A 57,671-nucleotide genomic window follows, 5' to 3' on the forward strand; every position below is an offset into this window, starting at 1 on the left:
TAACAACGTAATAAGATTTAAGCAGAAAAATCGGAATAACGATCAACTAAGCAGATTATGTATGGCAAATAGCTTGATACAAACCCACTTAGATAGCGCCAGTGACCGTAGCGTTTTGCCATCGGTCGCGCTTGACCGCTTTCATAAAGGCACGCATTTTGGCAGCGTCTTTTTTACCTTTGTCAACCTCAATACCACCGCTCACATCGACGCCATAGATAGGCAAATCTAATGTAGCAGCAACATTATCGGCATGCAGTCCACCAGCCAATATGATCGGCAGTGTGCTGTCATGTGGAATGAGACTCCAGTTAAAACGCTGCCCTGTACCGCCGTATGCATCTTGATGATAAGCATCCAGCAAAATACTACTGGCACCTGCAGTCGCAAATTGAGCAATCTGAGCGCGGACACTATCGAGGGTGTCTTGCTCTGTATTGATACGCAATGCTTTGATCCAGCGTTTATTAACCATACCTGCCAGCTGTTGGCACTGTTCAGGCGTCTCATCACCATGGAACTGGATAATATCAAAAGAGACATTGTTTGCTAATTTAATCAGCTCATCTTCAGACATATTGACCACCAACGCCACCACGCTGACAAAAGCAGGCACAGTAGCGCTCAGGGTTTGCGCCTGCTCTATCGTGACTGCACGTGGACTGGGTGGATAAAACACCAAACCCACTGCATCTGCACCTAGCTGTGCCGCAGTCTGTATATCACTAAGCTGAGTAAACCCGCAAAACTTAACGTGCATTTTGTGACCTTGCGTTTCATGGTACTGAATATGACACCGATTATAGCGGCATCAGATAGGTTCAAGCTAAAGATAAATCGTTAGATGTGATGAGGTTTTGTTAACCAAACGGCAAAGCCATTGCATCCAAAAACTTATCCTAGCATACTTTTATCCTTAGTTTTGTTTATGATTGCGATTGATTAATATAGGGATACTTTGATGTCTAAGACTGCACAGACAGCCGCTAATAATACTGATACTGACGACAATGCTACTAGCAAAAATCCACCGCATTACTTGATGTGGTTTCGCCGTGACCTACGTATCCATGACAATACCACTTTAGCAGCGCTTTGCGAACGTGCAAAAGAAGACAACGCCTCAGTGTCTGCCGTATTCTTTTTGACGCCTGAGCAGTGGCAAGCGCATGATACGTCCCTTGTACAAGTCGATCATATTACCCGCACGTTACCTATCTTAGCAAAGACATTGCAAGAAAAACTAAACATCACCTTGATCGTTCAAGTTTGTCCAAGCTTCTCAGACTGTATCGATGCTCTAACCACCTTGTGTCAGGATAACCATATCAGCTGCGTTATGGCCAATCATGAGTATGAAGGTAATGAGATTGATCGTGATGAGCAATTAAGCAAACAACTGGCAAAAGACGATATCGAGTTTGTCCGCTGGCATGACCAGTGCATTTTGCCGCCGCAAAGCATCACGACCAATGATGGCGATAGCATGTATAAGGTCTTCACCCCGTTTTATAAAAAGTGGCGACATACGTTAGACGTCAGCACCATTCAAATGCATGAAGCACCCGCAGTGGATAGCGATTATAAAATCAAACTACAATCATCGCAAACGTTTGCTAATACAATTGACGATATCAAAGCACTAAGTGAGAAAATGCTGAATGATTACCAGCAGACATTAGAAAATAACGAGTCTTTGCCACATATCGATATGACAGCTCAGCTTAACCAAGCAAGAGATGCCTATCCTGCAGGTGAGTCTGCCGCTTGCCAGCGCCTAGAGGCATTCGTCGATGATGATATCAATGATTATGATGTGAGCCGTGATGTCCCCCATCTGTATGCAACCAGTCAGCTATCAGCTTACCTCACTATAGGTTCTATCAGCCCTAGACTTTGCTATCTACAGGCAAATGCAACACAAGAGAAACTACATGGCAATGATGGCGACAACGAAGACATCAATCGCTGGATAAGCGAGCTTGCATGGCGAGACTTTTATCGGCACGTGCTGGTCGAAAAGCCAAACCTGATTCGTCATAAAGCGTATAAAGAAGAGACTGATACCAAGATTAATTGGTCGTATAACACTGATGATTTTGAAGCATGGTGTACAGGCATGACAGGTGTGCCGCTCGTAGATGCGGCGATGCGTTGTCTAAATGCGACGGGGTTTATGCACAATCGCTTGCGTATGGTCACAGCGATGTTTTTGACCAAAGACTTATTGATTGATTGGCGCTTGGGTGAGCGCTACTTTATGCAGCAGCTGATAGATGGCGATTTTGCGTCCAATAACGGCGGCTGGCAATGGAGCGCCTCAACAGGTACTGACTCAGCGCCCTACTTCCGTATTATGAACCCCTTTAGTCAAGCCAATACACATGATTCTAAAGCTTTGTTTATTAAAACTTGGCTACCAGAATTAAAAGACATTCCTACTACTATTTTACATAGCGAGGATAAAATGCGTAAAGAACTGGCAAAGGGTGGTAAGTTTAACGATGTTGATTACCCTGCGCCGATGGTTGAACATAAACTGGCTCGTCAATTGACTATTGCTGAATTTAAAAAAGAAGCTTAAGTTTAAGAAAATAACTAGCAAACTAGCCATTCGCAGTGGCGGGCAGTTGACACGCGCCTGCGCCTTGGGTGGTGACAGTCACCACTGCCCCTGTCAATGCAAATAGCTGCTGCAATTGGGTTTGGGCGTTTTGCAGTGCCATGGTCATGACATCACCGCGACAAGCGCGCTCTAGCACTTCTTTTTTGGCCATGCTCTGGGCTTGGTCAAATATCTTGGGGTCAACTTGCATCATGCCAAATGCCCCTGTCTGCCAATCATAAATCTCGATATCGTCTAGATATACTGAGAATATCTCTGAGGGTGGCAAGGTAATATTGATTTGCGGCATAGCTGTGCTGCTCATTTCTCCTTGTTTACCTTCTGTTGCCTCATCAGGTTGAACCGCTGGCACCACTTGTACCATCTCTGGCGTCAATGCACTCAGATCGACCCCTGCCTCTACGCGACCATGCGCGATGAATAGCCCTTTTTGCTCATCTTGCCACAGCTTTTGCCAACTGCCATTGCGCTCACTGGTGATAACGGTATCAACACTGAATGAGACCGTTTCTAAACGATTCAAATTTTGGATTTGTGTGACCACACCTTCGCGAGTAATGGTTTCTATCGGCGCTTCTTTGGTACTGTTTTGAATGCTATAAACTGCAAATACAATGGCAGCTAGGCCGATAAGCAAAACCACCCACGACATCTTGGCGATTGGGGTTTTGGTAGGCTGGCAATTTTTATTATTCATATCAGGACTATTCATAGAAGCTACCTTTATATTGTATCGTTTTTTATGAGCCATTATAAAATTAGAATCAGCAAAACCAAAATCAACGTCTAAAGTTTAGATATGACTGCCGTGCTATAACTTCAAGTAATCGCTACCAATCTTCTACATAATGACGTATTAAGCTGCCTCTGAAATATAGCGATTTTTTGTTATAAATTTATACAAACTTCTCCGTTATTTGAGCCTTATTTTCGCCGTTACGTAACGTTCGGTCTGAAAAAACAAAAAGTCATTGCGTCTTAGGCCAACTTTACCTAACATAGTCAGATTGTATGCATAAAATGTCAGTGTAAATGCGTTTACCAGACTTTTGATCTGAATACTTTGCATTTCGACATGATGATATCTCAATTCAAATCTACCCCTCTTTCATAAGGGTGGTTTTTGCTAATATGCTTTTTATATGAGCATGTTCGTCACTAGGAAATACCCTAGATTCTTGCTAAGTAATAAAGGTAAGTTTGCCGCGGCAGTGAAACGATTGACCGTACGCTCAACATCCTACTATTTCTTCTTATTTTTTTATCGTTGATAAGGTTCCGCTTTATTTATGAAAGCCAGTCAATTTTTATTTGCCACACTAAAAGAAACCCCAAGTGACGCCGATATCGCCTCAAGCCAATTGATGGTGCGCGCGGGTCTTATCCGTAAAATCGCTTCTGGATTGTATATTTGGTTGCCCATGGGTTTACGCGTCTTACAAAAGGTCGAACGTATTGTTCGCGAAGAGATGCAAAACATTGGCGCACAAGAAGTACTCATGCCCATGACCCAGCCTGCTGAGCTTTGGCAAACGACCGGGCGCTTCGACGATTACGGCCCTGAATTATTAAGATTCAAAGACCGTCATGATCGCGATTTTGTACTAGGTCCTACGCACGAAGAAGTGATTACCAACCTAGCACAAGGTGAGCTGCGCAGTTATAAACAGCTACCGATTACTTTCTTCCAAATTCAAAATAAATTCCGTGATGAGATTCGTCCACGCTTTGGTGTGATGCGCGCGCGTGAATTTACGATGAAAGATGCTTATTCATTCCACGTTGACCAATCGTCTTTGGCCAAAACTTACGATGATATGTATGAGGCGTATACGCGCATCTTTACCCGTTTGGGTCTAGATTTCCGTGCAGTGCAAGCTGACACGGGTTCAATTGGTGGCTTTGCATCACATGAGTTTCATGTATTGGCAGACAGCGGCGAAGATGACATTGCGTTCTCAGATGCCTCTGACTATGCTGCCAACGTTGAACTTGCCGAATCGGTGAGCACAGCAGAGCGTCAAGCGCCGAGTGTGGCACGTGAAGATGTGCTAACAGAGAATATGACCACTTGTAAAATGGTGGCTGAACATTTGGACATACCTCTCACGAACACGGTCAAAACCTTGATTGTGCATGGCCATACCGAAGACGATCAACCACAGCTGATTGCTATTGTATTGCGCGGCGATCATCAGCTAAACACCATCAAAGCTGAAAAAATCGAAGAGGCCAACGTGCCACTGACATTAGCTTCTGATGAAGAATTAAAAGCTGCCGGTTTGCACAAGGGCTATATCGGCGTCGATTTAGACATGCCAGTTTTTGTTGATCGCTCGGCTGCCACGTTGTCAGATTTTGTGGCTGGTGCCAATACAGTCAACCATCACACCATTGGCATGAACTGGGTACGAGATGCCAGCATCACACGTATTGTTGATGTGCGCAACGTGCAAGAAGGCGATCCTTCTCCTGATGGCAAAGGCTTGCTAAGAATCAAGCGTGGTATCGAAGTGGGTCATATCTTCCAGCTGGGTGATAAATACTCACAAGCGCTCAACTGCCGAGTTTCAGGTGAAGATGGCAAACCTGTGACCTTAATGATGGGTTGCTATGGTATTGGTGTGAGCCGTATCATTGCCGCGGCTATCGAACAAAACAATGATGAAAATGGCATCATGTGGCCACAAACGCCGCATACCGCAGACTCAATTTCGCCTTTTGAAGTCGCCATCATACCGATGAAGTCAAAAGAAGATACCGTCATGCAAACGGCCATGGCATTGTACGAAGAGCTCAAAGCTCAAGGTGTCAATGTACTGCTAGATGATCGTAACGAGCGTCCAGGCGTTAAGTTTGCTGATCTAGAATTGATTGGTATTCCACATCGTATCGTGGTTTCAGACCGTAACTTGGCTGAAGATAAGTATGAATACGTCAATCGCCGCGATACCGAAAAGCAGTTATTAAGCCGTGAAGAAGTCATGGCAAAAGTAAGCGGTAAATAGTTTTGTAAATAAAGACTATATAACAAAAAGCGCCTATCTCATATGATGAGATAGGCGCTTTTTCATTGGCTAGAACAAACTATTGAATGTTGTATTTTTTAACAAGTACTTTACTACGTTTCTGACTCTCAATAGCTGTACAAACATTTGCTCCAATCTGAGCATACACGATAGAGTTGTTCATTGGGCCTTCGTATTCAAAGGCACACTTGTCATTTCGAGCTTTTAACCATGCACGTTGTTCTTTATCCAATTGCGCTTTTTGCGTATTGTTTAAAGGGCGATAAATATTGCTATAAATTTTATTAAGTCGGTTTTTTTCGACTATAACTGCATTGTTACCACAATCATAGGCCACTTCCATATAGGCATCTTCACAAACGTATTCATTTTCTATAAATGCCGCCTGCGCTGATAACATCGTAGAAATCGATAGCACAGCTACGCCTACTATCGTTACAACGTGCGTTCTCAATTTCATACTGGTATCCTTACCTCAGATGAATAAAGTTGATTGATTGTAGGGTGTCCCCGTGACTCATAACATCGATATTTACTTACTGACGAATTAAACGGCTCGGCTGTGGCAGTAAGTTTATATCACTCACACGGCAAGGGTTGATATCGATACCGCCGCGGCGCGTATACCAAGCCCGCACTATCAAGGCACTTGGCTCATAGTGCTGGCTCAAATCGGAGAATATCTGCTCAACACATTGCTCATGAAAGCCATTATGCTGACGAAAACTCAGTACATAGCGTAGCATTGCAGCATGATTAATAGGCGCTTGGCTGGTGATAGTAACTGAGAGTGTGCCCCAATCAGGCTGATTGGTGACCGGACAATTACTGCGTAATAAATTAGAATAAAAGGTCACTGGCGCACTGCTACCAACCTCTGCTGTGACATGACAGGTATCTGTTTCATTATCATTCAATAGAGAGGCATCAGGGTGAGCCACTAGTGCAACTTTGTTTGCGCTGTCTGTTAAAGCATTGTCGATACATACACCCTCAGGCTGGGTAATCAGCAACCTTGATTGGCTGTCTTCTAATCCAAATAGCTCGACTGTTACCTCTGCTTGTACGCAAGCAGAGAGATCTTTTGCAACCAATTGTTGTACGGTATCCCAGCTGGCAAATTCTGTAAAATTAAAGCTGTTTAAATACAGTTTCAATGATTTAGACTCTACAATATAAGGCGCGCTTGCTGGAATACTAAAACGTGCCATCACCACCTGTGATATCCCTTGCAGACTAAGCCAAGATACCTCAAACGCGTGCCACCAGTCGACACCTACGGCCAGCTTGTCATCTTGCCAACCTATAGCATCGCGACCAATGCTACGGGCAATAGGATATAACGTTTGCGGGCTATACTCAGTCGGATAATCTGTGGTTTGCTCGCCTAAAATACCGTGTATGCTCATAAATTGCCTTCTAAACTATAGAATATATTCAAATCAGAAAGGGGTTATTTTACAGCAATAACACGCTGGTCGATAATGAATTTGGTTTAAGCAAGCATCAGCATTTAACTGCCAATCCGCTTATCAAAGACATTGCTTTCATAGCCTGTCTAGACTGGCTCGCCGCATCAACCCCTAAAGAGGTGCCATAAAAAAGCCCAACAGTGTCAGGCTTTGATAGTAAAACGGTTTGTTTGTTTATAACAATTTTGGTTACAAGCGCACGCGTGAGCCGTTGCTGAGTAAGCGATAGGCGATAGTATAGAATATTGCACAGAAAACAAAAATAGCTGCCATCGAGTACCAAACATTGACATCAGAGTAGCCAAGGATACCGTAACGGAATGAGTTGACCATATACACAATAGGGTTCAGTAAAGAGATATTTTGCCAAAATGGTGACAAGTTTTCCATCGAATAAAACACACCACCAAGATAGGTAAGCGGCGTCAATACAAAGCTTGGAATAATAGAGATATCATCAAATGAGCGGGCAAATACCGCATTGATAAAGCCGCCAAGCGAAAACAGAATAGAGGTACCCAGTACCGTAAATATGGTCACAAATAAATGCTCAATACCGAGGTCAGTAAAGAATAGCGCAACGATTGAAACGATAACCCCAATGGCCAGACCACGGAAGATACCGCCGCTGATATATCCCATCAGAATCGCGTGCTTAGATACGGGCGAGACCAGTAGCTCTTCTATACTGGAGGTGAACTTAGCACTGAAGAAGCTCGACACCACGTTGGAGTAGCTGTTGGTAATGATCGACATCATGATCAGACCAGGTACGATAAACTGCATGTATGGCACCCCGCCCATCTCACCCACACGCGAGCCGATCATCTTACCAAAAATGACAAAATACAAGCTCATCGTGATGACTGGTGGCAGTAGTGTCTGTGGCCAAATCCGTATTATCCGGCGCACTTCTTTTAATAAGATGGTGCGAAAAGCAATCCACTTTTTGCTCCATGACATGGTTTTATTAGGATCTATCATGTCCTGACTCATAATCCCGCCTCCTTCATACTGTCTGCACTTTGAATATTTTTATCTACTAAGCGCATAAACAATTCTTCTAATCGATTGGCTTTATTACGCATACTGCCTACAGTAATACCCTGCTTCGATAATTGGGTAAAGACGTTATTCATTGACTCACCTTCTGTCAAGGTTACCTCAATTGTCTGATCATCAGGTTGCGCGACCCCTGTTACCCCATCCAAAACCAATTGATGAGTAAGCGGTGTTTCCAAATCAAAGACAAACGTTTCAACAGATAATTGTGCGAGCAAATCTTTCATTTCTGTATTGATACGAATCTCACCATGATCCAAGATAGCGATACGCTTACACAGTTGCTCAGCTTCTTCGAGATAATGCGTCGTCAGAATAATAGTGGTGTTTTCTTCAATATTAATCTGCTGCATAAACTCCCACATAGAGCGGCGCAGCTCAATATCTACACCTGCTGTGGGTTCATCCAAAATCAGTAATTTTGGTTTATGAATCAGCGCACGGGCAATCATTAAACGGCGCTTCATACCACCAGATAGCTCACGTGATTTACTATCGCGCTTATCCCATAGTCCAAGTGCTGTTAATAACCGTTTTGCCCGAGGTTTGGCTTCTTTGGCCGAAATACCGAAATAACCCGCTTGGGTAATCAAGATATCTTCGACCTTTTCAAACATATTAAAATTGAACTCTTGCGGTACGATACCGAGGTACTGTTTCGCGACAGAAGGGTTTTCCAACAAGTCAGTGCCGAAAATATGCACGCTGCCTGTGGTCGGTTTAAACAGCGAACTGATGATACCAATCATGGTTGATTTACCAGCACCATTGGGACCCAATAATGCAAAGAATCCACCTTGTGGCACAGTTAAATCGACTCCTTTTAGAGCCGAAAACCCATTATCATAAGTTTTGGATAAGTTTTTTATCGTAAGTGCTGGTACTTCTGACATGAAGACCTCTTTGTTTGTTATAAATGTATATAAAAATACTTTGAGATGAAGAATAGCTAGAATAGATGTCGTAAAGTCATAAAATGAGGCTGCTGCTGACGAATTTCAACTGCAATGCAGCTGAAGTCTCATATTGATAATATTTATGATAAAAAAAGCGCCTATCCCATTGAATGAGATAGGCGCTTTATAGATATCTATCGTAAAAGCTTGGCAAAACACTGGGGACAGATTAGCTTGCTGCTTCAACCATATAATCTACAGCATTTTGAACTTCTTCGTCAGGAATATCCGCACCACCTTTTGCAGGCATTGCATTGAAACCATTGATAGCATGGGTATATAGCGTATCTGTACCTTTTGCTATGCGTGGTCCCCAAGCGCCGGCATCAGCAAACACAGGCGATCCTAGCAAGCCCGCTGCATGACAAGTATGACATACGGCATTGTATACCGCTTTACCATCGCGAGGTCCATCGCCAGGTGCTGGGCCAGCAACACGTGCCGTCACATCACACACTTCATCATCTTCGAAGCAGACGGTAGCAACAGGATGAATACGCGCAATCAAATTAGGATACAAAGCGATCAGCTTTTGTACTTGCGGCGTATCTTGTGGGATTGGCACTTCTTCAGCGGCAGGTGCAGCAGCAGCGGTTGCTTCTCCATCCTTTGCTACGGCGGCGTCATCAGCAGGCGCTTCGCCATCAGTCGTATCTGCGGCAGCTTGGGTCTCGTCACCTAGCATTTGAGGTGCGGCCTCTGCAGCTTCTTGGCCTTCTGCCACGTCTGATACAGTTACAGGAGTCTCTACAACATCTTCAGCTTGGCTCACCGCGATACTAGCGATTCCTAGAATGGCAGCTGCCGATAACATAACTACTTTTCTCATTCGTCACGTTCTCTTATTACGTATACAAAGGCCTGCACAGCTCAGACATTCTGTCTATCCTCCTTTGATAACCTTTGGTCATCAATAGCAAACAGCCATCCCGCGTGCCAGCACACTTGTAATCGGTGATTATAAATATGAATTCTCCATGACATTATAAGGGAAAAGACAGGTAAATTGCCATGCCTGTTTAATGACTATCTTGTTTTTTCTTAAAAAACATCAATCGCTACCGTCATTTATTGGCTTTATGGTTTTTATTTGTTAGACTAAGCGGTCTTTATTTTTCGACACTTAGTAATACAGCTGATTATTCATACCATTCATTGATATGTCTTGTTGGTTAGCGCAGCATTCATCCATTAAGTGCCCTTGAATAGAGTCGTTGGTTCAGCATATTATGCGCTCGTAGCTCAGTTGGATAGAGTATCGGTCTCCGAAGCCGAGGGTCGTGGGTTCGATTCCCGCCGAGCGCACCAATTATCATGCCTACAACCTTGCTCCACCCTTCCTTAGTACCACACTAAACTGCCCATACTTATCAAAGCCTACACTTCAAGATGTTTGCGGCTTTTCTGTGCTCGTATACTTACGAACCACTCACCTATCGCAAAAATTACTCTGCATCTTGCAGGTTAGCAGTTAACTGAGCGCGGTTGGGTACACGGTGGTAGTTAATCACAGGGATATCTCCCAAACGTCGTTGGCCAACCTCTATCTTTTTATCAATAGTAATCATCGCAATTTTTTTGTCTTGCTTGCTGAGTAATAAATGATTCGCCTTACGGTTTACTCGATAATCAGGGAAGTACTGCTTCAATAATGCTGAGGTTTTTTGCAGACTGTCATTAATAGATTTATTCGCTTTTGTACTCGTTTTTTGGCTATGTTTGTGGCTATGTTTTTCGCCCGCTTTGGCACCGCGCGCCTTTGCTAATAACCATAAGACTGCGATAATAGTAAACAGTATGACAAGCCACCAAATTCCATCTATCATAAGAAAAAACATCCATCATTAGCAAGGGTTCGCTTATGTTAGCAGAATTATCACCAGCGTTAATAGCAGAAGTAGAACTTGCCACCAAGTTATTGAAATCGAAACAGCGTATTTGCATTTTGACAGGGGCTGGTATTTCTGCAGAAAGCGGTATCCCAACGTTTCGAGACAAACAAACAGGGTTGTGGGAGAACTATGGCGTAGAAGATTTGGCCACGCCAGATGCGTTCATCCGCGATCCGAAGCTAGTATGGTCATGGTATCAATGGCGTCGGCAAGTGGTCGCTGACAAAAAGCCAAACCCTGCGCATGATGCATTGGCACAGTGGCAGTATCATTCCCAGTCTTCAAATCAGCAGGTGACACTCATCACCCAAAATGTCGATGACTTGCACGAGCAAGCCGGTAGTACCGTTACCCATTTACATGGCAATCTGTGGTGCAATCGTTGTAGTCAATGCGAGATGCCGTACCCAAATCAAGCAAGAAACTCGTATAGCGGCGAAAACTCTTTTAGCTTTGATGAAACGATAATAACTTGTGAACATTGCGATGGATATATCAGACCAGACATCGTGTGGTTTGGTGAAGCGTTGCCTGTAGATGAGTGGCAAATAGCTGAAAATGCTGCGACTAACTGCGAGGTATTTATAAGTATTGGTACATCAAGTCTCGTCTACCCTGCTGCTGGCCTATCTCAGCTAGCCAAACAAAATGGTGCCAAAGTTATCGAGATAAACCCAGACCCGACACCAAATACACTCGTTGATATAACGTTAGCAGAAAAAGCAGGCTTCATTCTGCCATTATTAATACAAGAGATTACTGCTCTATAGCCACAATGGTATGACTGATATTGATATCTAATATGGAATAGAGCTAAATGCTATATCGTATAATGACTCCATTAAATGAAAGTGTTCTAATAGCACAATAAAAAAGGCTTAACGATTTATATAAACCGTTAAGCCTTGGATGCTAAGGCCTAATCATATTGAATTTACTGTAGTGCCAAATCAACTTTCGCTAGATACTCCGCTTTTAACTCATCATCTATAAAAGAAGACCTAAACGAATTCTTTACTAAAGTAACGATATCGTTTTCTGTTAACGGTAAGTTTTCACAGATATTTATAAAGTTCTGATTGATATAGCCTTTGAAATACGCAGGATCATCCGAGTTGACACTGATGTTCAGACCGTAGTCCAAAAGCTCTTTGATATTATGCTCTTTGTAAGTATCAAAGACTCTTAGCTCGATATTTGAGTTCGGGCAAACGGTCAGTGGCATCTGCTCATCTTTGAGCCTTTGCATCAGCTCTGGGCTCTTTATAGACTGTACACCATGATCGATTCTATTGATATTCAACAAGTCTAATGCTTCGTAGATATACGAGAAATCAGCTTCTTCGCCTGCATGAGCGACTAGCTTAAAGCCTTGTTCTTTGGCTTTTTGGAAGACTTCTTTGAATTTCGATGGCGGATTGCCCAATTCTGATGAATCAAGACCAACGCCAATGATGTCGTCTTTGTACGCCAATGCTTGCTCTAAGGTTTCAAACGCCTGTTCTTGTGATAAATGACGCAAGAAACACATGATGATGCAAGAGGTAATACCATACTTTTCTTTGGCATCAGCGAGTGCTTCTTTGATACCCATGATGACAGCTTCGAAAGGCACGCCTCGGTCAGTATGTGTCTGTGGGTCAAAGAATATCTCTGTATGAATGACGTTGTCTTCTACACATTTGAGAATATATTCCCACGTCAAATCATAAAAGTCGCTTTTGGTGAGTAGGACATTTGCACCTGCATAATAAATGTCTAAAAACGTTTGTAGATTGGTGAAATTATACGCATTGCGTACGTCTTCTATGTCTTTGTAAGGAATTTCCACCTTGTTTTTTTTGGCCAATCTGAACATCAGCTCAGGTTCTAAAGAGCCTTCAATGTGCAAGTGTAGTTCAGCTTTTGGTAGTTTCTTTATTAAATCAATCATAGCATTCCAATAATAATTTTATCAAGACGAGCACTAGTAAATGTTACATAGCAGGATAATCAAACTATGCGTATATAAGGCGTTATCTGTCCCAGAGGCGTCATTTTAACACTAAAAGCATATTGCCTAAAATAAAACACGTTGACCGTATGAGTCGCTTCTATCATCTACCCTTAAATACACTGCCTTGAGGGAAGGGACTCTATCGATAGCGTTACTGACTAAAAATGGTTGTTCTAAATAATAGCTACTTTAAAAATACTACCGTATCAGACAACTCATTACCGGCTGGGTCATGCTCGAGATGGTAGTATTGACGCAATACCTGCCCAATTTCGTCTAGCAGTTCAGCCAAGCTTGCTTCTGTTTTTTTATTGGCAATACCTGATACTGCTTTTTCGCTCATGGCGCGCCAGACAGTTGGGCTCACGTGGTTACTGATACCGCGGTCAGCAACTATCTCTAGTTGATGCTCGCAGATATTGACATAAACCAAGACACCTGTGTTCTCTTCAGTGTCCCAGACTCGGTACTCACTAAACAAATCAACGGCGCGCTCGCGGCAATCCATATGATAAGCGTCTTGAATAGGCAGGTGGTTTTCTACAATCAAAAACACCTCGCCGCGATGTCCAAGCTCAGCACGGGTCACCTCGTCTGTTAGGCGAGCTCTAGCATCTGCTGTCAGCCACTTGCTATGCAATAAAGGCACGAATAAAACCTGACGCCACCAGCGAGCAAGACTGGCTTTTGGAGCATTGTTTTCTGACATTTAATTATTTCCTCACAGACATCATTTTTGCAGGTTGTTTGCGTTTGTTTTACTGCGGCTTCATTTGCTTGGTTTTTACTAACTGGCTTGTAACAGGCATTTACCACGAGCCACCAGCACCGCCGCCGCCGAAACCCCCACCGCCACCACCAAAGCCGCCGCCTCCGAAACCACCACCGCCAAAGCCGCCACCACTTCCGCCGCCCATACCGGGTAAGAAAATCATACCGCCGCGTCGTCTACCACCTTTACCGCCGCCACCTTTGCCACCGCCGCCGCCGCGCGAGATCAAAAACAGCCATATAAATATTGCCATAATCAACGTCATAAAGAACCCGCCGCCCAGTGCCAAAGAGCCTGCAAAAAACCCGCCTGCGGTAATAATAGAACCAAATACTCGGCCTAAGATGTTGGTAATAAAACTACCAAAAATCATCGCCATGATAAATAAGAAAATAGGGGATGGTAGTTCATCTGAGCCTTGTTGTGCCGTGCGCTCTGCAGCTTGCGCATCAGCACGCGCCAACACTTCAGGATCAGCAGTCAAGCGCGTTTTGAGTGCATCGACACCAGCGATTATCCCTGCGCCATAATTATTTTGCTTAAATAAAGGCGTGATATCTTCACGAATAATACGGTTGACCACTGCATCTGGTAACACACCTTCTAACCCATAACCGGTTAGAATATACATTTCGCGATCGTTGACAGCGACGACGACCAATAATCCGTCATCGATTGCTTTATCACCCAATTCCCATTTCTCAGCGACCTGCAACGCATAGTCAAAGATTGGTACGCCATTGGTGGTCGGGACGATAACAACGGCTGCTTGCGCTAGACCTTGCTGATAGATACTTCGGAGCTGTGTCTCTAGACGTAGCTTTTCTTGCGGATTTAAGATATTGGCCTGATCAATAACGGGCTCGTTGAGTATCAGCTTGTCGGCAGCGACACTCTCAGCACTGGATCTGATTGGTGGCTGAGCGGTCGTGTTCGAACCAGCAGTTGCTTCATCACTGACACCGCTTTGATTGATAGCATCGTTGCCTAGCACTGCCTCATTAATGGCCTCATTATTCAACACCGCATCATTGATCGCCTCATTGGATTCTCCTGCTTTGGCAATTGCCACCAAGTCTTCGACACTACGGTTTTGCAGATTCGAGGTATTGTCTGTCGCCACAGCAATATCATTACCATCTTCATTAGGCGCAGCATGCAGCACTGACGCGCCACTCACGCTCAGTGTGAACAGTAATGCTGATAAGATTGCTTTTGAATGATTCATCTACTCTCTACCACCTCAAATGACACGTTTACACATTAATAGACATTAACTAACCGTCATTACGTTATCAGCTAAATAAACAGAACGGCATAGACCGCTCTATTTTTGTATATCCCTAACAAGCTCTACTTTGCCGCTTCTTTAGAATCACCAAAATCGACGCTGGGCGCAGTAGAGATTGCTTGTTCGTTCTCTACCGTAAAGTTGGGCTTGGTATCTAAACCAAATACTTTTGCGGTGATATTGGTCGGGAACTGGCGTACCGTTGTATTGTAGCCTTGCACTTCTTGAATATAGCGATTGCGTGCTACTGCAATACGGTTTTCAGTGCCTTCTAACTGCGCCTGTAAGTCTTGAAATAGCGCATCCGACTTTAGTTCAGGATAACGCTCAGACACGGCCATTAGACGTGACAATGCGCCTGTCATCTGACCCTGAGCTTCTGCATAACGCTCCATCGCCTCTGGGTCATTGAGCAATTCAGGCGTCATAGTGATGCCGCCTGCACGTGAACGCGCTTCAGCCACTTGAGTGAAGACTTCTTGTTCTTGGTCAGCATACTGCTGTACGACTTTGACCAAGTTTGGTACTAAGTCAGAGCGGCGTTGATATTGGTTAACGACCTCTGACCACGAAGCTGTCACTTGCTCATCCTGTGCCTGAAGATTGTTATAGCCACAACCACTCAGGCCAACGGTAGACGTTGCTAATACTGCTGCGAGCAAAATAGGTTTTACAATTGATTGACGCGTCATCGTTAACTCTCCTAATAATGATAAATCACAAATATCTGGGAACACATTTTTAATCGTTTTTGAATTTGTCTCGTAATATGCATTTAGCATTCATCTAACTGTCATGTACGCTCTATATTTTAGATAGAAATACATACCTTTGGTTATCATTCAAAAACTGCTGCCTATATAGCGGTTACTACTATTATAGTGAGACGCTGTAGCCAACTATTTATCCTGCTAATAATGCCGACATAATCTTATGTTTACAATTGAACATTACCAAAAAACAACCTCAACCGCTCTAACAATAACGCATCTCTACAATGATAGATATGGAACAAAAATAGGACTTACTCATACAGCCGTACCAAATGTTGTGTAATCACAAACAATTAATCATGAGTTTGGCTCATGTTACCTAAGTATCTGCAAAATTAAATACGAATATATCGACCGTCTATAAAGAAAATTCTAGTAATTAGTACAAAAATATGGCAAATTGCAGTTACGTAGCCGTACGGTTTGAATACATTTGGTAGTGGACTTATAGTTTGATTAGTATTAGCGAATGGCTGATTTAGATATAAAAACATCGATTAGTGCTCAATTACTCGCCAATATCGTCAATACGCCCTACCAGTAGTGTAGTCAATCGGGACAGCTCATAGCAAATTGAATACCATTATGATGCGTATTCAATTATATAATCGCCTGTTTTGTCCGCGGGTTAACTTATGACTCATCTCATTCATCACACGATGATAGGATACGGCAGTGACAGAGGTTGCAATACAAATATAAATGCAGCTGATATTAATGTTGTGAGTGATACACGCTATGTAGATAGTTACTATCACGGATGAGCCAAGCGGATCACTACAGAAAATTACAGTCCATTCTTGGTGGCAAAGCACGCGTAAGGCTTCATTCATATGTAAGTCGGTGCAGATAATTTAACTGCTTAACTTAAATAAGTAAGTTAACCAGTTAGCTTACTCCTAGCAGACAGCGCCACCTTGAGACAGTACTAGGAATATAAATATGGAAGGTTTAGTTAACTTAGTAAACGGAATTATCTGGAGCCCAGCACTGATTTATCTCTGCTTGGGCGCTGGTCTGTTCTATTCCATTATGACGCGCTTTGTACAAGTACGTCTGTTCGGTGAGATGATCAAACTACTATTCACTGGTAAATCTAGTGCACAAGGTATTTCATCATTTCAGGCACTAGCCGTTTCCCTCGCAGGGCGTGTGGGTATGGGTAACATCGCTGGGGTAGCTGCGGCTATCGGCTTCGGTGGCCCAGGTGCAGTATTTTGGATGTGGGTTGTGGCCTTCTTGGGTGCATCTACTGCTTATGTCGAGTCTACCCTTGCACAGATCTACAAAGAAAAAGATGTGATCACTGGCGAATATCGCGGTGGCCCAGCTTATTACTTTGAGCGTGCCCTTGGTCAAAAGTGGTACGGCATCCTCTTCGCAATCGCTTCTATCTTATCCTGTGGTATGTTCTTACCTGGTGTACAAGCCAACGGTGTTATCAGTGCATTTGCACAGGTAATGGGTGAAGGTACGATCATGAACGTAGCAGGCCTAGAAGTTGGCTCTATGCGTTTGGTCGGTTTGGCTATCATCTTAGTCGTGCTAGGTATCATCATTTTCGGTGGCATCAAACGTATTGCAACCTTTACTGAGTTTGCCGTTCCGTTTATGGCAATCGGTTATATCGCTTTAGCCTTGATTATCATGTTCAGCAACTTCAGCTTAATTCCTGATGTATTTGGTATGATCGTTGGTGATGCATTCACTGCACAAGCAGGTTTTGGTGCGGCGATCGGTTGGGGTGTGAAACGTGGTATTTACTCTAACGAAGCAGGTCAAGGTACAGGCCCTCACGCTGCTGCTGCTGCTGAAGTTGAGCATCCATCACAGCAAGGTCTAGTACAGGCATTCTCAGTATATGTTGATACATTACTGGTATGTTCTGCGACTGCATTCATGATTTTATCTACTGGCATGTACAACATCCAAGGTACATTACCAGATGGTCAGTTCATCGTGCAGAATGTTGCCGCTGCTACTGAAATCAATGCTCCTGCCTTTACGCAAATGGCAATGGAATCTGTATACGGTACGTTTGGTAATGTGTTTATCGCCATCGCTGTCTTCTTCTTCGCCTTTACAACCATTTTGGCGTACTACTACATCGCTGAAGTAAACGTGGCTTACTTGACACGCTTCCTCGGTCGCGGTGCAAACAAAACTGGTCTATTCTTAGTCAAGATCCTAATCATGGTTATGGTTGCCTATGGTGGCTTGAATTCAGCTGGTTATGTTTGGGCAATCGGTGATATCGGTGTTGGCCTGATGGCTTGGTTGAACATCGTTGGTATCCTCATCATCTTTGTCGTGGCACGTCCAACGCTTACTATGCTTAAAGATTATGAAGCACAGCGTAAAGCTGGGGTGACACGCTACAGTTTTGATCCTGCCAAGTTTGGTATCAAGAACGCCCCTTATTGGGAAGAGCGTCACTTAGAAGAGCAAAGAAGAATGAATGCAGACCCACTACGTAAAGACAATGTGTAATACTCTTTAATGTAGTGCTGCTAAAGTACTAGCCACTAAGTACAAAAAGCCCGAGACCATAGTCTCGGGCTTTTTTATTTATATATTTTTAATGAGTTAGATCCAAACGAAGACAGCCAAAATATAATAAAGTAAATCATCCGTTTAGATAGATATCTACTCTTCTATTTATATAGTCGATTCAATATAATTTGGATATAAGGAAGTCAAGTGATAGTACTACAGACAGTAGACTAAGCAGGACTGACACCATATCGAATTTATAGAGGATTGACGGCAAATAGTATTTAGGCACAAAAAAGCCCAGCTAAAAGCTAGGCCTTTTCGATATCATTGATAAAGTATAAACAAATAAGTTAAAAACTTACTCAGGCATTAATACCGCATCGATAGTGTGAACCACACCATTGGTTGCCATAATATCTGTACCTGTGATGTTAGCTGTGTTACCAGTCGCATCAGTAATGACATTGGCATCGCTAATATTGATTGTTTTACCATTAGCTGTTTCGATATCAGTACCATAAGGGATATCAGCTGCTTTCACTTCCATTGGCACGACATGGTAAGGAAGTACTTTTTTCAGCAAATCAGTATTTGCTAATAGCTCTTCTTTAGTCACACCCAATTTTTCTAATACAGGAGCAAATGCATCATCGGTTGGTGCAAAAACAGTGTACTTAGTATCTTCCATTAGCATAGTGTCTAGACCAGCTGCTTTTAATGCCGCTGTTAGAATAGTTAAGTTTTCGTTGCCTGCAGCGATTTCAGCGATCGTTTGCGTGGCTTCCATGTTCATATCGTCAGCCATCGGTTCAGCTTCAGTCATCGGCTCTGCTTCAGCTGCTGGTTCTACAGCCATCTCTTCGGTGGTTACTTCAGGCTCAGCGGTCTCTGTGGCGGCTTCTTTGTCACTACAGGCTGCCAATGACATAGCTGCAGTTACTACGGCGATAGATAACAAGTTTTTCTTTAACATAGGTACTTCCTTATGGATAATTAGGTAAATTCTGTGATTAACGAACGTTTATCTTTCATTAATGTCTGTTGATAAAGATAACAGTGACTGATATCTCGTAGATATTATCGACTACTGATTATCTAGTCCTGAGATCAAATTTGTCATGTCGATACATACAATACTAACGGTTTAATTTTTAATTGGTATTTACTTAGGTAGCAACACTGTATCAATCACGTATATGCTGTTGTTTACTTTTATTTGCTATATTGTCTATTCAGCAAATAACTGCTGTGCCAAGTCCGACATTGTCTGAATTGTTTGGCATTCTAGAAATAAGTACTACTAGCCTGATATTTATTCTGTGATACAAAACCAAAACAACCACTATCTGCCTATTCATTTATTACAGATAGTGGCTGCTCTATTCAAAAATTTATCTTGTCGTACTTACACTTTTAAAAATCTAAGAAATCAAATCACTGCGTGTAAGATCATTGCGTCTAATATTATTGCATTTACTTAGGCATCAATACTTTATCGATAACATGCACAACACCGTTATTCGCAGCGATGTCAGTCTTTAAGATATTGGCTGTACGGCCGTTTTCATCCATCAATTTGCCGTCTTTGGTGACTGTTAATGTGTCTTTACTGGCGGTCATAACATTGCCTGGCTTCACATCTTTTGCATACATGGCCATGTCACCAGCTACGACGTGTGAGCCCAAAATTTTGGTCAATAATGGCTTGTTTGCAAATAACTGTGCTTTGGTCATACCTGTTTCTTTCAATGCTTGCATGAATGCATCATTTGTCGGTGCAAACACAGTATAGTGAGCGTTTGGATCAGACAACATACCTGCTAGACCGGCTGCTTGTACTGCCTCTACCAATACTGAGAACTCAGGATTGCTTTGCGCTACTTGTACCACATTCATTTTTGCCATAGATTGGCTATGCATTGGCGCTTTCATATCTGCGCTTTTGCTTGGCATCATGTTATTACAAGCGCTTAAGCCTGTGATTGACAGAGCAAGTGTACCGATAGTAGCGATTTTGGTAAGTTTCATAACATTTTCCTTAATGATTGATTATTTTTCACTGTACTATTCAATTTAGATTACTCAATTGATCACAGTTTAGAATGTCTTTCTTTATAAGTGGTTTATGATAAGCAGCTCATCACAACTAGCACGCGGTATAGACATTCATCATATAAAAAACCCATATGACTGAAACATGCATTTATAAGCAGTGCTTACGAAAAACCTATCTTTCTGAAATCAAATTAACATGTCTGAAAACTTTATCAATCTGCCTTTACGCAACTTTTTGTAGTAGCGATGTAAACTGTGTCTGACTTCTAAGCACAAGCGTTTGTCTTAGATTACAGAATCAACACTTTGTGTAATAGCCAACCCGAATGAGAGTCATTTAGCTTTGTTTGTAAGGGATTTACATCGCCTACTCTCGTCTAAAAGCATTACCGTATTAAGTAAATCTTTTACTTGTCTACTGCCAAAGTAGAATATGCAGTATCCTAATACGACAGATTTTTCATGCTAAAATAATGCGACTTTTCCGACGCCTTTTATATACCTGTTCACCCTATTTGTTATCCCCTCCCTTTATAATATTGACGATATAAGCAGCGCTCCTATGACCCAAACAATGACTTCAAACACTGATGCCACTTCTCACTCATTACAATCTGCTGATGACTTTATACTGACGCCACCTGCCGTGTTTCCTTATAAAGAACAGCAGCTGACGGCACGTGCCCGTATCACTGAGCAAATGGCCTCAAGAATTTTGATGTTAGACGGGGCGATGGGTACGCAGATTCAAACCTATAAATTAGAAGAAGCAGATTATCGTGGTGAGCGCTTTGCGGATATAGACCAAGATGTGCGCGGTAACAATGATTTGCTCGTACTCTCGCAACCACAAATGATTATAGACATCCATAACGATCATTTGACTGCTGGTGCGGATATCATCGAGACCAATAGCTTCAACGGTACGCGTCTATCTATGGCCGACTACGACATGGAGTATTTGGTACCTGAGCTCAATAAGACGGCAGCTCAACTTGCCCGCAGTGCAGCAGATGCGTTCACTGCCAAGACACCTGATAAGCCTCGTTTCGTCGCTGGTGTCGTAGGCCCTACCTCACGCACGTGCTCGCTATCACCTGATGTCAATGATCCAGCCTTTCGTAATATCACCTTTGATGAGTTGGTATTAAACTACCGTGAAGCAACCTTGTGCTTGATAGAAGGTGGTGTCGACCTTATCCTAATCGAAACTATTTTTGATACGCTGAATGCGAAAGCGGCGATATTTGCCATTACTGGCGTGTTTGATGACATTGGTTTTGAATTACCGATTATGATTTCGGGTACGATTACTGATGCGTCAGGTCGTACCTTATCAGGGCAAACGGCTGAAGCATTTTATAACTCAATTCGCCACGCCAAACCATTATCGGTAGGCTTCAACTGTGCGCTTGGTGCCGATGCGCTACGTCCCCATATCCAAACGCTATCTAACATTGCCAATACCTATGTGTCAGCGCATCCAAATGCGGGCCTGCCCAACGAGTTTGGTGAATATGATGAAACGGCTGATGAGACGACAGCATTACTAGAAGGCTTTGCAAAGGCAGGTATCTTAAACATCGTGGGTGGCTGCTGTGGTACGACACCAGAACATATTCGTCAAATCGCGAATATGGTGAAAAACTATGCACCGCGTGTGATTCCTGAAATCGCCCCTGCCTGCCGCTTGTCTGGACTTGAGCCATTTACCATCACAGCAGACAGCTTGTTCGTCAACGTGGGTGAACGTACCAACGTGACAGGCTCCAAAAAGTTCTTACGTTTGATCAAAACTGAAGCCTACACCGAAGCCCTCGATGTCGCTCGCGATCAGGTTGAGGGCGGTGCGCAAATCGTCGATATCAACATGGATGAGGGCATGCTCGACTCCAAGCAGGCGATGATTCATTTCATCAACTTGGTATCAGGCGAGCCAGACATCAGCCGCGTACCACTCATGATTGATTCCTCTAAATGGGACATCATCGAAGAAGGTCTAAAACGCACACAGGGTAAATCTGTCGTCAACTCTATCTCGCTAAAAGAAGGTCATGCTGAATTCGTCGAGCGCGCCAAACTGTGTATGCGCTATGGTGCCGCCGTTATCGTCATGGCATTTGATGAAGATGGTCAAGCTGATACTTACGAACGTAAAATTCAAATCTGTCAGCGCAGCTATGATGTGTTGGTTAATGAAGTCGGTTTCCCTTCTGAAGATATCATTTTTGATCCGAACATTTTTGCCGTTGCTACTGGTATCACTGAGCACAACAACTACGGTGCTGATTTCATCAATGCCACTAAGTGGATTACGGATAACTTACCCAATGCTATGGTGTCGGGCGGCGTGTCTAACGTGTCGTTTAGTTTCCGTGGTAACCCGATTCGTGAAGCCATTAACTCCGTCTTCCTATTTCATGCGATTACCAATGGCCTGACCATGGGTATCGTCAACCCAGCCATGCTTGAGTTATACGATGATATTCCAAAGGAAGCCCGTGACGCGATCGAAGATGTCATGCTCAACCGCAATCAAGGCGAAACAGGTCAGGACGCAACTGAACGCCTGATGACAGCTGCCGAAAACTATCAAGACGGTGGCAAGAAAAAAGAAAGCACAGTTGATATGAGCTGGCGTGAAGGCACCGTCGAAGCGCGTATTGCTCACGCACTGGTAAAAGGTATTACCACCTTTATCGAAGCCGATACCAAAGAAGCGTGGGAGAAATATCCCAAACCGCTAGAAGTCATCGAAGGTCCACTCATGGACGGCATGAATATCGTCGGTGATTTATTCGGTGCTGGTAAAATGTTCCTCCCGCAAGTCGTGAAATCTGCCCGCGTGATGAAACAATCTGTTGCGTGGTTGAACCCGTACATCGAAGCCGAAAAAGTCGAAGGCGAAGTCAAAGGTAAAATCCTGATGGCGACCGTCAAAGGCGACGTGCATGATATCGGCAAAAACATCGTCGGCGTGGTACTTGGCTGTAATGGCTACGACATTGTCGATTTGGGTGTGATGGTACCTTGTGAAAAAATCCTTGATACTGCTATTGCCGAAAAAGTCGATATCATCGGCCTATCTGGCTTGATTACTCCAAGTCTCGATGAAATGGTCTATGTCGCCAAGCAAATGCAAGAGCGCGGCATGACGCTACCATTGATGATTGGTGGTGCCACTACCTCTAAAGCGCATACCGCCGTCAAGGTTGAGCCGCAATATCAAAATGATGGTGTCATCTACGTCACTGATGCCTCACGCTCGGTCGGTGTGGTCACCAAATTACTGTCAAAAGAGCATCGTCAAGCGCTGATCGATGAGACACGTGAAGAGTACGTCAAAGTACGTGAGCGTCTGGCCAAGCGTCAGCCAAAAGCGGCCAAGATCTCTTATGCGAACTCGGTCAAGATTGGCTTTCAGTACGATTGGGAAAACTATGTGCCACCAGTGCCTAATCAGTTAGGCCAAGTGATATTGGATGATTACCCTATCACCAATCTACTGCCATATATCGATTGGACGCCGTTCTTTATCTCTTGGGGACTGGTCGGTAAGTATCCGAAAATCTTGCAAGACGATGTGGTCGGCGAAGCGGCTCGTGATTTATTTGATAATGCTAATGAGCTGATGCAAAAAATGATCGATGAGAAATCACTCGTGGCCAAAGGTGTCTTTAAACTCATGCCAGCGCGCCGTACTGGTGCCGATACGGTCACGGTTTATGACAATGCGCCTACTGATGGCGGCAGCCCAACGTATCAGTTTGAGCACTTACGTCAGCAAAGCGACAAAGCCAGTGGTAAGCCAAACTTTAGCTTGGCAGACTTTGTCTCCCCATCAGAGACGCATACCGATCACTTGGGCGGCTTTACTGTCTCCATCGTCGGTACAGAAGCACTTGCTGAGCAATATAAAGCAGCAGGCGATGACTATAATGCCATCATGGTACAGGCGCTGTCTGACCGTTTAGCTGAAGCATTCGCTGAGCATCTGCATGAGCTCATCCGTAAAGAATACTGGGGTTACCAACCGACTGAGTCACTCACCAATGATGAGATGATTAAAGAAAAATACGTGGGTATCCGCCCTGCGCCTGGCTACCCTGCTTGCCCTGAGCATACCGAAAAAGGCAAATTGTTTGACTGGCTCGGTACGGTAGATGCAATTGGTACAACGCTAACTGAAAGCTATGCGATGTGGCCTGCGTCATCTGTCAGCGGATTCTATTACTCGCATCCTGACAGTGAGTACTTCAATGTCGGCAAAATAAGCCGTGATCAGTTAGAGAGTTATGCTGAGCGTAAAGGCTGGGATATGAAAACGGCTGAAAAGTGGTTAAATCCGAATTTGTAGTCGATTGGCTAATCAAGTTATAGAAACCTAATAGTTCTTTTTTGGCTTACTTATTCAATATAAGTAAGCCATTTTTTATGGCATTTCACTTTGCCCACAATCAGCAAACTTATTGCTCGCTTAATAACAAAATACTTTTATCATTTGCTAATAATAACCATGCTAAATTACTAGACATTCTATTACTCTTATTATTGTGAGACAGGCTATGAATCAGATTGCATTACTTTCTAGTTGGATTGGCAAAACCTTTGCAATCTGGGCATTGGTCAGTGCTGTTTTGGGATTTATTTTTCCTGAATTTTTTGCCTCATTGGCTTTTCTAATTGTTCCCATACTTGGCATTATTATGTTTGGGATGGGCATGACGCTCAAAACAGAAGATTTCCTGGAAATTGTCAAACGTCCCAAGCCTGTACTGGTTGGACTATTGGCACAGTTCACGCTAATGCCTCTCATTGCTTACCTATTAACGGTCATTTTCAACCTCGATCCTTTGATAGCAGTCGGTGTTATCTTGGTTGGCTGTTGCCCGGGCGGTACTTCTAGTAACGTGATTACGTTCTTAGCCAAAGGTGATGTGGCTTTGAGTGTGGCGATTACTTCTATCTCTACCCTACTTGCACCTTTTCTGACCCCTATCCTACTCAGCATTTTTGCAGGGCAGCTGATTGATATCGATTTGGCTAGTATGATGATAACCATTACGAAAATCGTAATCTTGCCCATATTACTGGGTGTTATCTTTCATAAATTTTTGGGTAAAAAGATCGAGTTCGTCACTGAGGTATTACCGATGGTATCGGTATTGGGTATTTCAATCATAATAGCGGCAGTGGTTGCCGTGTCTAAAGCGACTATCTTAGATAGTGGTGCAATCGTCTTTATCGTCGTTGCTCTACATAATATGACCGGTTATGCCTTGGGGTATTTGATCGCCCGTTTGTCTGGCTTTACGGAGCGACAGCGCCGCGCGATTATGATAGAAGTGGGCATGCAAAACTCTGGTCTGGGTGCTGCCCTTGCGGCAACTTATTTCAACCCTGTCGCGGCCTTACCTAGTGCGATCTTTAGTGTATGGCATAACTTTAGTGGTGCACTGGTTGCGAATATATTTGCTAAGAGAGATGCGCAGTAGGTAGGGGTTTTATTGGTTATAGGCTAGTTGTAATTGGTAATGATTGCTTAATGTTTGATATTGAGAACGAAAATTAAAGTGTGGACGTGATTAGGTAAAATACATAAGATCGATAATGAAAAACACCATCAAGGATAGATTATGAATGAACTCGAAAAAAGAATAGTAGATTCTACAAAAGATGGTACTTTCTTAGATGTCTTATATGAAGAGTATCGTAAGTACATCGGTGACGATGATGAGTTAATCCGGACTTTAGTCGAATTACACAGCCAAGAAAAAATAAATATTATTTCTGAGTTTGGTTTACTCAGGAATGAAGCCCCTAGTTCAAACTTCTTCATAATGCGTAACATATTTAGAAACTTATTGCCTTTATTAAACGTACCAGTAGAGGAAGTCAAAAGCTGTGTGAAACAACTTACTATCGAAGCAGGTAATGACATGGCATCACATGATTTAATTTTACCATTCATTGAATTTTGTTCTGCTGATATTGAAAGAGTAGAATCACTACTTGACCAGGAACTAAAAATAACTGATGATGATTTTGACCATATTTCAACAGCTCTTATCAGTGGTTATAAAATAAATAAGAAAACCTATTTTAATAAAGCAGTACAATTATTGAATCATAGGAATCCAATCATAGTTCAAAGAGCAATATTTGCACTAAGTAGATTAAATTATAATGAAGAACCTGAACTGGCGACCACTGTAGTAAAGGAGATAATAACTTGCACGAAAAGTATTGAAGATAAACAAATATTATCGACTGCTATAAACACTTTAATTACTTTGCTAGCTGATTATGAAGAGCTCGAACCCGACATTATAGAGTTTTTCGAACGTAATATTGGCAATAACGATCCTGACTTTATATTTAGAATTGCACAGCAGTTGAACTATCGTCATGCTAATCTCTCAGAAAATATACAAAGATTACTACTTAGCTTTTTTAAAGATATAAATATTGATTGGAAGGGTGTTATCAATCAAATTGATCTATACATATACAAAAAAATATCAGAGTTGAATGCTATAAATATTGCCGAACTGTTCGAATACATACTAAGTAACAATTCCAACTCATTAGACGTAGGAATTCTGACTAATTCTTTACGAAGGCTTCGAGAAAAAGAATATGAAAAAGTGCTTTCTACCATTTTTACGAGATGGCTACTTAAAAGAGAAATGATATATTGTGTATCGGCTGTCAAATTAGTTAAAACTTCAACTACTGATCAAATAAAGATAGGTTTTGATACAGGGCAGGTTAAAGTAGAAGATTTGATGTATCTTGTAAATAAGGCTATTGGTTGGTTTAGTCTACAACCATCAACTTCCTTAAGTCTTATTTTATCAGTTGTACCAATGTTTTCAAGAAGTGAAATGGAAATAATTGGAAATAAGACTTTCGAATTTATTGCTTTAAATTATTCATCCCAAACTAAAAATTTCTTACAAGAATACTTAGATTCTTCAGACAAAAATACTGTGGATTTTAGTGGACATCTTATTGAGCAATTAAAAAGTTTTCTTGAAAAATTTAATAAACTTTACGAGGTAAAAGAGCTTAGACCTAGTACTAGACATAGAAGCGAATATGCAAACTATCAACAAAATTTATTTAGCGAAGCTATGGCAAAACCGCTAGAAGGTTCATTGGTTGATATGTTTTTTCCAAGCAAAAAAGTTACACTTTATGGAAATAAATTTATTCATAAGCATAAAGATTTTAGTGGTAATACAATAAGACAGGTTATGCCTTTTAGTAAAATGTCACACAGTATAGACTTTCCAAGTCTGGCTAACTTAACTCCTCATACGCAAGAGTATTTTTTGAAATTATTAAGAGTTGAGGAGCTAGTAAATGAAACTAATTCTTAAAGAATATCTAGCTTCTCTTAAAGAAAGAGATGAGCTTGATGCAATCTTACCTGACCTATTGAGTCAAATGGGTTTAATAGTTTTCAGTATCCCACGCCGTGGAATCAAAGAGTACGGTGTTGATATAGCTGCCGTAGGTTCAATCGGTGGTGAAGAAGAAAAGGTATATTTGTTATCTGTTAAGTCAGGAGGTTTAACAAGAAACTCTTGGGATGGCAATTCAGATCAATCTCTAAGACCTTCTTTAAATCAAATCATAGATGGTTATATACCTACTAGAACACCTCCAGAACATAAAGATAAACCGATAGTTATTTGTTTATGTTTTGGAGGAGATGTTGATGTTTCGATAAGACAAGAGGTCTCAAGATATACAGATAATAATACTAAAGAAAATATAGCTTTTAGTGAATGGAATGGTGATAAAATTGCTGAATTTATACTTCAGTACTTTTTCAATGAAGAATTAGCACCAGAAAAATATAGACGCTTATTACGTAAGTCTATTGCAATGTTAGACGAGCCTGATACTTCAATTCAATATTACAAGAGTCTAGTTGACGAGTTATGTAATCAAGAACTTGAAGATAAAAAATCTGTTATTGCTGTGCTACGACAGCTGAACATATATACATGGATGCTCTTTGCATGGTCAAGAGATGTAGGAAATTTAGAATCTGCTTATATTTGTTCAGAGTATGTCCTACTCAAGGCATGGGACATTAGTAAATCATTTCTTCAAACGAGAGGTAAAAATACTGAAATCATTAATCATCTTATTTATAAATTGATTAATTTACAACTGACCGTAGCAGATTTCTACTTTGAACAAATTGTTGTACCGTCCGCTAATACATACTTAGGGTTATCATCGATGGTAGCGCCATCATGTGCTGTAGATGTTAACTTAAAACTGTTTGATTTGTTAGGTCGATTATCATTAAGAGGGATTTGGACTTATAATCAATATTGCTTATTAATAAATCAAAGTGAATCAGAAGAAAATTTGAGAGCATTCGAAGTTCAATATCATAAAATTTGTAACCTGATTATGTCTATGATAGACAACAACAGTATGCTCTTGACTCCTTATAAAGATGATCAAGCTACTGACATCATGTTGGCTATTTTTTGCTTATCACGATGTAGGGAATATCACACTTTTATAGAATCTTGGTTAAAAAACCTAGTAAACCTAACTAATATTAGCTTTGCTACTAATCAAACGTATTTTTCAAATATTCGAGAATATAGAAAACTAATTGCACACCCAATCAATGCAACGAAGGAATATAGAGAAGAAGTAACACAAGGATCAATTTTACTACCTTATTTATCTTTAGTAGCAAGCATGTTTAACTTCGAAGAACTCTATGCTTCAATTCAAAGCTTACATCGTGATTTTCTAAGTCATTCGAATATACAGCTATACTTTTTCAATGACGATTCTGAAAATTACTTATACAATAATATGGAAATGCATGGTTCATCTCTCTCCGATGTTGATATCCAACAACCAGCGCAAGACTTACTAACAGATATTATTGAAGAGTGTGAATCATCTAATGAAATTAACGATTTATCAGCAATGAAATCTGGATTGTACCCATTAGTGCTAATAGCTTGTAGGCATTACAGGTTACCGTTTCCGATTCATATTTTGAAACAGCTAGAAGATTAAGTTATATTTATTTTAACAGCACCGCCACCTCTATCTTCCTCCTCTAGCAATATTGGGTTAGAAAACGTTGCGGTTTTCTATTGTCTTATTTTAATTTAATCTGATTTCCCTTTACTCCGCCGACACCGCTCAGAACAATAAATCACCTGCTCCCAATCCTTCTCCCACTTTTTACGCCACGTAAACGGGCGCTGGCAAACGGGGCAGGTTTTTTGCGGTAAATTTACTTTTTTGTGTGCCATCATCTGCCCCCTTGTGCCGTATATCTAATATCTATGGTTAATGTTTACTGCCTATTTATCTTCTTTTTGATGATCTAGCCCTTCGTACTTTTTCACCCGTCGGCATTGGTCTGAGCAATAGACCATGCTCTCCCAGTTTTTATCTAACTTTTTAGTCCAACTGAATTCACGCTCGCAGACAGGACAAAGTTTTTTGCGGACGTTCTTCTTTTTGTGCGCCATAATTTTCTCATTGGTTTGATATAGTCGATTCACTACCATCGGATACGGTGTCAGGCTCGCTGGATCTACTGTTTATAGCAACTTTACTCGCCGTCATCGTATCCAAAGTAGCTGTTGCCGACTATATTACCACTGTCTCTTAATCATAAGCCCTATTTATAGTACTATTCATAAGTGCTATTCATAAGTGCAAGTCATCAGCATTGCTCATAAGCGTTAATAATTAAGCATTAACACTTAATCGTTAGCCATCAATCATAGTTGTTAACCAGTAGTGACTAATCGTCAGCTATTAATCAGTAGTGATTAATCATAATCATCAAAGATTTTATTAAGTCTGTTGAGACTATTAACGATTAACTTACCTGATTGATCGGTGCTGGTATCAATCGCCAGCTTCTCATCCATCCGCATCGTCAATGGCTCTAACGCTTGCTTGAGGGCAGTTGCCATCAATGCCGTCTGCTGATGAATATCAGGGATATCGCTATCGGCTGTTTGATTATCATTATTGCTAACCAAGCTATCCGCCATTTTTTGCGCCAGTTGTTCCACGGCATTGACCAGCTGTACCATCAGCGCTTTTTGCACCTCTTGGTTTTGCTTGAGATACTCGCCTTCTACCTTCTCAGCATTGTGATCATGCTTATATATTTGCACCAACTGACTCATGCTTTTCTCAAAGCCATTATCAATACTGTCGCTGACGACTTTGGCATTGTTAATCACGCTATCGGCAAGGATTTTCTGTGCTTCTAATTGGGCGTTTATCTGGGCATCGAGTTGCGCTTGCTGTCCTGCTTCTCGTAAGCGAGCGATTTGCTCTGGGTCGTTTTTCGTTAAGTATGTCTCAAACTGGCTACTGATGGCATTGAAGCCACTGGCCAAATCAACTAATTGGGCGACGATACGCGCGCCCGTATCGCCATCTTCACCGCCCATGGCTTTGTTACGTAAGAAGTCGGCTTTGATTTGTGCCCAACGCTCTGTTTCTGCTTCGGTCAGCACACCACGCATCTCGCCAAGCTTGAGCAAATTGCTCTCTGCGCCTTGGGTCAATAGCTGCGACTCGCCCAGATAGTGATCATCTATTAGCTGGTTCAGCTCGCTTTCATTCATGACCGCCGACAGCTTTTCAGTCATCTTGTTCATATTACGATAACTGCCCTGTAGCTTAAATATCGGCTCAACACGATACTTATCATCTTGCGAGGCAGAGGCAATATAGGCTTGGTTAACATCCAAAATGACTTCTTGCACCCTAAACATATGGCGCAAGATGGCGATAATTTCGTTAACTTCTGAGGTGCTATACGGATACGTCAGATCGCTGCTTTGTGCTTGTGCAAGATTCGCATTGTCCGTTTTTGCCATTTTAATCAAACGATGCACATCGCTTAAGTCACGGTTGGCCATTGGTGCGAGGACGGTATTAGAGGTCAGCGAGTTTTCGATATAGCTGAGTGCAAATACCTCTTCCATGCCGCTCATGATATCGCCTAAGTTGTAGATATCGGCACGGTTGGCGAGCATGTCAGGCACTTTGAATGCTTCGCCGCTTTCGGTATATGGGTTACCTGCCATGACCACGCAGAACTTTTTGCCACGCATGTCATAGGTCTTGGTTTTACCTTGCCAGACACCATCGATACGGCGTGTACCATCACCCAATGAGATAAACTTCTGCAAAAATTCCGCGTGGGTATGCTGAATATCATCGAGATAGAGCATGACGTTGTTGCCCATTTCAAAGGCCAAGTTGATTTTATTCAGCTCTTCTCGGGCAGTGGCATTGGGTGCTTTTTCGGGATCTAATGAGGTGACGTCATGACCAAGTGACGGACAGTTAATCTTCATAAAAATAAGGCCGAGACGATTTGCCACGTACTCCATCAAAGTAGTTTTACCATACCCTGGTGGCGATATCATCATGAGGATACCCATCAAATCGGTACGCTTATCCTCGCCGATCGTGCCCATCTGTTTGGCAAGATTGTCACCGATAAGTGGCAGATAGCTCTCGTTAATCAGACGGTTACGCACAAACGAGGACAATGGACGCGGCATAAATTCGTCCAGTCGCAACGTCTCTTTTGAGTCATGCAATATCTCTGAGCGCATGGCCAGATAACGTCTGTAGGCAGGGATGACTTGCGTATCATGATGATGCAAACGATTTAAAAAATCATCGACGGCAAAGGTTAAGGTCTGCTGATGAATACGTATATGCTCACCCAGCAAGTTATTAACTTGTATCTCAAGCGATACCTTACCCGTGCTACGCTCAAAGCTCTGTACTTGATTAAGCGGATTATTAATACTGGTCAATGATGTAGTCGATGAAACTGGCGACGAGGTGATTGAAGAAAATGACAAGGCCGATGGCGTGGTACTTGCGCCTTGATTGCCTACTGCTTTAGCACTTAGCCCTTTATTAAAAGCCCCTTTATTAAAGCTAGCACCTGAATCAATGAGTCGTTGCACCAAGGCTTCACGCTGAGCATCATTTAATTGGGTAAGCAAGACGGCAATGGCTTCAGGCACATAATGACGGCCACTCTCTAATTGCTGCTTGCGTAGCGCGTTTTGTGTTTCAATCTCAGCAAGCTGCTCTTCACTGAGTGTCTCGCCTGCCTCATCCGTGCCATCAGCCGACTCAGTATTACCGTAAGTCTTATCAAGTAGTGCATGGAACCATGTGGCTAGTAGCTCATAGGCTGATTTGGGTTGGAACCCAAGCTTACTGATAGAAGACTGTAGTTGATCAAAACTGGCCGTATTTTGCGTGCTACCTGAAGCACTATTCAACGTTTGGCTTAACTGCTCACACAACTGCTGTGCTTGTTGACTGGTTTGCCAGTTTATTGTGTTATATGTGCCTGCACCTGCTTCCGCTGACTGACCCATGACGCTCACCAAATATTCACAAGCAAGCTGAACGTAGCTTGATTTGAAGATGTTGGCGTTGTTATCAACGCTACCTTCTTTATCAGTGCTAAGACTGTCGTCATTATGAGCCATAACAAAATGACGCATCACTTGGCTCATGTCCTCGACTAATAAAGACTTAGCAGTATCACTGCCCAATGCACGGCGCAGTTGCTCGGCGGTCGCGGCTCTATCTATCCAGTTATTTGCGCGCGTCAGCACGGATTCATTTAACCAAGCGTCATAACCAAACTGACGTAAGCTATCTAAACCAAGCGCTTGCACGATATTTAGCTGCCAATAGAATAATTGCGCCAAGGCACGTACTTGCGGGGTATAAATCAGCAACCCTGCTTCACGCAATGTCGGCAGAATTTGCATCAATAATAGCGTGGCATCATGGTCATGAATGCCTTTGTCATACCCAAGCTGATAACGAGGGGTGGCGTAAGCTTTGACCAGTTTAGACAATGGACTGTCATTATCAATATCGCCATTAACATCTAGGGTAATGATAGTCGCATCATATGCTTGATATAGACGGGCTTCGGTCAGTCCATCTTGGCTGTTCTTAGCACTTTCGATAATGCTATAGGCTAAGTACTCGGCGCGGTACACCTTGTCAGACTCGGAGGCGATATTCATGTCCCAATACGGGCGCAAGGCGTTTAGCTCAGCATTATTAAGCACTTCATAATAGTCGGTGCCCGTTAGATGCAAATTCAGCACACGCTTGCCATCTGACTGCTGACGACTCAATAAGGTCAAATCCAATGGCTGAGTATTAACCGAAAAACGATGCTTGCCCAGTTTGATGATTTGACCACCATCTTCAAACAAGTCCGACTTGTCTTTTAGACTCTTATAGCTCTCGATTTGAATGGCTTTTAGACGGGCATCGATGTCATCGGCTTTGACACTAAAGCCCATCGCTTGCAGCTCTTTTGCGATGTTGCGGACTTTTTGCACCAGACCATCAGCCGCAAAATAAGTATTTAATGCTTCCTCTTCTGTAAATCCCGTGACGCCAGTGCTTTGCGTACGTTTTTTGATACTTTCAAGCATCCGCAGCGCACCATCACCTAGGTTTTGCGCTTTGCGATTGCGAGCATCAAGCAGTTGCTGCTTATGATTTTCAAAAGTCTCGTAAATCTCTTCACGCTTGCTGATGATATCGGCCAAGAACTGGTCGCCACTATTGGTCTCTGGATCAGCGAACTGGCTTTCCAACTCTTCTAGCTGTACCAATAGCTTTGCCATTTGCTCGTCTGATTTCTCAGGCGTATTGGCAATGGATAACGCATTGGCAATCGACTGACCAAACAGCTTAAACTGCGCACCAAATTGCGCGACGGCCTCCGCTGAGCCTAGATTTTTGCGTTTATGATTCAGCTTGGCTTTGCTCTGATTTAGGCTGGCATAAATGGTCGATATGTCATCGATGATTTGCGTACGCACTGTAGCATCGGCCACATCTAATGTGCCTAGTAGCTCAGTGAGCAAATCCAACCCTTGCGCTGTTTCATCGATTTTTTCTAGAACGGGTTTTAGTTCAGCATTGGTTTCAGCCGTGTTTAAACGCTCACTGACATCGACCAATATGCCTTCGTAACTCGAAAGCGCTTCTTCGCCACTTAAAAACAGCACGGTTTTTTCGGCAAGCTCGCTTTCTGCCTCTTCTAGCTGCGTCTGTAATGCTTGTAGCTTATCGGCATCTAGATATCGCAAATCTTCCAGGCTGACCAAACGGCCTTTTTGGCGTCTTAATGCTGACAACTGATCGACGTAATCACTGGCGGACTCAAAGCTAGTGACTCGTATCTGCCGCAAAATCTCACTTTGCTGCGTATCGGCATCGGCTAGCGCGGTTTGGGTTTGCTTTTGGATACTTTGTACTTTCGCGAACTCATCAATGACCAGCTCAGCTGTTGCCGTCACTTCTTTAATACTACTGGCAACTTCGCTCAGCTCAGGCTCAGACAACCAGTAATAGCTGTCAAAGAGTCGGCTGGTATTATTGGTAAGCTCTTCATAGAGCTTCTGTGACACGCTTTGATTGTCAATGAGGCGAGTAATGCTATAAAGATCTGAGATACCACGTACCAGCTCTTTATTGCCAATCTTGCCATAAAAACTCGTGCTTTCAGGTAATTCACTGACATACTCGTGTGAGGCATAAGGCGTGTGCCATATCTGCATCGGATGAATACGAGACGGCTCACTTTGGTCACTAAACAATACCAAACGGCCATTCTCAGCCAAAGCCATACCGTTGCAATAAATAGGATTTACCAATTGCTTTTTAATCAGGTTATAAGGAAACAGCCCCGTGACACCCAAGTCTCTGTCGTAAAATAAGAATAAAACATCTTCTCCATTCGGCGATACAATTTTACGCTTAAACCGTAAGTCAGTAGCGCCAACGTTATTGGCCTCGAACAGTTTATACTCACCCGTCTGTAGATAGTAACCACCCGGAAACATGATGCCGTGGTCTTCTGGTAACTGAACACACGACTGTCCAATCGCATCCAAACGCAGCACCGCTTCGGTCAAGGTGTTATAAACAAAATAACGGTAGTCTTCTTCACGATAGGGCAATATTTTGAGCAGTATTAGACTGCCCACTTTGGCATAAGCAATCTCAGCATCCGTCAGCGACTGGGTACGGTCATTGACTGGTTCGCTATAGATACCCTGACCGGATTGCGTATTGTCCTCAATCTTAATGGTCAAATCACCACCGACCGTTTCCACAAATATCGTGTCTAAGATATTCATATGCGGATATTTGCCATTCACCATTTGATCGCGTGTGGTATCAATCCAGTCAAAGTCATAAGCAGGCGGCAGTTCAATGTCACGCTCGCCTCGATTATCCACATAAGCGACTTGCGCCGACTCTGGCGTACCTTGGCTAAAATCTAACGCGAAACGAAACACTCGAATATCAGTGATGCGCTCACCAATCTGAAACGCCAACAGCAATTTGCTGTCTTTCACCGTTATTTGAATCAGGCGCGTTTGCTTGTAATATCGATACAGCTCATTAAAGTCTTGGACAAAAGCGTCTTGAGCCAAAAACGTCCCTTTTAAATCGACCTCTTCGAGCTGATACTCTTCTTCATTACCAGCTGGCTCGTTCAGACGATATAACGACAATACGTCTTTAATATTGCTCGCGCGTTTTAGCCCCATAAAAACGTTGTAGCCAAACAGCAAATAATCGCCGACCTGTACCATGTCTTGTGCCACACAGTTGTATTCGGTACGAATACGGGTACGGGCGATGACTTGCATTTGGGTGCTGCCGAACTCTTCGAGACGCGCGTTATTGAGCGTCTGCGTCTGCTGCTCTAAACGACCGCCTTGTTCAGTCAGACGTTTTTTGATGAGCTCATAAGCATTGCCTGAAGCAACTGCCTGATCGGTTTGGTTGGCTTGATTAGCATTATCGTTGCTGTCTGAATGTGTTGAGTTTTGCGTGTCCGCCATCGTTGCTCGTCCGTTTCTGTTTTTACATAATATAGTCAATCCTTTATAAAAGAGCTACAGCGTTAACCTCGCTTGAAGTATCACAGTTACATCTGCACTCGGTTGCCTTGTATCTCTTTTAAACTGAATCCACTATAAGAGAATTTCGGGCAATAAAGAATCATTGAAAGTAAAGAAGCACTTGGCTAATCTAAAAAAATGAGTGGTCACTGCTATTTTTTTAGATTAGCCAACTCATCATGATTCGTCGTTCTGAATCACCCTGAGTTAGCCAAAAAAATCTGCCGCCTACACGACAGATTTTTTATTTTAGAGAATATTACTTATTCATACTAAATGATAAAAACTTGCTTGCTAATACTTGCGCATTAAGACTAGGCCTTTAGACCCTATTAATAAGTCGTTTTATCATCATTTTTTTGGTTTGATTTCATGGCTTGACTGGCCATCACACCATTGATGATACCGCTCAATGTATCTGACTTACCCGCTAGGCCATCGATGGCTTTACCGATAGACAGTGATTTAGCAAAGTTGTCAAAGAAATGCGCTTCGCCGCCAACAATATCGATTTTGGCTTTCTGTAACGCAACTGCCAATACTTCAGCATTTTCTTTGGCGATTTCTTTACCAGCGTCAATCGATGCCAATGCTTCTTGCAAGGCTGTCTCAAGACTCATGCGGAACTCTTCGTGCTCACGTGCTTCTTTGCTCATGCTACCCATGGCATTGAATTTCTCGACCAGACCATCTGCTTCGGCTTGGAAATGTGCGCGAGTAACTTCGGCTTTTGCCAATCCAACTTCGCGTTCTGCTTTGGCATTTGACTCACCGCGAGCCGCGATGACCTGAGCATCTGCCATACCTTTTTCACGCTCGGCTCTGGCGGTAGATTCACCGCGAGCGGCGATGATTTCTGCATCGACCATACCGATATCACGCTCAGCTTTTGCCTTAGATTCGCCACGAGCCGCGATAACCTCAGCATCTGCCATGCCTTTTTCACGATCTGATTGCGCTTCAGCTTGTCCAGTCGCTTTGATAACATTGGCTTTCGCAATGCCTTCTTTCTCCAGAGAAGCCGCTTTGACTTCTTGAATAGCTGCTTCAGCGAAGCCATGTGCTGACTCTTCTGCTTTGGTACCTTCGGCCATTTTAATCTTGGCTTCTGAATCTTTAGCAGATGCTTCAAGATTGGCGGCAGCCAATGTGGTGATTTCGACGGCTTTGTGCTTGGCAGAAAGCTCTTCTGCTTCGGCTTTTTTCACCTGACGTACTTTGATTTCTTCCGCATCGGCTTCTGCTGCTAGGACGCGTGTTTGCTTAGAACGCTCAGCCTCGCTAATTTCGCGGACTTCTTTGATACGCTCTTCTTCTTGCGCAACGGTTTTGTCCACTGCGATACGTTCACGAATGACGTTGGCAATTTCTTTTTTCTCAAGCTCAATCGCACGTTCGGCTTCGATACGTTGCAAGTCAACTTCACGCTCACGGGAGACAATTTCTAAATCACGAGCACGCGTCACTTTTTCTTCTTCGATGACGACTGCACGCAGGCGATTTTGACCTGCTACTTCGATTTCACGCTGCTGATTCTCACGTTGAATGGCCAAATCCTGCTCAACCGAAATAACGGCAGTTTCAGACTTTTTACGTTCTTCTTCTTCAATCTTGCGGGTTTCAGCCGTTTCACGGGCAATCACTGACGAGATTTCACGTTGCTGTTTGGCTTCAGCATCGGCTTGCTGACGCTCTAGCTCTAGCATCGCCTCTCTGGTTTCGACATTCTTTTTCTTAACGGCCAGCTCTTCGTCACGCTCAAGCTCATTGGTGATGACGTTCTGAAAGGCCGTTAATTGAGTAATCTTTTTGATACCTTCAGCATCTAAGATATTACTTGAATCTAATGATGCTTTTGGCGTTTGCTCCAAATAATCAATTGCCACATCTTCTAAGACATAGCCATTCAGATCGTTACCAATTTCTTGAACGATACTGTCACGGAACTCGCTGCGGTTTTCAAACAGTTTGACGAAATCAATCTGCTTGCCAACTGTTTTTAATGCTTCAGAGAACTTGGCATTAAACAGCTCGTTGACAGCAACTTTATCTGACGCACGCTCTACCCCAACCGATTTGGCGACTTTTAGCACATCCTCTTCGGTTTCATTGACGCGTAAATAAAATGCCACGGTGATATCAGCACGCATGTTGTCTGCGCAAATCAAACCTTCTTTACCGCGTCTGTCCACTTCTAACGTGATAAGCGAGATTCTCATCAACTCTTTTTTGTTGATGACTGGCCAAACAAAACCACCATCAAAACGTACGGCAATTTTACTCACACCGTTGATAATGAGTGCTTTGCCCTGCTCGACCTTAAAGTAAAAGGCCTTGAGCATCAGTAGTGCGACCATCATAAAAACAAACGACAGCACTACAACCACGCCGACGATAATGAGTGTGTCCATATCCATTCCTTTAATTAAAACATTCCATAATCAATTCTATATAAATCAGATATGCTATCAGGCCTGTTAAATTTACTGTTTATAGCACCTTTTATAGCACGTGTGCTTTATAGCCCTATCACGCACCATTCTTATATCCGAATTATCTTGAATCGACTATAACCAAATTTAAAACCGTTTAAATCATTGCTAAAAATATTATGCCTAAACCAGAGATTCTTCTAAAATCTCTGACTAAATCGCTGTTTATTCTATGAGTTATTCTGTGCTAAAAGCGATAATGATGTGCTGAAAATAACGATGGCGAATCATCGTGACTAAATTACTTACTAGTGGCTAAATTATTTATATAGTCGATTCAATTTAAAAGTAGTACAAGGCAACCGAGTGTAGATGTATATCAAATACTTCAAGCGAGGTTAACGCAGTAACACTTTTATAGTGGAGTGACTATAGTGGTTATTTATCTTTTACAGGGGTTACGCGATAGGTATTGGCTGCCTCTAAATACTCTACCAACATCACTCGATCGCCTTGTTTCAGCGAGCCATCATTGATGTCTGAACGAATTTTGAGTATCAATCCTGCACCGCCATCATTCAATTCCACTTCGCCGTGTTTGTCCGTGACACTAAGGGTACGCACAACCGCGATTTTGCCGATATTGCTAGCAGCATTGCGTCTAGGTATTTTGGCTATTTTGTTGCGGATGGGAGAGATGATGATGCCTGTCAGCCACATGGAGATGACCAATACAAAGATTAGCGCTCCGGTGCCGAATAGGTAATATAAGATGCCTGAATCAAAATTTTGATGTAAAAAACTGGTATAGAAGTAACTTAACAACCAACCAATCAAACTGATTAAGCTAAGAATCACGATAAGCGGCACGCCATACAGACCGAATTTGAGCAGCAGACCTGACACAAAACCTGATGAGGTCAAGTCAGCCCCCTCGCCACTTGCATCGCCAATATCTACCGCATCCATATCTACCATACCAAGTAGAGAAACCATCCAATACAAGGCCACAAACATCACCAATCCTGTAAATACTATCGTCGGGTACAAGCTGATTTTGGTGATGAATATCAAAAACGACTCTTGCATTACGTATTTTCTCCTTTTAACCATCTAAAAATTAAGGTGTTAGAATCAACTTATGTTTCTTTATTAATCATATAGACATCTTACCCTATAATACATAGGTTTCGCCATTAGCGCCCCCAAACGGGAGAACGCACCACGCTATTACTCTGACCGCTGATGGCATAGCTTGTGTTACCCGAAAGCGAGTATATAACCAAGCTTCCACCATTTTGGCCGCCCACTTGCGACAATTTTGTCGGATAGACAGCATAGTTACCAGAGGGAGATAAGCGCGCTGGCTCATCGAGTCCCGTCTCTGCCAGATTGGTGACTTGTCCCGTACTCAGGGTCATAACGGCTGCCTTTCGACCATTTAGGTAGGCCATACGCTGACCATCTGTACTGAGTTGAGGACTCGCGACATAGCCACTAGTCGGCATAGGCGTCGCATTGCCAGTGGCAAAGCTATAGCGATAAATACGTGGACGTCCAGCACGAACTTTATCACTGGTATAGACAAAGCTGTTGCCATCGGGCGCATAGCTTGGCTGTACCTCAGTGCTGGGCAGTGTCGTCAGTTGCCTCGTATCTCCATCACTCAGACGCATCTCATAGATATCAGCATTGCCGCCGACCGTCGAGCTATAGAGCAGACTTTGGCCATTCGGTGAAAATGATGCCGACATATTACTGCCTTCAGCATTTACCACCAGATTGCGCGTATTACTGCTCTTATCATAAAGATAAATTTTGGGATGTTGGCGCGCGGATTGTTTGCTATAGGCGAGCCATTGCCCATCAGCTGACCATGCGGGCGCGTAGATATAACCCTTTAGCTGATCAATCAACTGACGATCACTGCCATCAGGACGAATGCTATAAAGTGTCGAGACTTTGGCCGCGCCAAACCCTTGCTCCTCGACATAAGCGATGTACCCTTGGCGATCAATCATAGGCATTCGAGCTGTTAGCGGATTGGTATCGACTGTATTTTTTAGTTTTTTTATTGGCGTACCAGATAGTGTCTGACAGCCAGTGAGCACCGTAGCTATCGCTATCGTCATAGCGCCTGTTGCTGTGCGCCTATTCATGGCTAGTTTTGACATAACTGTTTTAAACATAACGTGATATCCAATAGAACCTGATGATAAAATTATTACAGAACCATTACTCTAGTGTAGCGTAAACTGCATCAAACGTTGGATAAAAAAAGACCCCACTTATTAGTGAGGCCTTGTTAATTCTGAATGGAATGTCTAAATTACTTCCATTTAGCACATAATTATTTAGAAACGGCTTTAAAGTAAGCCACTTGGTTATCATTCTTGATGGTCAGAATAGGTACGTTTTTGGCATTTTTACTGAGGCTATATTTACCTTGTACAGTTGCCGTGGCGGCTGTATCAAAACTGGCTTGCGGCTCAGGACACGCCATCATAGTACTGATGCCGTTTTTGATTTGCACATCGCCGTTGACAACACTGTATCCAGCACTCATGTTGTTGCAGGTGTTCATAAATGCCATGTAATCTCTGCCATTATCACTCATGAAATTGAGCGTTAACGGCTTGGCTGGGTCAAAAAATAGCTGAGTAATCTGATCGCCATTGCTGCGTTTGGCATCAACCAGCTGCCAGTTATATGCTTGCAGCACATCTGAAGTGATTGGTTGACTGACAGGCGCAGGTAAATTGGCTGTCGTCTGGCAACCAGCAGCAAGTGCACCAACTGCAAAAGTAACTGCCATCATGACTGTTTTCATATTTTTCATATCAATTCCTCGCTTTATTAGACCTAAAATTTTCACTAAGTCTGAGAGCTGGATATTAATACCAGACCTCAAGTTTAGTGAAAATTTTGATTTATTATGATTTGTTTATTGTCTTGTGCATTGTTTTACACAATAGCGATATTTTGGATGACTGACAGTCAGGTGTCATTATGAATTGGGTAATTACTTCGAGGAGGTTGTGTTCTACTTTGCAAATATAGACCTACTGGATCTTGCCAACAATCAGGTTACCTGCTAACCGTTTTATCTACTGATGCTTACCAACAACGCTGTTCCTAGAACTCTTATCATTAATAGCATTGGTGGTATTGGTTGTCAGGGTAATTGTTGTCTGATAAAGAATACGTAAAGCGAGCACTACCTATCTGTGTTGACAATTGATTATGGCGTACTGACTACTTTTGTTGTTGCAGTGCAGCATAGCCGTCTAAACGCTTGCGCTCAGTATCGTCAAACAACTGCTGCTCAAGCTGATTTATCTGAATTTTTGCTTGAGCTGGATCTACATTCTGACTTAATAAACGCTGTTTTTGGGTTTCATATTGGCTAAAGCGTTGCTCAAAGTTGGCGTCTTCTCTGTCTACTTGCGCCAGTCTCTCGGCGGCTGGTGCACCCACTAGCTCTCGGCGCATATTGTATAGTGCTTCGGGCGTCGCGCCACTAGCTTTCATCTGTTCGGTACGTGTCATGAGCTCACCCAGATTGGCTTGCTGCATGATATTGGTTTTGGTAGCACTATCTGGTAGGCGGCTTACATAGTCTTGCCTAGCGGCTTGTTTTTGTACATCAGACATTTGAGTGTTTTGGTTGATTCTGACCATCTCTATACTATAGTCATCATAGTCGTCCCCTGCCCCAAAGAATGCAGTGATGGTTGGTTTGTCAAAATACTGCTGACGTAGATTGGCCACATCCCTCTTTTGTTGAGTGACTGTATTTAAATCTAGCTCACCACTTTTGGTCGCTTGTAGTTGCAGATTGCCATAACGTTTTTCTATCTCTGGCAGTGCTTTGAGATAGGCCACATATTGATTAAATATAGCGACCGCTTGGCTGGCGGCAGGTTCTGGCGTGTGAAGACGAATATAACTCTCAACACGCGCAAATATAACGGCTTCGTCCTCCTCTCCTAATGCTGATAAAAAATAATCGAATAAACGCCGCAGACCTTCGGTGACGACCAACTGTTTGTTTTCATCAATGATGATCTCACCATCGATTTGCGTACCCTTTAATGAACGCGGCAAACGCTCCAACCCGGTGACAAATGCAGACTGATTTTGGTTAGCAGTGGTTTGTACCATTTGACCATCATCCAGTCTAGTTGACTGACTACTATCAGCCTCACTAGCGAGAGCGTTAGATACTGGCTGCGCTGGCGTGATAGGTGAACTGTCAGGCTTGAACCACATAATCACCGCCGCAGCTACCGCTATGATGACCACAGCGATGATAGCGATTGGTAGATAGGCTGGGCGGCGATTATTAGACATAAATGAGGGTTCTTTTTATCAGTCCGTTTAAAGGCTTATATTTTTGAGAACTTGCGCTATTAAAGGTTAGCGTTTTTGAGACGATTGACCTGAGTACGATAGATAGATTTTGGCTCAGACTCGCCCCATGCGGTCAGACCTAACACTTGATCGGCGGAGTCTAAATGGTTCATTCTATAGTCATCACGAATCACATAACCCAGACGACTTGAGCAAGCAGATACCAATCCATCATTCGACTCACCGGCGAACGGTACACCAGTTGCTGCTAATAGATAATCACTAGGATCAAGGGCGCTGGTTATTTGTCCAACACCACTGAACGAGTAGTATTTAATGCCATTGGCGGCCGTACTGGTCGGTTGACCACAGTAGTTTTTTGGCATGGCAGCAGGGAATTTGGCATTGAACTTAGCTGCGCCACTGGTCGATAGTGCCACGAGTGCTTGCCAGCCATCTTGCTGTTGTATTTGATTAAAACTGATGCCCGAACCAATATCAGTAAAGCCACCAATTAAATTAAACACACCCGAGACGAGCTGTGTGGTGACGTTTGATGGGGTACCTGTAGTATTGTTTGGCTCGAGGGTGTTTTTGACAAAATCTGCGGTTTTTGACCCTTGTTCTGGGCTTGAGACTGCCGTGACAGAGGCCACGTATTTTGGCGCGACGCCAGCGACATAGCGAATGTCTATACCTCCTTGGCTATGTCCAAATAAATTGACTTTAGGCTTACCAGAAACAGCAGAGATGGTTTTGACTTGCTGTAACAGCTGCTCTCCGCGAACCTCACTGTTATTGACAGCTGAGGTTTTGGTGGTATATACCTCTGATCCGCCTTTCATCAACTCTTGAGGAATGCCGTTGAAATAATCAATGACCCCAAACAGCTTAGTGAAGCCGCCAAGCCCATGAGCCATAACCACTGGATACTGAGTTTTGGTATAACTAGACGTGAAGTACTTGCTGTCAACTAGCGTACAACCATTGGCATTAGCACAGTTATAGTATTGGCCTGCTGCTTGGGCTGATGCGGTTTGCAGTGTCATCAAAAGAACACCAGTACCGATTGACCCCAGTATTGGCAAAAAAGCGCGTGGCTTGAGCTTGGCACGAACGTACGAAGAAAGTGTCATAACAACATCCTTGTTATCATTAATGTGGGTTATCTTTACCTCTCAAATACGACAGCAGAAGCGGCAAAGATTGCTGCTAATCCCTTTAGCAGGCAAAATTACATTACTTATATCTTCTGTAACATTCAACCCATTTATTAAAATATGAATATATTGGCGTGACCAGAGGGTCATGCCCCTACTTTTGTGCTGTAAAGCAATTATTATCAATCATAGTGATAGATTTACCATCATTCAATCCAGAACTGTCATCCATCCATTTATGGTATAATCTGCCCATATTAAACCCATAAATATAAGACAGAAAACGATGACTAAAAAATCTCTTATCCAGTCAGCCGACGCCATAGAAAAAATGCGTGTTGCCGGTAAACTTGCTAGCGATTTGCTGGTAATGTTAGACGAGCACGTTAAAGTGGGCGTCAGCACCGAAGCATTGAATCAAATTGCTCATGACTATATTGTCAATGTACAAGGTGCTATCCCAGCGCCACTTAATTACAATGGTTTCCCAAAATCAATCTGCACCTCGGTCAATCATGTGGTTTGTCATGGTATCCCAAGTGAAAAGAAACTGCTAAAAGATGGTGACATCATTAATATCGATGTGACGGTTATCAAAGATGGCTATTATGGCGATACCTCAAAAATGTGGATCGTGGGCAATGGCTCCATTATGGCAAAGCGTATATGTAAAGTGGCACAAGATGCCCTCTATGCTGGCATGAGTGTTGTCAAAGATGGCGCACGCCTAGGCGATGTAGGTGCTGCGATTCAAGAAGTGGTCGAGCCTGAGCGTTTCAGTATCGTTCGTGAGTTCTGTGGACATGGTATCAGTAATGAATTCCATCACGAGCCACAAGTCATGCACTATGGCAAAAGAGGCACAGGGTTCGAGCTAAAAACAGGTATGACATTCACCATCGAGCCCATGATTAATGAAGGTAAATGGCAGACCAAAATCTTACCTGATGAATGGACGGCGATTACCAAAGACCGTAAACTGTCTGCGCAGTGGGAGCACACCATGGTCGTCACAGACAATGGCTGTGAGGTGTTTACTGCCCGCCCTGAAGAAGATTTAAGTTTTTTGACACAGTAACATCATAAGAGATCGCTTAGGCGGTCTTTTTTTTGGCCAATAATTCAGGCATATTGAGTATTGTGCTGACAGACTTTTTGTCTTTATACTCTAAGGTATGTCCTCAACCTGATTACCGAGTTACTTACTAAGTTGTTTACTTAGCTACTTAATAAGCTACTGAATGATATATTTACTGCTGCTTTTCGCAGGCTACCAATCATCATACTGATCGCCACAGGTTTTTCAGCAAATGTTTCAGCTGGCCTCCTCTATTTCTAAATTTTAACGGGATAACGCTCATGTTTAATTCTGATGGCGCTTCTATCGATTTAACGCCTTTACCTCTGTTAGCAGACGAGACAACAAACGATACGTCCTTGTCACCAACCCAAAATGCGACAGAAAAGATGCTGCTTGGAATTCCTGAATGGCTGGCACAAATCAATGAGGATATCAGCCGATTACTTGAACGCGGCACCAATATCCGTCAACTGGTAAGCGCTCGTGCCTCTGCGATTGACAGCTTATTGATTGCATTGTTTAAATGGTTTGAATTGGATAAGACTGATTTGGCATTCTTTGCCACTGGTGGCTACGGTCGCGGTGAGTTGTCTCTATATTCAGACATCGATATTTTATTGCTCTCTCCTGATGAAATAGGTGCTGATGCCAGTAGCAAGATTGACAAGTTGGTCGCCTTGTTATGGGATATTGGTCTTGAGCCTGCTCTCTCTGTGCGTAGCATTGATGATGCGCTAGAGGCGGCGCTTGACCATACTATTGCCAGTGCCCAGTTAGAGGCGCGACTGCTCATTGGTAATGAAGCACTACAAGACATGCCTATTCAAATCGTCAATAAACTGTGGTCGCCGCGCGCGTTTTTTGATGTAAAGATGCAAGAGTCCAAAGCGCGTTATTTACAGCACAATGCCACAGAATATAATCTTGAGCCAAACATAAAGACCGCGCCTGGTGGCCTACGTGATATCCACATCATCGGCTGGGTGACCAAACGTTACTTTCGGGTGGGTAAACTCTATGATTTGGTACAACAGAACTTTTTGACTGAAAAAGAGTTCGATGAGCTCAGTTTTTCAGAAGGTTATTTATGGCAAATACGTCATTACTTGCATGTACTGACCGGCCGTAACGAAAACAAGCTGTTGTTTGATTATCAACGTGAGATTGCACAGCTAATGGGCTATGAGACCCAGCCAGATGATCAGCCTAACGCTGCGGTCGAGCGCTTTATGCGCGATTACTACCGCTGTGCCATGCAGATATCGACGCTGTCTGAGATGCTGACCAATCACTACTATGAGACCATCATAGAGCCGCAACTGCCTGATGATGAACGTCCAAAAAAACAGCCCATCAATGCGCGATTCAATCGGATTGGCAATCAGATTGCCATCGCCCATCATCGAGTGTTTGCGCAGCACCCTGACGCCATTTTAGAGATGTTTTTGTTGATGGGTCAGCATGGCATCGACAAGGTTCGCACACATACGCTACGTGCGCTCAAAATTGCGGCACGAGGCATCGATCAGGTTTATAGAGACAATCCTGCTCATAAGACGTTATTTTTGGCCAATTTAAAAGAGCAAAACTATCTGTTTCATCGATTGCGTACCATGAATCGCTACGGGGTATTGGGCAATTATGTGCCTGCTTTTGCGCAAGTCACGGGCCTCATGCAATATGATTTGTTTCATCGCTATACGGTCGACGCCCATACGTTGTTTTTGATTCGGATTTTGCACCGCTTTACTGATCCGATGTTTTGTGACGAATTCCCATTGGTCAGCTCCATCTTTCAGCGTATCGAGCGTAAAGAGATTTTAGTATTGGCGGCCATGTTCCATGATATCGCCAAAGGTCGGGGCGGCGATCATAGTCAACTTGGGCAAATAGAATCAATTGAGTTTTGCTTATCACATGGCATGAGTTTGGCAGATGCCAATTTGGTCGGCTGGCTGACCCGCTACCATCTACTGATGTCCATCACTGCCCAGAAAAAAGACATCTCAGATCCTGAAGTAGTGACTATCTTTGCCGATCTTATCGGTAACGTGACCCACCTAAACCATCTCTATGTACTGACCGTGGCTGATATGAACGCCACCAATCCACAGCTTTGGAATAGCTGGCGGGCGACGCTCATGAAACAATTGTATTCGCAGACCCGTCGTATCTTGCGCGCTGATATCGATGCGCCGACCAATCGCCAAGATATGATCATTGCCACCCGCACGCAAGCGCAAGCGATGCTAGATAATGTCAATAACCAGCACATGAACCGTGATGAGGTATTGCGGCTGTGGGATGACTTAGGCGATGAGTATTTTTTGCGTGAGATTCCAGAAGACATTTTATGGCACACTGAGGCCATTCTTAATCACCCACCGATTGGTCTCGCCTCTAACGCCGATAGCCCGCCGCTGGTCGTACTACGCGAGCATCGTGAGCTGGCACTAGATGCGGTACAGGTCTTTGTCTATACCCAAGATCAGATAAATCTGTTTGCAGTCACCATGGCGGTGTTTGATCAGATGAATCTAGATGTTTTGGATGCGCGTATTATCACGGCCACTCGTGATTTTGCCTTGGACTCTTATGTATTATTAGATCCTAGTGGTACATTATTGGTCGATGAAGACAGTCAGCATGAGCTTAAACAACGCCTGATTAATGCCTTCAAAGATCCTACTGTACTCAAACTCACCAACAAACGGATGCCGCGTCAGCTCAGACACTTTGAAGTGACAACGGTGATTAATTTTGAGTTCAATGATGCATCAGATCAGCATATCCTGAGCTTAGAGACACTCGATCAACCCGGCCTATTGGCAAGGGTAGGTCAAGTGTTTTTACAAGAACAAATCGAGGTGCATGCGGCTCGCATTACCACGCTAGGTGAGCGCGCAGAAGATATGTTTTATATCAGTGATCAAAACGATGAGCCGTTGTCCGCAGACAGACTTGAAGCCTTAAAATCAGCCTTGATGGACAGTCTCACTACAAAGAGAGAAAATAACGTGGTTTATAGCTATTAATTGACTTTATAAGAGCACGTTTTATAGCGTGCTCTTATAAAATATTTCATCAGCGTGTTCGTTGAGATCACCATCAGCAAGCTCTGGCGGCAAAACGCCCATTTCTAGCGGTTGATCTCCTATTATCAAGCGTCCAGCATCAACTTCTTTTTGTAACAAACACTGCAAACTCGCCAAATGAAGCTGACCACCAAGATAATCATCTAACTGCTCTAGAGAGATAGGAGATTTAGCATGTACATCCGGATAAAGGCTGTCTTCCGCCAAAATAACCATCTCATTAAGCATCTCTTCGCTCATTAACTCATCGTTTTCTATTTTGCGTTGTAGCTGATTTTCGAGCCGACCTTTGGCTGCGAGCATACCGATAAAAAATGCAGTTTGTAAAACAAATAAGGCAACGTATTGCCATAATGGTAGCGATATATTCAAAAAATTATTAAGTAGCATTAGCACCATGGCCACAACCACGTAACCCACCAGTTGCCACAATAACCACATAAACAGACTGTTGTCACCGTACCAGAACATTTTCTTTTCTTGACGCTCTATTAGCTGTTGGCGCGCTTGCCACCAGCACTGTTCACGCTCTTTTAGTAGTTTATATAGGTCTGCACGCTGCAAACCTTCATCGAGATTTTGATTACTGATATCTTTAGCGATGAGACCATCATTGTTTAGCACACTAGACATATCAATTTATCCTCAGAACACTCTACCGATAATACTGGCAGTCACTCTTTATATTGTTATTAGTTATGAACCACGAAAATTTTTAAGTGTTGTGCTGCGGGCTGTCGTACAATTAATCGTTCAAGCCCGACACAGTTTTCATCATGATATAAGAAGAAAAAGACAAAAAATTAGAGAAGTGCTACACTGCTCTAATGTAAATTTTCTTTATAACTTTATTATTAATTGTCTATTATAGTTACCGAACTTATGAATCACAACTTAAAGCATCTACACCCATATCCCTTTGCAAAGATGGCTACTTTACTGGCCGATAGTAAGCCTGCTAATGGTTACAGTGAAATAAAACTGGGTATTGGTGAACCAAAACATGAGCCGCCTGCATTTGTGCTGGACGTACTACATGAAAACTTGGACAAAATAAGTCGTTATCCGACGACCAACGGCTTGTTTGAGCTGCGTCAGACCATTGCACATTGGTTAGAGAAGCGGTTTTTTCTCAATCATGTCGATGCCAACTCCCAAGTAATACCAGTTATGGGCACACGCGAAGCCATTTTTAGCTTGGTGCAAGCAGTCGTCGATCATAGTCCTGCGAGTATCGAAGAGGCAGATACATCAGCCACATTGTCTGACGTTTCTCATCAAGACCCTCTAGCTCCTCAAGACCCTCTCATAGTGATGCCCAACCCTTTTTATCAAATATATGAAGGGGCGGCGATATTGGCACAAGCAACGCCTTACTTCGTTCCTTGTACACAGGATAATGAGTTTAAGGGTGATTATCGTGCAGTCCCAAAAGAGGTGTGGGCACGCACGCAGCTTTTGTTTGTCTGTAGCCCAAACAACCCCACAGGCTCGGTTATGACAATGGATGACTGGGAGTATCTGATTCGCTTATCAGACCAGTACGGTTTTATCATTGCCAGCGACGAGTGCTATAGCGAGCTGTATTTTGATACAGCACCGATTGGCTTGCTACAGGCCTGCGCGACACTCGGTCGTCGTGACTTTAAAAACTGTATTGTGTTCCACTCTTTATCCAAACGCTCCAACTTACCAGGTTTACGCTCTGGGTTTGTGGCAGGTGATGCTCAGATTTTGCAATCCTATTTACAGTATCGTACGTATCAAGGCTGTGCGATGCCGATACCGCATCAGCTCGCCTCTATCGCAGCGTGGCAAGATGAAAAACATGTGGCGCTCAACCGCGCACTGTATAAAGAAAAATTCGCTTTATGGATGTCTGAGCTGGGTCAGTTATTGGATCTGCGTATGCCAGATGCTGGGTTTTACTTTTGGATTAAAGTTCCTGAGCAGTTTGATGGCGATGATGAGACTTTTGTTAAAGCACTGTATGAGCAGGCCAATATCCATGCACTAGCAGGACGCTATTTGTCACGTGAGGTCGATGACGAAAACCCAGGCAAAGGTTATGTGCGTATTGCGTTGGTCGCAAGCGTTGATGAAAGCCGAGAAGCCATAAGCCGTATTAAAAAATTGCTAGGCGCATAAATAGACGTTTAGCGTTCAAATAAAAGCTTAGTCCTAATCAATACAGCAACCTCTAACAACCTTATGCAAGCAAAGGTTATTAGAGGTTTTTTGCGTTAATGACTGTTGTCTTATTTAGGGGCTTTTGTCTGAATAGTGCTATAGTAAAATCTCTTCAGATATACCATCAAGGATGATGCCATGCCCCATCTTGATTTTACTCAGCCGCCGTTTGATGTATTGAGTCTGGCCGAACGTCAAAGTATCCGAAAACACACCCAAATACGCTATCTTGCTAAAGATGAGTACTTACCTGCTGATGAATTGCAGTATCTCTATGTGGTGATAAAAGGACAAATCGAGCAGTCATTGGATGGCGAGTTCGTCGCTTCTTATTTAGGAAGCAACCACTCTGATGATCCAAACAACAACGACTGGTTTGATAGTCGTCGCCTACCTGAATCACTCATAAAACACAGCACGCCAGCAAGCGAAAACGCGCCCATACAACCTTATCAATTTTGCGCCAGTGAAGAGACTTTATTGCTTCAGGTTTCAGGAATCGCTGTCGATAAAATCAGCGCGCAAAACCATTTGGTACGCCAAATGCTATCGGATAAACTGCCTGAACGCTTGAAGGCCTTGCAGCAGCGCCGTCACCATAAACCATCAAGCCCTAACCACTACAATGATCAGCAAGAAGTACAGCAAATCATGCTGCAACCAGTGATAGAGGTTCGGCTGTTGCCAGTACACATCGTCAATGCCGATAGTAGCTTGTACCACGCTACTCGTATCATGACCCAAGCGGGTCTAAAACATGTGCTGGTGCGACCACTGAAGCATTTAACAGTCGAGCAAGAGACCGCATCCCAAACTAAGCACCTGCTAGGCATGCTGACGGACACCGATATCTGTCGCGCCATAAGCGAACAGCAAGATCCTGCCACTACCACATGCCAGCGCTATGCAAATTTTAATCTACGTACAACCAAAGCCACTGATGAGATTGGTGACGCACTGCTCACCATGACTCGCTACCGGATTCACAGACTGCCCGTCATTGATGATAAGGGTAATGTCGTTGGGGTGCTGGGGCAAAGCGATATGCTGGCACACATTGGTCATCACTCACAGCTCATCAGTATTCAAATCGAGCAAGCAACAGACTTGCCGAGCCTAGACACGGCAGTCGATCTGATTGGTCGCTATATCCGTGCACAGCATCAGAATGGCGTGAAAATCGGTAATATCAGCCGCATGGTACAGACCCTAAATGCACAGGTATTTACCAAGCTATGGCAGCTTATTGTGCCTGATGAGGTGATAACAAATACCTGCCTGATTGTCATGGGCTCAGAAGGACGTGGTGAGCAAATCATGCGTACTGACCAAGACAATGCTTTGATCCTTCGAGATGGCTATACCCATCCTGACTTGGCACAGTTTGCCGATACCTTTAATACCCATCTAGCGGCATTAGGCTATCCGCTATGTGATGGCAATATTATGATGACCAATCCTATGTGGCGACAACCGCTGAAGGTGTTTAATGCGCAAATCAGCTTGTGGTTTAGAAACACAGACCCGATGCATGGCATTTATTTATCCGCCATCCTAGATGGCGAATATGTCTGCGGCGATGAATCACTGCTCACGCAAGTACGTCAGCATTTAATACTGGCGCACAGACAGGCAGACCCTATGTTTGTGCGCCAGTTCGCGCGAGCAGCGTTGCAATTTGGTGATGTCAATCAGTGGTGGCAAAAGTTTGTTCCCTTACTCAGTGGCAAAACTGCGTCACCAGATATCGATCTAAAAAAAGCCGGTATCTTCCCACTGGTGCATGGCATACGTACTTTAGCATTGGAAAACGATGTGCTGGACGTACCCAGTAGTAAAGATCGCCTAAAAGCATTGGTACATGCCCGCGCGTTGACCCAAGAGCGTGCGGATACTTTATTAGAAGCGTTAGAGTTTTTTATGGCACAGCGTCTCACCGTCGCGCTCGCTACTGAGGATAAACAGGCACGGCAAGTAAATCCAACGACACTAAGCGCACTTGAACGTGATTTATTAAAAGAGTGTCTGGCCGTGGTCAAAAGTTTTAAGAACCAGCTGCGCCAGCACTATCAGCTAGAAATAACGTAAATATAGAGGGATGAGCGACTAATATGAGCTGGCTACAGCAATTGGCTAACACTTGGCAAAAGACGCAGCTACAGCGTCCAGAGTTGGCAGCGATGTTCACCAAGCCTATGGCTGAACAGTGGGTAGCGATTGACTGTGAAATGACGGGGCTGAACCCAAAAAAGCATCATCTATTGTCCGTGGCAGCGATACATATCAATGGCAATATAATCGACACAGGGAATGGCATGCATCTGATATGTCGCCCACCTGTCATGCCAGATCGCGACACTATTGTCATTCATGGTTTGCGTACTGCCGATGTCGAGCACGGTTTAAACTACCATGAGATATTGGCACTGTTATTGCCGTTTATCGGCAATCGACCCATCGTTGGTTTTTGTACACGACTAGACATGGGATTTTTGAATCCTTTGGTCAAAGGCTATATGGGCACACCTCTGCCAAACGAAATCATCGATGTGCGGCATTTATACAGTCGACGAATCAGTGGGCATACCCAAGGACTCTCCGCCCAAGCCCAGCATTTGAGCCGTATTTTAGCGCATTATGACATTCCTGACATGGGTGCTCATGACGCCTACAACGACGCCATGATGACCGCAATGGCTTTTTTGCACGTACGCTGAGACTTTGCACATGCGCCAAGACATCGCTGCTAACTTATAGTTAGTCGCTAATCATAACGCCCCTATCACAAACCAAACGGCCAAAAATTTATAGCATAAAACACCTAGGGCGTGTCATCAACTAGATTGTGAGGCTTAAAATGAGAAAAATTGTAGATAAATGAGGAAGAAATTGCCGTGAATATGAACATATTGACAAAATTTCTGACGATATTTATCAAAATTTAGCCATTTTAAGACCACTAAATATATTAATGTGGTAATTGATGACATGCCCTAGTATAAAACATAGAGTATCTACGCGAAAACAGCCACTCATGTTACCATAGGCCGTTTTTGCTACCTGATGAAAGATGCTCATGAGACACTCTTCTAAACACCACCACTACGCTACTATTTCCACCCAAACCCTTACCCCTCATGACCATCTACGACCGTGTTATTCGATTGGCAAACGTCTGTCTCGCCTGACTCTATTGGTAGCGGCTATGTCATCACCGCTTTATGCACAAGCGGTCTTACCAGAAGCCATACAAATGGCATTGTCACGTGCAAATTTGACAGAAGCTGACATCAGCATCATGGTGACACCAATAGGTAACAAAAACGACAGCCATTTGCCCTCTCCGATTCAGGTCATCGATAGCAGCAAGATGAATAACGACCCTGCTTCTACTAAAGCTGACGGCGATGGACAAAAAATATCGCAAAATAATCATAATGCTATCAGTAACCCTAGCTCTCTCAGTCATCAAAGCACACTGATAACGATTGAAAAACGTACGATTGAGCAGCATGAAAATAAGATACACGCCTATACGGATGACCCTTATACCTACCAAAGCATAGAGGATGTTTCCACCGTATTGGCTGATGCGGAAAAATCAGCACTATCCCATAACGATAGTGTCCATACAGACTCTACTCATACAGACAGTAAACAAAGCAGCAATGCCAGCACCGATAAAGCTAAGATAAAGATATCATTTTCGCCCTTGCTTAATCATCAGTCTGACATCCCTCGTACGCCCGCCAGCACCATGAAACTCGTCCCCAGCTTTATTGCTTTGGACACGTTAGGGGCTGACTTTGTTTGGTATACCCGTGTTTATCACACTGGCATTATTATTGGTGATCGATTACAAGGCAATTTGATTATTCAAGGCAGTGGCGATCCAAAGATGACCCACGAGCGCTTAGAACAGCTGCTGTACAAAGTACAAGCGGCAGGGGTTCGTCGTATCGATGGCAACATCATCATCGACAGTGCCGTATTTAAAAACATCAGTAAAGACCCTGCAGCCTTTGATAATGCGCCCTTACGCCCTTATAATGCCAGCCCTGATGGGTTTTTGGTCAACTTTAGCACCATCGGTATCAAAACCTACCCTTTGGACAACGGCCAAGCACGTTTGACCTATGAGCCGATGCTTGCAAACTATCAGCTGCCAAGCACGATAGCCACCCGTACAGCCTCTTGTGGGTCAGCGAGCTATAGCCTAGCGCCGCAGTGGCAATCACAGCAATTGTCGCTAAACACCAGTCTGCCAGACAGCTGCAGAGAGCATGCCTTTTATGTGGCGTATCCTGATGCCAAGGATTTTGCCACGCGCGTGGTTGTCTCCAAGTGGAAAACCTTAGGCAACACACTGAGCGGGCAGGTAGTCTCAAACGAGATGCCTTATGATATGACAGAGCAGCCGACAGCGGCACATGGTCTGTCTGCCATTGCTGTGTCACCGCTGCCGTTGGTCAGCTACCCATCACTGACGCTAACCCAGCAGATTTATGACATTAATCATTTCTCAAACAACGTTATGGCTGAACAAGTGGCGCTATCTATAGGCGCTTATGGCAAATCGCATGTCATGCCCTCAGTCGCTCCTGACGATAAAACGCATGATGATAAAACCAATACCGTTCAAACACACAGTGGTGAGCGCGCGCTTTATCAGCAGCCCACTCAAAAACTGGCAAGTTTATACCAGTTTGGTAAGCCTACCACGACCGATTATCCAGCAGCTTTGCAGACCATCAACCAGTGGTGGCAGACCACGCTACAGACGCCTGCGCCTTACCTGACTAACGGTTCTGGACTCTGCCGTGACTGCACAATCACCGCGGCCAATTTGAGTGAGCTGCTGGCTTACGCCTACGATCGCCCAAGCTTTGATGCGTATGTCAACTCGTTGGGTATTGCTGGTGTCAGTGGCACCATTACCACCCATAGCGAGCGCTTGCCTGAATCAGCAGCCATCGGCCGTGCTTGGATAAAAACGGGCACCCTAAACAATGTCACCTCAATGGCAGGTTATGTCAAAGGCTTGTCCGGTCAAGATTATGTCGTCGTTGGCATCATCAACACAGAAGATGCATTGAATGCTTATACAGCCAGACCTGTATTAGATTCCCTACTCGACTGGACTGCCAAGCACTAAGCCTCAATCTTGAATACTTTGATTCAGACATTGAGAGGTTTAATATCCTACGTCTAACATCAGTAGTGTCTGTTTCTTCCCTTATTTTTTATCTTTATACAGGTCAGTTTATGTCACCCAAGACAACCAATCTTAATAAACCTCAAGCGCTAGCACCGACGCAGCCAAAACTGGCGCAATATATCGGTTTTTTTGCGATTGGCTATACGCTTGCCAGCGCCATATTCATGATGATTCAAACCCAGTTTGCGCTGAACTCACAATTGGTAATGGCACTCTCTATCGTGATTGGTGCGTACATTGCCGTTCGTAAATTTATCAAACATCAGCAGCGAGCCTTAAATCATAGTGAAATTAATCGGTTGATGTTTGGCGGCGTCGTAGTGGTCTGGGTATTAACCATCATTTATTTCTTGGCCATCTGGTTTTGGTTGTTTGATACTGTCAGCCGTGAAGTCCTGTTTGAGATGGGAATGGCACGTCCTCTCCCCCTACTGTCCTCACTGGTCATGATGCTTGTGTTTACCTTGGTGAGCGCGCGAATCAGCCTATGGACCATCAATCGACTGTTGAACCCTGCACGAAAAGCAGTTTGAGTGTAGACTATTAGATATCAGCGGCAATACCCTGTTGTCCTGTGAAAACACAGAAAACTATTAGAATAACTGCAATCAAGCAGCGCTTGGAGTTAATCGATTTCCCTTTATCATAGGAGAACGTCATGGAAATGTTATTTTTTGACAATATAGACAAACTTGGACGTATCGTCTTAACGACCATTATGATTTACGTATTCATCGTGTTGATTACAAAAATCTCTGGCAAGCGCTCGACGTCACAGCTCAATAACTTTGATTGGGTCGTCACCGTGATGATTGGCTCATTGGGTGCCAGTACTATTTTGCTAAAAGACATTCCTTTTGTCGAAGGGGCTTCATCGATTTTAGTACTTTATATGTTGCAGTTTTTGGTCACCAAATACGCGTCTATTTCACCGCAGTTCAGTAGCGTTATTTTATCGGATCCGCGTATTGTCTTTTATCAGGGTCAGTTTTTGCCCGATGCGATGCGCGCTGAGCGTCTGACGCGTCAAGAAATCGAATGCGCCATGCGTACTGAAGGCATCAATAGTTTCGATGATGTCGAAGCCATTGTCTTTGAATCTGATGCCAAACTCAGCGTCATTCCAAAGCCAAGTCCAGAGTCACGATCAAATGAGGACGATAGCTCGAATAGTGATAGCACTGTGCCAGAAACCATTAGACCTTTGATGTAGGCGTCAAATCATAACCCAATCACAATTAATGAAAGAAAATTGATACTTATTTAATTATTAAGATGGTACGTACTATGAAAGTAAGAATTTTGACGGTTGGCAATAAGATGCCTAGCTGGGTACAGACAGGATTTGATGAATACCATAAACGTATTCAGCCCATGCTGAGCACAGAGATTGTAGAAATTGCGGCTGCAAAACGTGCAAAGAACCCATCTGATGCTAATCTAGCACAATACCGCGAGCAAGAAGGCCAAGCCATATTGGCCGCTCACAATGCCTCAAGCCGTGAGCAATTATGGGTATTAGATGTCAAAGGAAAAATGATTTCGACAGAAGGACTGGCGGATAAACTGGCTGATGGGATGCAGCAAGGCGATGATATTGCTCTAGTCATCGGTGGTGCGGATGGTGTATCGCCAGAAGTATTGGCAAAAGCCGATGCAAAATTATCACTATCAGCACTGACATTACCGCATCCACTGGTACGTGTCGT

General features: G+C 43.4%; 41 protein-coding genes and 1 tRNA gene (1 of these 42 only partly in view). 18 read left to right on the plus strand and 24 right to left on the minus strand.

The features are described 5' to 3' along the window. Nucleotides 1-88 precede the first annotated feature (88 nt). Entirely contained in the window at nucleotides 89-790 is a 702-nt protein-coding gene (locus IP485_RS11170) for a phosphoribosylanthranilate isomerase (protein WP_320159135.1), read from the minus strand. Between the two features lie 171 nt (nucleotides 791-961). Here IP485_RS11170 and IP485_RS11175 point away from each other — a divergent pair, with 171 nt between their 5' ends. Next, nucleotides 962-2,584, plus strand: coding sequence for a cryptochrome/photolyase family protein (locus tag IP485_RS11175; protein ID WP_198327275.1), 1,623 nt, complete (start codon nucleotides 962-964; stop codon nucleotides 2,582-2,584). Between the two features lie 22 nt (nucleotides 2,585-2,606). Here the strand turns inward: IP485_RS11175 and IP485_RS11180 are convergent, their stop codons facing one another. After that, nucleotides 2,607-3,338, minus strand: a complete 732-nt coding sequence (locus IP485_RS11180) for a DUF4230 domain-containing protein (RefSeq protein ID WP_227686525.1) — start codon at nucleotides 3,336-3,338, stop codon at nucleotides 2,607-2,609. A 577-nt stretch (nucleotides 3,339-3,915) separates the two neighbouring features. On the opposite strand from IP485_RS11180, the gene IP485_RS11185 reads away from it, so the two are divergent. Then, complete coding sequence (locus IP485_RS11185; protein WP_198327276.1) at nucleotides 3,916-5,634, plus strand: proline--tRNA ligase; 1,719 nt, start codon at nucleotides 3,916-3,918, stop codon at nucleotides 5,632-5,634. Nucleotides 5,635-5,713: 79 nt separating this feature from the next. On the opposite strand, the gene IP485_RS11190 is transcribed toward IP485_RS11185, so the two are convergent. From IP485_RS11190 to IP485_RS11210, 5 genes are all read right to left on the minus strand, one after another. Further along, complete coding sequence (locus IP485_RS11190) at nucleotides 5,714-6,115, minus strand: lysozyme inhibitor LprI family protein (RefSeq protein ID WP_198327277.1); 402 nt, start codon at nucleotides 6,113-6,115, stop codon at nucleotides 5,714-5,716. Between the two features lie 76 nt (nucleotides 6,116-6,191). Further along, the gene (queF, locus tag IP485_RS11195; protein WP_198327278.1) at nucleotides 6,192-7,064 is read right to left on the minus strand and encodes an NADPH-dependent 7-cyano-7-deazaguanine reductase QueF; all 873 of its coding nucleotides are present in this window, start codon (nucleotides 7,062-7,064) and stop codon (nucleotides 6,192-6,194) included. Nucleotides 7,065-7,316: 252 nt separating this feature from the next. Further along, complete coding sequence (locus tag IP485_RS11200; RefSeq protein WP_198327317.1) at nucleotides 7,317-8,090, minus strand: ABC transporter permease; 774 nt, start codon at nucleotides 8,088-8,090, stop codon at nucleotides 7,317-7,319. Between the two features lie 29 nt (nucleotides 8,091-8,119). Further along, on the minus strand, nucleotides 8,120-9,082 hold the full coding sequence (locus tag IP485_RS11205; RefSeq protein ID WP_198327279.1) for an ABC transporter ATP-binding protein: 963 nt from the start codon (nucleotides 9,080-9,082) through the stop codon (nucleotides 8,120-8,122). Between the two features lie 232 nt (nucleotides 9,083-9,314). Beyond that, nucleotides 9,315-9,974, minus strand: a complete 660-nt coding sequence (locus IP485_RS11210) for a c-type cytochrome (protein ID WP_198327280.1) — start codon at nucleotides 9,972-9,974, stop codon at nucleotides 9,315-9,317. A 402-nt stretch (nucleotides 9,975-10,376) separates the two neighbouring features. On the opposite strand from IP485_RS11210, the gene IP485_RS11215 reads away from it, so the two are divergent. Next, nucleotides 10,377-10,453, plus strand: a tRNA-Arg gene (locus IP485_RS11215). A gap of 137 nt (nucleotides 10,454-10,590) precedes the next feature. Here the strand turns inward: IP485_RS11215 and IP485_RS11220 are convergent. Next, nucleotides 10,591-10,971, minus strand: a complete 381-nt coding sequence (locus IP485_RS11220; RefSeq protein WP_198327281.1) for a hypothetical protein — start codon at nucleotides 10,969-10,971, stop codon at nucleotides 10,591-10,593. Between the two features lie 35 nt (nucleotides 10,972-11,006). Between IP485_RS11220 and IP485_RS11225 the strand changes: the two genes are divergently transcribed. Further along, a complete protein-coding gene (locus IP485_RS11225) occupies nucleotides 11,007-11,807 on the plus strand; it encodes an NAD-dependent deacylase (RefSeq protein WP_198327282.1) in 801 nt (266 codons plus the stop codon). A 164-nt stretch (nucleotides 11,808-11,971) separates the two neighbouring features. On the opposite strand, the gene IP485_RS11230 is transcribed toward IP485_RS11225, so the two are convergent. From IP485_RS11230 to IP485_RS11245, 4 genes are all read right to left on the minus strand, one after another. Further along, nucleotides 11,972-12,970 carry an adenosine deaminase gene (locus IP485_RS11230; RefSeq protein ID WP_198327283.1) on the minus strand — a complete coding sequence of 333 codons (999 nt, stop codon included), beginning with the start codon at nucleotides 12,968-12,970 and terminating at the stop codon, nucleotides 11,972-11,974. Between the two features lie 247 nt (nucleotides 12,971-13,217). After that, nucleotides 13,218-13,742, minus strand: a complete 525-nt coding sequence (locus tag IP485_RS11235) for a TPM domain-containing protein (protein WP_198327284.1) — start codon at nucleotides 13,740-13,742, stop codon at nucleotides 13,218-13,220. A gap of 100 nt (nucleotides 13,743-13,842) precedes the next feature. After that, the gene (locus IP485_RS11240) at nucleotides 13,843-15,033 is read right to left on the minus strand and encodes a TPM domain-containing protein (RefSeq protein WP_198327285.1); all 1,191 of its coding nucleotides are present in this window, start codon (nucleotides 15,031-15,033) and stop codon (nucleotides 13,843-13,845) included. A gap of 125 nt (nucleotides 15,034-15,158) precedes the next feature. Next, the gene (locus IP485_RS11245) at nucleotides 15,159-15,788 is read right to left on the minus strand and encodes a LemA family protein (RefSeq protein WP_198327286.1); all 630 of its coding nucleotides are present in this window, start codon (nucleotides 15,786-15,788) and stop codon (nucleotides 15,159-15,161) included. A 1,023-nt stretch (nucleotides 15,789-16,811) separates the two neighbouring features. Between IP485_RS11245 and IP485_RS11250 the strand changes: the two genes are divergently transcribed. Beyond that, on the plus strand, nucleotides 16,812-18,359 hold the full coding sequence (locus IP485_RS11250; RefSeq protein ID WP_197177664.1) for an alanine/glycine:cation symporter family protein: 1,548 nt from the start codon (nucleotides 16,812-16,814) through the stop codon (nucleotides 18,357-18,359). Between the two features lie 364 nt (nucleotides 18,360-18,723). Here IP485_RS11250 and IP485_RS11255 read toward each other — a convergent pair whose 3' ends face one another. After that, a complete protein-coding gene (locus IP485_RS11255; RefSeq protein ID WP_197177665.1) occupies nucleotides 18,724-19,338 on the minus strand; it encodes a fasciclin domain-containing protein in 615 nt (204 codons plus the stop codon). A 500-nt stretch (nucleotides 19,339-19,838) separates the two neighbouring features. Then, nucleotides 19,839-20,393 carry a fasciclin domain-containing protein gene (locus IP485_RS11260; protein WP_198327287.1) on the minus strand — a complete coding sequence of 185 codons (555 nt, stop codon included), beginning with the start codon at nucleotides 20,391-20,393 and terminating at the stop codon, nucleotides 19,839-19,841. A 589-nt stretch (nucleotides 20,394-20,982) separates the two neighbouring features. Here IP485_RS11260 and metH point away from each other — a divergent pair. From metH to IP485_RS11280, 4 genes are all read left to right on the plus strand, one after another. Further along, a complete protein-coding gene (gene metH / locus IP485_RS11265) occupies nucleotides 20,983-24,777 on the plus strand; it encodes a methionine synthase (RefSeq protein WP_227686527.1) in 3,795 nt (1,264 codons plus the stop codon). A 208-nt stretch (nucleotides 24,778-24,985) separates the two neighbouring features. Then, nucleotides 24,986-25,915, plus strand: a complete 930-nt coding sequence (locus tag IP485_RS11270) for a bile acid:sodium symporter family protein (RefSeq protein WP_198327288.1) — start codon at nucleotides 24,986-24,988, stop codon at nucleotides 25,913-25,915. Between the two features lie 141 nt (nucleotides 25,916-26,056). Then, nucleotides 26,057-27,805 carry a hypothetical protein gene (locus tag IP485_RS11275; RefSeq protein ID WP_198327289.1) on the plus strand — a complete coding sequence of 583 codons (1,749 nt, stop codon included), beginning with the start codon at nucleotides 26,057-26,059 and terminating at the stop codon, nucleotides 27,803-27,805. Next, complete coding sequence (locus tag IP485_RS11280) at nucleotides 27,789-29,486, plus strand: hypothetical protein (RefSeq protein ID WP_198327290.1); 1,698 nt, start codon at nucleotides 27,789-27,791, stop codon at nucleotides 29,484-29,486. Before IP485_RS11275 ends, IP485_RS11280 begins: the two co-directional genes overlap by 17 nt. A 95-nt stretch (nucleotides 29,487-29,581) precedes the next feature. Here IP485_RS11280 and IP485_RS11285 read toward each other — a convergent pair whose 3' ends face one another. The 9 genes from IP485_RS11285 to IP485_RS11325 form a co-directional block, all read right to left on the minus strand. Beyond that, nucleotides 29,582-29,728, minus strand: coding sequence for a DUF2256 domain-containing protein (locus tag IP485_RS11285; RefSeq protein WP_198327291.1), 147 nt, complete (start codon nucleotides 29,726-29,728; stop codon nucleotides 29,582-29,584). A 51-nt stretch (nucleotides 29,729-29,779) separates the two neighbouring features. Further along, the gene (locus tag IP485_RS11290) at nucleotides 29,780-29,989 is read right to left on the minus strand and encodes a DUF2256 domain-containing protein (protein WP_265090691.1); all 210 of its coding nucleotides are present in this window, start codon (nucleotides 29,987-29,989) and stop codon (nucleotides 29,780-29,782) included. Between the two features lie 267 nt (nucleotides 29,990-30,256). After that, nucleotides 30,257-36,373: a DNA repair ATPase gene (locus IP485_RS11295; protein WP_198327292.1), complete on the minus strand. Its 6,117-nt coding sequence runs from the start codon at nucleotides 36,371-36,373 to the stop codon at nucleotides 30,257-30,259. Between the two features lie 392 nt (nucleotides 36,374-36,765). Next, nucleotides 36,766-38,844 carry a flotillin family protein gene (locus IP485_RS11300; protein WP_198327293.1) on the minus strand — a complete coding sequence of 693 codons (2,079 nt, stop codon included), beginning with the start codon at nucleotides 38,842-38,844 and terminating at the stop codon, nucleotides 36,766-36,768. A gap of 459 nt (nucleotides 38,845-39,303) precedes the next feature. Next, a complete protein-coding gene (locus tag IP485_RS11305; protein WP_198327294.1) occupies nucleotides 39,304-39,954 on the minus strand; it encodes a hypothetical protein in 651 nt (216 codons plus the stop codon). 107 nt (nucleotides 39,955-40,061) lie between these two features. Beyond that, nucleotides 40,062-41,054 carry a PD40 domain-containing protein gene (locus tag IP485_RS11310; protein ID WP_198327295.1) on the minus strand — a complete coding sequence of 331 codons (993 nt, stop codon included), beginning with the start codon at nucleotides 41,052-41,054 and terminating at the stop codon, nucleotides 40,062-40,064. Nucleotides 41,055-41,215: 161 nt separating this feature from the next. Continuing rightward, nucleotides 41,216-41,704 (minus strand): META domain-containing protein, encoded by a 489-nt coding sequence (locus IP485_RS11315; protein ID WP_198327296.1) that lies wholly within the window; start codon nucleotides 41,702-41,704, stop codon nucleotides 41,216-41,218. Nucleotides 41,705-42,120: 416 nt separating this feature from the next. Further along, nucleotides 42,121-43,218: a lipase secretion chaperone gene (locus tag IP485_RS11320; protein WP_198327297.1), complete on the minus strand. Its 1,098-nt coding sequence runs from the start codon at nucleotides 43,216-43,218 to the stop codon at nucleotides 42,121-42,123. Between the two features lie 59 nt (nucleotides 43,219-43,277). Next, entirely contained in the window at nucleotides 43,278-44,354 is a 1,077-nt protein-coding gene (locus tag IP485_RS11325) for an esterase/lipase family protein (RefSeq protein ID WP_198327298.1), read from the minus strand. Between the two features lie 310 nt (nucleotides 44,355-44,664). On the opposite strand from IP485_RS11325, the gene map reads away from it, so the two are divergent. Together map and glnD are read left to right on the plus strand one after the other, a co-directional pair. Beyond that, nucleotides 44,665-45,456: a type I methionyl aminopeptidase gene (map, locus tag IP485_RS11330; protein ID WP_198327299.1), complete on the plus strand. Its 792-nt coding sequence runs from the start codon at nucleotides 44,665-44,667 to the stop codon at nucleotides 45,454-45,456. A 281-nt stretch (nucleotides 45,457-45,737) separates the two neighbouring features. Next, entirely contained in the window at nucleotides 45,738-48,494 is a 2,757-nt protein-coding gene (gene glnD, locus IP485_RS11335; RefSeq protein WP_198327300.1) for a [protein-PII] uridylyltransferase, read from the plus strand. Nucleotides 48,495-48,515: 21 nt separating this feature from the next. On the opposite strand, the gene IP485_RS11340 is transcribed toward glnD, so the two are convergent. After that, nucleotides 48,516-49,187 (minus strand): hypothetical protein, encoded by a 672-nt coding sequence (locus IP485_RS11340; protein ID WP_198327301.1) that lies wholly within the window; start codon nucleotides 49,185-49,187, stop codon nucleotides 48,516-48,518. Nucleotides 49,188-49,436: 249 nt separating this feature from the next. On the opposite strand from IP485_RS11340, the gene dapC reads away from it, so the two are divergent. The 7 genes from dapC to rlmH form a co-directional block, all read left to right on the plus strand. Next, a complete protein-coding gene (gene dapC, locus IP485_RS11345) occupies nucleotides 49,437-50,702 on the plus strand; it encodes a succinyldiaminopimelate transaminase (protein ID WP_198327302.1) in 1,266 nt (421 codons plus the stop codon). 180 nt (nucleotides 50,703-50,882) lie between these two features. Beyond that, nucleotides 50,883-52,832, plus strand: a complete 1,950-nt coding sequence (locus tag IP485_RS11350) for a DUF294 nucleotidyltransferase-like domain-containing protein (RefSeq protein ID WP_198327303.1) — start codon at nucleotides 50,883-50,885, stop codon at nucleotides 52,830-52,832. A 23-nt stretch (nucleotides 52,833-52,855) separates the two neighbouring features. Continuing rightward, nucleotides 52,856-53,461, plus strand: a complete 606-nt coding sequence (locus IP485_RS11355; protein WP_198327304.1) for a 3'-5' exonuclease — start codon at nucleotides 52,856-52,858, stop codon at nucleotides 53,459-53,461. A gap of 359 nt (nucleotides 53,462-53,820) precedes the next feature. Continuing rightward, nucleotides 53,821-55,899 carry a D-alanyl-D-alanine carboxypeptidase/D-alanyl-D-alanine-endopeptidase gene (locus IP485_RS11360; RefSeq protein ID WP_198327305.1) on the plus strand — a complete coding sequence of 693 codons (2,079 nt, stop codon included), beginning with the start codon at nucleotides 53,821-53,823 and terminating at the stop codon, nucleotides 55,897-55,899. A gap of 110 nt (nucleotides 55,900-56,009) precedes the next feature. Beyond that, on the plus strand, nucleotides 56,010-56,495 hold the full coding sequence (locus tag IP485_RS11365) for an ABZJ_00895 family protein (RefSeq protein WP_198327306.1): 486 nt from the start codon (nucleotides 56,010-56,012) through the stop codon (nucleotides 56,493-56,495). A gap of 125 nt (nucleotides 56,496-56,620) precedes the next feature. Further along, nucleotides 56,621-57,175: a DUF421 domain-containing protein gene (locus IP485_RS11370; protein WP_198327307.1), complete on the plus strand. Its 555-nt coding sequence runs from the start codon at nucleotides 56,621-56,623 to the stop codon at nucleotides 57,173-57,175. 74 nt (nucleotides 57,176-57,249) lie between these two features. Then, on the plus strand, nucleotides 57,250-57,671 hold the 5' portion of the coding sequence (gene rlmH / locus IP485_RS11375; RefSeq protein ID WP_197177687.1) for a 23S rRNA (pseudouridine(1915)-N(3))-methyltransferase RlmH. The gene runs 67 nt beyond the window's last position; 422 of the gene's 489 nt are visible here — the first part of the coding sequence; the start codon lies at nucleotides 57,250-57,252; the stop codon falls past the right edge of the window.

Origin of the sequence: Psychrobacter sp. NG27 (assembly GCF_016106655.1) — a bacterium.
GTDB lineage: Bacteria > Pseudomonadota > Gammaproteobacteria > Pseudomonadales > Moraxellaceae > Psychrobacter.

Bases quoted from the DNA above. Each gene is read 5' to 3' on its own strand.
- map (WP_198327299.1), top strand. From the start codon at position 44,665: ATGACTAAAAAATCTCTTATCCAGTCAGCCGACGCCATAGAAAAAATG.
- IP485_RS11175 (WP_198327275.1), top strand. From the start codon at position 962: ATGTCTAAGACTGCACAGACAGCCGCTAATAATACTGATACTGACGAC.
- dapC (WP_198327302.1), top strand. From the start codon at position 49,437: ATGAATCACAACTTAAAGCATCTACACCCATATCCCTTTGCAAAGATG.
- IP485_RS11300 (WP_198327293.1), bottom strand. From the start codon at position 38,844: ATGGACACACTCATTATCGTCGGCGTGGTTGTAGTGCTGTCGTTTGTT.
- IP485_RS11370 (WP_198327307.1), top strand. From the start codon at position 56,621: ATGGAAATGTTATTTTTTGACAATATAGACAAACTTGGACGTATCGTC.
- queF (WP_198327278.1), bottom strand. From the start codon at position 7,064: ATGAGCATACACGGTATTTTAGGCGAGCAAACCACAGATTATCCGACT.
- IP485_RS11275 (WP_198327289.1), top strand. From the start codon at position 26,057: ATGAATGAACTCGAAAAAAGAATAGTAGATTCTACAAAAGATGGTACT.
- IP485_RS11305 (WP_198327294.1), bottom strand. From the start codon at position 39,954: ATGCAAGAGTCGTTTTTGATATTCATCACCAAAATCAGCTTGTACCCG.
- IP485_RS11315 (WP_198327296.1), bottom strand. From the start codon at position 41,704: ATGAAAAATATGAAAACAGTCATGATGGCAGTTACTTTTGCAGTTGGT.
- IP485_RS11250 (WP_197177664.1), top strand. From the start codon at position 16,812: ATGGAAGGTTTAGTTAACTTAGTAAACGGAATTATCTGGAGCCCAGCA.
- IP485_RS11210 (WP_198327280.1), bottom strand. From the start codon at position 9,974: ATGAGAAAAGTAGTTATGTTATCGGCAGCTGCCATTCTAGGAATCGCT.
- IP485_RS11350 (WP_198327303.1), top strand. From the start codon at position 50,883: ATGCCCCATCTTGATTTTACTCAGCCGCCGTTTGATGTATTGAGTCTG.
- IP485_RS11205 (WP_198327279.1), bottom strand. From the start codon at position 9,082: ATGTCAGAAGTACCAGCACTTACGATAAAAAACTTATCCAAAACTTAT.
- IP485_RS11190 (WP_198327277.1), bottom strand. From the start codon at position 6,115: ATGAAATTGAGAACGCACGTTGTAACGATAGTAGGCGTAGCTGTGCTA.
- IP485_RS11285 (WP_198327291.1), bottom strand. From the start codon at position 29,728: ATGGCACACAAAAAAGTAAATTTACCGCAAAAAACCTGCCCCGTTTGC.
- IP485_RS11270 (WP_198327288.1), top strand. From the start codon at position 24,986: ATGAATCAGATTGCATTACTTTCTAGTTGGATTGGCAAAACCTTTGCA.
- IP485_RS11255 (WP_197177665.1), bottom strand. From the start codon at position 19,338: ATGTTAAAGAAAAACTTGTTATCTATCGCCGTAGTAACTGCAGCTATG.
- metH (WP_227686527.1), top strand. From the start codon at position 20,983: ATGACCCAAACAATGACTTCAAACACTGATGCCACTTCTCACTCATTA.
- IP485_RS11230 (WP_198327283.1), bottom strand. From the start codon at position 12,970: ATGATTGATTTAATAAAGAAACTACCAAAAGCTGAACTACACTTGCAC.
- IP485_RS11365 (WP_198327306.1), top strand. From the start codon at position 56,010: ATGTCACCCAAGACAACCAATCTTAATAAACCTCAAGCGCTAGCACCG.
- IP485_RS11355 (WP_198327304.1), top strand. From the start codon at position 52,856: ATGAGCTGGCTACAGCAATTGGCTAACACTTGGCAAAAGACGCAGCTA.
- IP485_RS11260 (WP_198327287.1), bottom strand. From the start codon at position 20,393: ATGAAACTTACCAAAATCGCTACTATCGGTACACTTGCTCTGTCAATC.
- IP485_RS11245 (WP_198327286.1), bottom strand. From the start codon at position 15,788: ATGACGCGTCAATCAATTGTAAAACCTATTTTGCTCGCAGCAGTATTA.
- IP485_RS11360 (WP_198327305.1), top strand. From the start codon at position 53,821: ATGAGACACTCTTCTAAACACCACCACTACGCTACTATTTCCACCCAA.
- IP485_RS11240 (WP_198327285.1), bottom strand. From the start codon at position 15,033: ATGAATCATTCAAAAGCAATCTTATCAGCATTACTGTTCACACTGAGC.
- IP485_RS11290 (WP_265090691.1), bottom strand. From the start codon at position 29,989: ATGGTAGTGAATCGACTATATCAAACCAATGAGAAAATTATGGCGCAC.
- IP485_RS11340 (WP_198327301.1), bottom strand. From the start codon at position 49,187: ATGTCTAGTGTGCTAAACAATGATGGTCTCATCGCTAAAGATATCAGT.
- IP485_RS11200 (WP_198327317.1), bottom strand. From the start codon at position 8,090: ATGTCATGGAGCAAAAAGTGGATTGCTTTTCGCACCATCTTATTAAAA.
- IP485_RS11325 (WP_198327298.1), bottom strand. From the start codon at position 44,354: ATGACACTTTCTTCGTACGTTCGTGCCAAGCTCAAGCCACGCGCTTTT.
- IP485_RS11225 (WP_198327282.1), top strand. From the start codon at position 11,007: ATGTTAGCAGAATTATCACCAGCGTTAATAGCAGAAGTAGAACTTGCC.
- IP485_RS11235 (WP_198327284.1), bottom strand. From the start codon at position 13,742: ATGTCAGAAAACAATGCTCCAAAAGCCAGTCTTGCTCGCTGGTGGCGT.
- IP485_RS11185 (WP_198327276.1), top strand. From the start codon at position 3,916: ATGAAAGCCAGTCAATTTTTATTTGCCACACTAAAAGAAACCCCAAGT.
- IP485_RS11280 (WP_198327290.1), top strand. From the start codon at position 27,789: ATGAAACTAATTCTTAAAGAATATCTAGCTTCTCTTAAAGAAAGAGAT.
- IP485_RS11220 (WP_198327281.1), bottom strand. From the start codon at position 10,971: ATGATAGATGGAATTTGGTGGCTTGTCATACTGTTTACTATTATCGCA.
- IP485_RS11180 (WP_227686525.1), bottom strand. From the start codon at position 3,338: ATGAATAGTCCTGATATGAATAATAAAAATTGCCAGCCTACCAAAACC.
- IP485_RS11295 (WP_198327292.1), bottom strand. From the start codon at position 36,373: ATGGCGGACACGCAAAACTCAACACATTCAGACAGCAACGATAATGCT.
- glnD (WP_198327300.1), top strand. From the start codon at position 45,738: ATGTTTAATTCTGATGGCGCTTCTATCGATTTAACGCCTTTACCTCTG.
- IP485_RS11320 (WP_198327297.1), bottom strand. From the start codon at position 43,218: ATGTCTAATAATCGCCGCCCAGCCTATCTACCAATCGCTATCATCGCT.
- IP485_RS11310 (WP_198327295.1), bottom strand. From the start codon at position 41,054: ATGTTTAAAACAGTTATGTCAAAACTAGCCATGAATAGGCGCACAGCA.